Source organism: [Bacillus] enclensis (genome assembly GCF_001456935.1).
Lineage (GTDB): Bacteria > Bacillota > Bacilli > Bacillales > Bacillaceae_B > Rossellomorea > Rossellomorea enclensis.
Window position 1 is genome coordinate 1,397,140 of the sequence record NZ_KQ758482.1, and the last position, 57,671, is coordinate 1,454,810.

Below are 57,671 nucleotides of genomic sequence, written 5' to 3' on the forward strand. Positions count from 1 at the left end.
GTTTTTCCTTCAATGAACAACAGAAGGCCGGCCGGCATGCCCATATAGATGATTTCATTTCCGTCTGTAATGAGCCCTGAACCGTGGAACGCCTGGGTGAACTTCACTTTTCCAAAATCAAACTCATATGCGCCCCCGACGTGCATCGGATGCGTTTTGACCAGCTGCCAACTGAGGTAAGTCGCGAGTTCGTGATTGGCTATCACGAGAGAGTCATTTTTCTTTGCAAGTTCAACCGTATCTCCCACGTGGTCATTATGGCCGTGTGTCAGGATGATCACGTCCGGTTGTTCATCTTCTGCTTTGAGATCCGTCAGTTCATTTCCATTGATGAATGGATCGATCAGGATCGTTTTGCCATTTGTTTCGATTTTCACTACTGAATGTCCATGATAAGATACTTTCATTCTAACTCCTCCTGAGACTTTATTGTATATAGATTGATATACCCGGATTTTTATGGTTTTAAAAGTTGAATTACTAAACTGGTTGTTATTTGAATAACTTAGACCGTTCCCTTACGCTGCAGGCACAAGATTCCCCGGGGATGAAGTTGAGCTCCTCGGCAAGCCTGGAAGAAAAGCGGAGGGGCTTTGAAGAGGCGGGTGACATAAGACGTATTGACTTCGAAGGCCTTCTTGGTCGATTTGACTTATGACATGTGCCTCTAAGCCCCGCAGCTGGACAAGTCTCACATTGGCCACTTCTCACGGAGGAGTCTTCGTCTTGCACTCCAATCACCTGTTAGAACGATTTAAATATATAAATTAGTTATGATCTATAATTACCAAGTTTATTAAATGGTGGGTATACAAGCTGTAGTTTTTCATCCGTAAACTTAATGATGTTCTATTTTTATAAACCAGAGTGTATTGGAGCGGAAAAGAATGGTCTACTGTAAAAAAGAACAAAAACCAATTCAGAATACAAAAACCGGCCCAGAAATATTGTCTGCGGCCGGCTTTGGTGTATTAGAGTTGTTCAAGTTGTGTTCTTGTGTTTGAGTAGTCAAGTCCGTGTGCTTCAGCAACGGCTTGATAGGTTACATAACCATTCAGTGTGTTGACCCCTTTAAGCAGGGCTTCATTGTCCAGGCATGCTTGCTTGTAACCTTTTGATGCGATTTGGATCGCATAAGGAACCGTCACGTTTGTCAATGCAATCGTGGATGTACGCGGTACAGCTCCTGGCATATTTGCAACGGCATAGTGGACTACACCATGTTTTTCGTAAGTAGGATCATCATGAGTCGTGATCCTGTCTGTCGTTTCAAAGATACCGCCTTGATCGATTGCGATATCGACCACGACTGATCCAGGAGTCATTGACTTGATCATGTCTTCTGTTACCAGTTTAGGTGCTTTCGCTCCCGGGATCAGGACGGCACCGATAACAAGATCTGCTTCTTTTACAGCTTGTTCGATATTTAATGGGTTGGACATCAGCGTAGTAACATCGCTTCCGAAGATATCATCGAGCTGGCGCAGACGGTCGGGATTCAAATCAAGGATGGTGACGTTAGCTCCAAGTCCGACAGCCATTTTAGCAGCATTCGTTCCGGCAACCCCTCCGCCGATGATCGTTACCTTACTGCGGCGCACACCTGGCACTCCAGATAGAAGAACCCCTTTTCCGCCATGGATCTTCTCAAGGAACTGGGCACCGATCTGAGTCGCCATGCGTCCAGCCACTTCACTCATAGGAGTCAGAAGCGGAAGCGAGCGGTTCACTTCGACTGTTTCGTAAGCAATCGCTACGACTTTATTGTCGATTAGTGCCTTTGTAAGTTCAGGTTCCGGTGCAAGATGTAAATATGTAAATAAAATCAGCCCTTCACGGAAATAAGAATATTCGCTTGGAAGCGGCTCCTTTACCTTCATGACCATATCCATCGACCATGCTTCCGATGCAGTGCTTACGATTTGTCCGCCTGCAGCAGTGTAATCTTCATCTGTAAAGCCTGAACCCATCCCTGCTCCGGATTCGATAAACACCTCATGTCCGAATTGAACAAGGTTCACAACACCGGCAGGAGTCATCGCTACACGGTTTTCATTATTCTTGATTTCCATTGGCACACCAATACGCATATATGCCTACCTCCTTAATCCACAATTGCTCTTATTGAGCATCACTTCATAAATATAACATTTTCCTTATATAATAGCTAAGAGAATTTCGCTTCTCTGTAAGCACTTACATTTTAACAAATAAATTATAATATTTCTCTATTTTAAATCAAAATTATAAATGTTTATTTCTTCTCTTTTTTGCAAAAATTCTTTAAAATATATAACGTTGTTAATTACCGCTTATGTCATCAGTGGAAGACTTGGCTTTCCGCTGGCGGTTGGTGACAATTCTTACATGTCCAGCTGCAAGGTTAAGAGACACATCTCATAAGACTCTGGGCAAAGCCCTTCCGCTTTTTGATAGAAGGATTCTTCTCCCACTGCAACATAACGCTGGAACAGTCAATCATACCAACAAGCTTATAATTAAGTTCAGCTTTATAATATGTTAAAAAGCAAAATACATACAAAGGAGACTTCTATGGTAAAACAACCTGTGATTGAAAGGCTTGGTCTGGAGCCGGTTCCGGCAGAACAGAAGACAACAACGTGGAAGGAATATTTCATCATTCAGCTTGCGTTTTCGGTCAATGCGGGAAACTTTCTTGTTCCTGCACTGGCGGTTACTGAGGGCGGATTGTCCTTCGCCGCTGCATTCACCTGTACCGTATTGGGCGCGCTTGCAGCGTTTCTGTTTGTTTCACTTCTTTCGCAGCCCGGATCAAGACACGGGCTGCCCGCTCAATATGTGCTGAGAACCTTGATCGGTACGAAACTTTCCATGAGGATCGCTTCTCCCATCCGGTCACTGACATCTCTTTACTGGTTCAGTGTTCAAACCATCGGCGGAACATATGTCCTTTTGTCCAGCGTGGAAAAGCTTACAGGTATGTCACTGCCATTCATCCCGATTGCCGCAGGGCTGGCGCTCATCATGACTCTTCTTGCACTGGTCGGGTTCCATGCGGTTAAAAAAGCGGTCAAATACTTCATTCCGGTCCTGGTAATCGGTCAGCTTGTCATACTTTATCTATTTATCAAAGAAGGTCTTGCTGCCGGCGATATGACTCCATTAACAACAGGCACCAAAGATGCTGGGGCAGGTACATTCTTTTTTTATTCGAGCATTGTATTTGTTCAATATGTATCAGGTGTCAGTGCTTCTTCTGATATTACACGCTACAGTAAAAGCAGTGCCCACGGTTTTTGGGGATTGTACGGCGGAAATGTGGCCGGTTTCATGATGACTGCTTTGCTTGGCGGATTGAGTGCGAGCCTGTTCAATGATTTGAATCCATTTGTCGCGGCAAGTGAACTCACCTCGTCACTCATACTGTTAGTGATTATCATCCTGTGTGCAATGGTTTCAATGATCTCGATCAACCTCAGCAATGCCTATACCGGGGGCTACAGCCTCCTTAATGCCCTTCCGGCGCTGTCAAGGATTCAAAGTGCTGCTGTTTTCGGGGCAGCAGGCATTCTATTAAGCTGCATCCCGTCGCTCGTTTCACATGCACAAGGCTACATATCACTCCTTGGCATATTGGTCATTCCCATTTCGGCGATTGTGGTTTCTGATTATCTGCTCGTGAAAAAAGGAACATTAACCGAAAAATCTCTTTTCGGGCTCCTTAACGGAACATCAACCTATAACAAAGAAGCTTTATGGGTGCTTCTCATCGGAATGTTATCTTATATTTTGATACCGGAAACCTATTCACCCGGTTTCCTTTCCTTTATCCTTACATCCGCCCTTTATGCGGCAGCGAAACGCATGTCGTTATTCAAGAGGAATTCACCCCTTTTTGAAAAGAAACTTGGATAGAAAAATGGCTGGTCCACAAACGTGAACCAGCCATTTTTAAACGCTTATTGCTCTTGTTCCCCATGATCTTCATAGGTATTGTAGTATCCGTTTTCCGTATCGATGACACCGCTCGTGTACGAATTCATGATTTGCTGGCTTACTTCCATGCTTCCCTGATCTTCGTACGTAAACTGTTCTTTAGGATCTTTCTTCTTCATCGTAATTCCCCCTGTTGATCAGATATTTTCTTCTATATTGTTCGATTTTCCGTCACGGGCTATAAGTGGAAAAATATAGTATGATAAAGATAAGGAGGGGATAACAATGAGTTTGAAGTATCAGAACATATTAGTAGCCGTCGATGGATCCAAAGAAGCTGAATGGGCTTTCCAGAAGGCGATTGCCATCGCAAAGCGTAATGATGCAACACTTTCCATGATTCACGTGATCGATACGCGTTCATTTGCCGCAATCGAGTCATATGACCGTACTGTCGGTGAGCGGGCGATCCGTTATGCCGAGGAGCTTCTCGAGGAATATAAAAAAGAAGCAGCCGGCAAAGGCGTTACAAAGGTAAATACGTATGTTGAATATGGTTCTCCTAAAGTGATCATCCCCAGAGAAGCGAACAAGAACATTGAAGCAGACCTGATCATATGCGGTGCCACCGGATTGAATGCAGTGGAACGTTTTCTGATTGGAAGCGTCTCAGAGCATATCACCCGGGCTGCTCATTGCGATGTCCTTGTTGTACGGACAGAAGAAAAAGAAGAGTAAATAAAGAGAGGCGGATTTCCGCCTCTCTTTATTTATTATTTAGTTGCCGCTTCTTTTGATTTTAAAAGCGATTTCCCTTTATCAATTTGGGTTTTCACCTGTTGGAATCCTGTGCCGCCGTAAGAATTCCGTCTCTCAACCGCAGCATAAGGTTCCAGGATGGAGTAGATATCTTCCTCGATGAGAGGTGAGTGCTGCTGGTACTCTTCGAGCGGGACATCTTTCAAATAATATCCTTCCCCGATGCAATGGAGGACAAGCTTGCCGACGATTTCATGAGCCTGTCTGAAAGGGACGCCTTTGGCTGCCAGGTAATCAGCGAGTTCAGTCGCATTTGAAAAGTCATTCGACACAGCTTCTTTCATTCTCTTCTGTTTGACTGTCATCGTACGGACCATCCCATTGAAGATCTTCAATGAACCGACCACGGTTTTGACCGTATCGAACATCCCTTCTTTGTCTTCCTGCATGTCTTTGTTATAGGCAAGTGGCAGCCCTTTTAGGACTGTCAGTAAGGAAATGAGGTTGCCGTTGACTCTTCCCGTCTTCCCCCTGACCAATTCAGCCATGTCCGGATTCTTTTTCTGGGGCATGATGCTGCTTCCCGTTGTAAAGCTGTCATCCAGTTCAATGAATTGGAATTCTTCGGTTGACCAGAGGATGAACTCTTCAGCCAGCCGGGAGAGATGCGTCATCAATATCGATCCATTGCTCAAGAATTCAACGATGAAATCGCGGTCGCTGACTGCATCAAGACTGTTTTCATAATATGAACCGAAACCGAGCAGTTCAGCCGAATATGCCCGGTCGATCGGAAATGTCGTACCGGCGAGCGCACCGGCACCAAGCGGTGAAAGATCAATTCTCTTAAGTGAATCTTCCAATCGCTCTTTATCACGCTGAAGCATCCAGAAATAACACATTAAATGATGGGCGAACGAAATCGGCTGTGCGCGCTGGAGATGCGTATAACCGGGTATGATCGTTTCCACGTTTTTTTCGGATTGAAGGATGATCCCTTCCTGCAGTTCATCGATCAGTTCAATGATTTCCTGCACCCTGCGCTTTAAAAATAAATGCATATCGGTGGCAATCTGATCATTCCTGCTTCTCCCAGTATGCAGTTTACCCCCGACTTCGCCGATTTCATCAATTAATAGTTTTTCAAGGTTCAAGTGGATATCCTCATACTCCACTGAAAAATCCAATTCCTGTTTCAATGCCTTGTCATACAGCGTGTGAAGCCCCTGAAGGATTTGATCTGCTTCTTTCACAGACAGGATGCTGCATTTTTTCAGCATGGTCACATGGGCGATACTGCCTTCTATATCCTCAAAGACCAATTGCTGGTCGAATGAAATGGATGCATTGAATTCATCCACCCACTCTTCCGGTTTTTTTGTGAATCGTCCGCCCCACAGCTTACTCATAGAGTCACTTTCTCCTTTTTCTCAGAGCTGTTGATGGCAGAGGAAACCTTTGTCGGCAGTCCCCAAAGCTTGATGAAACCAACCGCAGCATCATGATCGAATTCATCCGCTTTTGTATACGTAGCCAGATTTTCATCATACAGTGAGTTCGGGGATTTTCTTCCCTCCACGATGGCATGACCCTTGAAAAGTTTCACACGTACCACTCCATTGACATACACTTGAGTCTGATCAAGGAATGATTTTAATGCCTGGTTTAACGGTGAGAACCAGAGGCCTTCATATATCAACTCAGTCATTTTCTTTTCGATGACCGGCTTAAAATGTGCGAGTTCCTTCACAAGCGTTAAATCTTCAAGTTCCTTATGTGCCTTCAGGAGAGTGACAGCGCCCGGGCATTCATACACTTCACGCGATTTGATTCCGATCAAACGGTTCTCCACGTGGTCGATGCGCCCTACCCCGTGTTTACCTGCAATAAGATTCAACTCAGAAATCAATTGATCCAGCGGTTTCTCCTGTCCATTCAATTCAACCGGTACACCCTGTTTAAATGTAATTTCCACCACATCTGCTGTATCCGGTGCTTCTTCGATGCTGCTGGTAAGATCATAAGCATCTTCCGGTGGAGCCGTCCAAGGATTTTCTAAGACACCGCATTCATTGCTTCTTCCCCACAAGTTCTGATCGATGGAGTAAGGAGAGTCGAGATTGATCGGAATTGGAATCCCTTTATCTTTGGCATATTCGATTTCTTCTTCGCGTGACCATTTCCATTCACGGACAGGAGCGATCACCTCAAGCTCCGGATTCAAAGCCCCAATGGAAACTTCAAATCGCACCTGGTCATTCCCTTTTCCCGTACATCCGTGTGCGACGGCAGAAGCACCCTCTTTTTCAGCCACTTCGACAAGTTTACTTGCAATCAAAGGTCTTGAAAGCGCTGAAACGAGCGGATATTTTCCTTCATATAACGCATGGCTTTGCAGCGCAGTCAGCGCATAATCCTTCGCAAATTCTTCCTTCGCATCGATCACATAACTTTTCGATGCACCGACCGTCAGCGCCTTTTCTTTTACAAAATCAAGGTCTTTCCCTTCACCGACATCCAGACAGCAGGCGATGACTTCGTATCCTTTTTCCTTCAGCCATTGCACTGCCACTGACGTATCCAAACCACCTGAATAAGCTAAAACCACTTTTTTGTTCAATCGTATTCCCTCCAGTTGTTGTTTATATAAATTGAGTATTTGAAAGTAATTAATGAATATTTATTCTTTTGAATGAATTTATATTAACAACATCTCTTCTATATTTCAATACTTATTCATGAATTTGTATAAATATTTTATGAGCCATATTCTGAATCAGCAGTATGAATGGATTCGCAGGGGGAATTGATGTAGGATTTAATTAACGATATTAACACGGAAAAGGAGAACGCAGGAGTTATATGAGTACAATAAGCAGTCACTTTTCATACAATACACGTTTGAAAATAAATCTGCCCTGCCTGTCAAAGGAGTGGGGCATGTATCCGTCTCATGAGAAGGAAGCAATCCTTCTCGAGTGGGAAAGAATTAGAGGAGCCATTCCTGACCGGATCGGGGAGATTGATGAGGAAATTGAAGAGCTGCAGTCCCGCCTCGGCCAGGAAGAGGACTTTGCGGAATCTTGCAAGCTGAACAGCGAAATATCAGAGAAAGCATCGCAGATCAATGATCTGTGGATATGGTATCGTAAATCACCGGAAATGAATGAGGAATAGTACACGCTTTATGTCCGGGCTGAAGATGCCGATTATTGAGGGATGATGCCTGAGGGTATGAGTACTGTCTTTTTTAAATATTTTTACACGTTTTTTATGATTTTTTTGTTTGTTTTTGGATAAAGGTGACAGGTGAAAATTAAATTCCTTTAGGAACTGTATAACTTTTCGGCTCACGTCATTTTTAAAGAGGGTATTTTTGGGTGGTCGGTGAATTTATTATCGAAAATTAACTTTTTATTATCGGAACTGAAAGAATTATTATCGAATTCCTTGAATTTATTATCGAAAAATCAAATATTTTTATTGAGTCTATCGTTTTATTATCAATAAGATGAAGTGCTAATCAAAAGTACATTCTTATTAGCAATCTACTCTTGGGTCAAAAGAACAACAGCATTATAAAAAGAAGCCGTGACAAAAATTTTTTTTAGTCAAAGTAAAATCCGAACTATTATTATGAATTCTAGGATTCATTATAGTTCGGATTTTTCGCTTTTGCTAAAAAATGCATTTTATTGATTCTTCTTCAAGCGCAGGTAACGATACTGATAATATTTCTCTGCAAAATCAGTGATTTTACGGGAAAGCTGATAGTTTACACCTGCACCGACCGCTATACTGACAAGCGGAAGACCCGACCACTTCTTCCCTTTGAACATGGTGATCGCAAGGGCTTTGAATGCCTGCTTCATCGGTCCCTCGAGCCACGTGTAATCGGTCAGCTGTTCCGATCCGTCATAGAAATAATTCGAATCCTTCTTGTTCAAATCCTCCATGAGATCTTCCCAGGCCAGTGCCCGGAGTCGTGATGGAAGGGTGGAGGCATGGAACACTTTCAATGCTGTCATCATTTCAAACGGCGTCTGGACATCAAATCCGTAGGTGATCGCAATCAGCTGCACCGACCTTAGATTGATCACGGCCATTGCAGGCAGATCCGAACCAAGAGCCACAAGTCCGCCTGTACCTGTGAATCCGCCTTGGAACAATGAATAAATGCGGTGCCGTCCTGCATGCTGCTCGGCGATATAATGAAGCTGATCAATTGTGAGGTACTGAAGATCTTCAATCGTCTCAATATCCTGGTTGAATGCCCTGGCCGTTACCAAGATGCGTTCCCTTGCATCATTTTGCATCTGCGATCCCTGGATAAGGGAATGCATGTGGAACAGCCAGCCGTCCAAACGCTGAAAAAATTGTTCCTGGACATCCTGGGGGATGGATTCAAAAGCGTAATCCAGCCACTTTACATATGTATGCTCCAAATCATTCGCTTCATATTCATACAAGCCTTCTTTCCACGATTTGATTGACTGCCAAACTTGTTTATCCCGATCGGACCAGCTCATGACTTCCACTCCTTACAGTTACGAAATTAGTATAAGTATATCATACAACTTCTGTCCCCGATGAAAATGCAAAGTGAATTTTCTGTAATTTTATCTTCTATTATATAACCGCAAAAAAACAGGACCGTCAATATGGAGGTCCTGTTTGATTCAGCCTATATTAAATGTTTCCTTTTTCAACAACGTCACGGGCGATCATGACTTCTTCGTTAGTCGGGATGACCATGACTTTTACCGGTGAGTGCGGGTAGTTGATGAAAGTTTCTTCACCGCGCACGTTATTGCGTGCAGGATCCCAGTATACACCCATGAATTCAAGGCCTTGAAGTACTTTTTCACGGACAAGGGTGCTGTTTTCACCGATGCCGGCAGTGAATACGATCGCATCCACCCCGTACATGCGTGAAGCGTAGGAACCGATATATTTATGAATGCGGTTCGCGAATACTTCGAGGGCAAGCTCTGCACGTTCATTTCCTTCAGAGGCCTGCTGCTCAATATCACGAAGGTCGCTTGAGAATCCGGATACACCAAGCATTCCTGATTTTTTATTCAGGATATTCAACACTTCTTCCGCTGTTGAACCTGTTTTTTCCATAATGAATGGAATCAATGCCGGGTCGATGTTCCCTGAACGGGTACCCATCGCTACACCTGCAAGTGGTGTGAAGCCCATGGACGTATCGATTGATTTTCCACCTTCGATGGCAGCGATACTCGCACCATTACCAAGGTGGCAGGAAATCAGGCGCACCTGCTCCTTCGGACGGCCAAGCATTTCAGCGGCTCTCTCAGATACGTATTTATGTGAAGTACCGTGGAATCCGTATTTACGGATGCCGAAATCTTCATAATACTCATAAGGGAGGCTGTATAAGAATGAGCTTTCAGGCATGGACTGGTGGAAAGCCGTATCAAATACCGCTACTGCGGGTACATTCGGAAGCACGTTCTTGAATGCTTTGATACCTGTCAGGTTCGCAGGATTATGAAGCGGAGCAAGATCTGACAGTTCACCGATCTTTTCAATTACTTCATCCGTGATGAGGACAGACTCGTTAAAGACTTCCCCTCCGTGTACGACACGGTGTCCGATTCCCTGAATTTCATCAAGAGAACCGATGATGCCAAAGCCGGTCAGCTTGTCCAATAACATTTTGACCGCTACTTCGTGATCAGGGATATCCGTTACTTCCTCTTTCTTTTCACCGTTCACTGATATGTTGAAAACCGCATTGTCCAAGCCAATACGCTCAATAAGTCCTTTAGTGATAACTGTTTCTTCAGGCATATCGAAAAGCTGAAACTTCAAAGATGAGCTTCCAGCATTGATCGCAATGATTTTGTTTGCCACGATGTATCGCTCCTTTTAATTTAGGATCTTGATTATCTATATTGTGTTCATAGAATCACTTTTTATCTCTCAGTTTCTCATTTAATCACTGTCCACTCCCTATTTCAAGAAAAAGCTTGAAATGACATCGTTTTCATGTTAAATTAAATATTTTCACAAAATTCCAAATGGATTCACTCTTTTTTTACCGCATAAAGGAATGAATTAAACTTTTTCACATTTGCTAGTTCTTTACGTTCCATGCACAAGAATCCCCGGGGAGCAGGCCGAGCCATTTAAGTCTCGCTTCTGAACAGGGATTCTTTCGTCAAGCTTGTACTTTAATAGTCTCGTTATGGCTCTATTTGAGAAGCTCTATTTAAGAATGGGGTCGCGCGCAAGTAGGGGATTATTGTTCCTGAAATCAGAATTGCGCCACTTTCCGGTTAATTGCGCCGGAATCCCGATAATTGCGCCACTTTCCGGATTATTGCGCCGGAATCTTGATTATTGCGCCACTTTCCGGATTATTGCGCAGGAATCCCGATAATTGCGCCGCCACACAGGGACAGCAGTCTGTATCCTGGGCCCGATCAACGATTTTCAGGAAGCAAAATGACGATTCTGCCCTTCAATCGTATAATTGCACCCTTCAGAATCACGATTACACCCTTCATCGACACTATTCTACCCTTCAACAAATTATTTCTCCCTCTCAAAAAATTAATTGCACCCTACATGTCGAAAAATCTTCATCCTGCCTGCTCCCCAGGCCGCTCCCCCAAACGCTGGGGGGTCTCCACATTTCCTCTGTCTCCCATCGAATTCAAGTGCCGCCCCCTCCAATCATTGAAAAAGTAAAAGAGACTGCCCTAATCAAGAACAGTCTCCAATCAAGCATTATTTATTTTCAACCAGCCACTGATCAATCTTGCCAAGGATATCTTCTAATGCACGCTGATTTGAGAGGCTTGGAAGATTCGCGAGCAGGACTTCTTTCGGCGCTTTCAAACCTTCTTTCTTCTTTTGAAGAATCAGGATGCTTTTGGCCGAGTTCTTATTTTTAAAGAGTGAAAGAGGCAGCTGCAGGAAGCCCTGTATGTTCACTTTTTCTTTTAAAAATAAATGAAGCTGGCTGCTGAGCGGTGATTCGAACAGTGCATTCGGGACGATGAAGAACAGGTAGCCGCCTTCTTTCGTATGCTTCAGGCTTTGTTCGATGAATAAATGATGTGCGTAGGAATGCCCTTCTTCCGCTTTCAATTCATAATCGCCGGCTCTGATATCGTTCGGATAGTATCCAACAGGAAGATCGCTGAGAACGATATCTACCGGGTCGATGAAAAGAGGCTCCAAGGCGTCCTGATTGAACAGCTGCAGAGGGTGCTTTTGAAGATTGGCCCCTACATAGGCCAACTTGATCAGCACTTCATCGATTTCCACCCCAATGGAGTCGGATTCGACGTGTGGCATCTGATTCAACACAGTTGTCAGGAGATTCCCTGTACCGATCGCCGGGTCCAGCACAGTCAGCTTTTCGCTGCCCTGAGTGAATTTATTGACGAGGAAGCTGATAAACAACCCGAGGGAATCCGGGGTCATCTGATGATTTGGCTGAACGTTTTCCTTCATACCCTTGAGGATGGCAAACTGAAAGGCTTTGCGGATATCCTCATTTTCAAAGCTTCCGATCTTGATTTCTTCATATTTTTTATGTAGACGTTTTTTTGTCAGTTCGCTTACTTCATCTTGAAGGATCTCGCCTTGAAAAAGGTTTTCCCCTGTTTCGGCCACGGCTTCCAGATAGCTGCATGCGAGCTCTTCCTTAAGAAGCTGTGACGTTTCATCGATGATCGCGAAAAGAGATTCGACTGGCGAATTCATCATATCATTCATTCCTTTACCAACGTTTTCTGTCCTCTATTTTACCCGCCGCCGGGCAGTTTGTAAAAACAACAATGCTGACCATACAGCGAAGGCAGGTCAGCATGTCCCTTTTCTCTAGTGAGTTGTATTATTTCGCATTCTTCACTGCTTCTACTGCAGCATCGTAATCCGGGTGATTGGTTGCTTCACTCACATATTCCACATAAGTGACTTCATCATTGCTGTCGACCACAAATACGGCACGTGCAAGCAAACGCAATTCCTGGATGTGAACGCCGTATGCTTCACCGAATGAAAGGTCGCGGTGATCGGAAAGCGTCTGGACATTTTCAATTCCGTTCGCTCCGCACCAGCGCTTTTGCGCGAAAGGAAGGTCGACTGAAACAGTCAATACTTCAACGTTATCAAATTTCGTTGCTTCTTCGTTGAATTTTCTTGTTTGTGCATCACAAACACCAGTATCAATTGAAGGAACGACACTGATCAAACGAACCTTACCCTTTGAATCATTCAGAGTCACTTCTGATAAATCATTTGCAAGTACGGTGAAATCAGGTGCTTTGTCCCCGACTTTCACTTCGCTGCCAAGCAGTGTTACAGGGTTGTTCTTAAATGTAATGTTTGCCATTATTTGTTCCTCCTCTATGATTAGTATGTACAGTTTCATAGTACAGAAAATCGGATGTGCAACGCAACTGATAAGGGTCGAGATGTTAAAATGCCACAGTTGATTTCGGTGCAAGACTTCGTTTTCCGCCGGCGGCCGTTGAGCCTCCGCGTCGCTAAAGCTCCTGCGGGGTCTCACCTGGCCCGCTTCTCCCGCAGGAGTCTTCGACTTGCACCCTAATCAACTGCTGGTACACCTTCATACGCCATCCATCGAGACGATTATGGTTCTATCAAAAAAGAGCTGACTACAGAGTCAGCCCCCTTAAGAAAATGTTTTTTTAGAAATCCATATTCTGCTTTGGTCCGTTTCCTTGTTGGCCGCTTCCCTGATCGTTCTTTTTCATCATGCCCTGGATTTTTTCGATTGCACCCGGGGCAAGGTCGAGCAGACGGTCCAAGAGGTGTGTGCTTTCGTCCAGATGAAGCATTTTGATGCCTCTTGAGCTGACGATCAGGAATGCGATCGGTGTGATGGAGACCCCGCCGCCGCTACCTCCGCCAAACGGCTGCTTCTTCGAAGACCCTTCACCGTCGCTGCCGCCTTTTCCTCCTTCAGAATCACCTTTTTTGCTTTTGCCGTCGATGTTAAATTCACTTCCGCCTGCAGCAAACCCGAAGCCTACTTTTGACACCGTCAAAATGACGCTGCCGTCAGGCGTTTCAACAGGATCGCCAATGATTGTATTTACATCGATCATCTCTTTTAAATTTTCCATTGCAGTGGTCATAAGACCTTCAATCGGATGTTCAGACATGTCTAGTCCTCCTCGCTAAACTGATTGTTGTTCTTCTTCTGAGAGCCCTGAAAGAGACAACGACTTGAAGTCCGGTTTGCCGCCTCTCCAGTACCGAAGTATCTTGAAACCTACTAGGATAGCATTCCCTATCCGAAACTGGATAATACATGAAAAATGAGTCTGGATGATGGCTTTCTGGAAGGATGGAATCACTTCGACCGATGGGGGTGACTGCAGCCTCATATATCCGCTGATGATGCCGATGATGCTTCCTTTCAAGCCCCATATCGCCCCTGTCATCGCCCCGGTGGAAGCAGCATCACCGGTTCCGAATAGGGTCTTCCAATGAATATGATCGATTTTCACTTTTTTCAAGAAAGTGCGGATGATCTTATGAAATCCTTTTACATGGGTAAGGATTTCTTTCGTATCATGCAGGCTGTTGATAAAATCTTTCGGAGAAATCTTCTTTTTAGATTCTTTTTCACTCGAGGGCGCTTTTTCCTTCCCCCTCATTTTTTTCTCTTCGACCACGACATTGGGACCGTCGTCATCAAGTTTGACCAGCGGAACGTCGATCGTGTATCTCAGCAAGCCGAACCAGGCCCGGAGCTTCACCTTGAAATGATCATTGTCATTCCCATGGTATAAAGTAAGGGTGATCGTTAATTTCGTTATAATAATAAGAATAATGATGATAACTAATAATGCAGATAGAATGAGTAATGCCCATACCCAACCACTCAATTTTTTCACAACCCTTCAACTTTTCAGTATGTACGTTGAAAGAAAAATTAAACGGTCTTCCCTTGATTTTTTTCGCCTGAGAAATGAGACGCTTTTGCGCAATAAAAAAACCGCCCTATGAATAGAGCGGAACATTCACCTATACAGCCGGTGAGAATTCAAGTTTCTTCTTCTCCTGTACAACCGTTGTATCGGCAAACAGATCATGTATTCCCTGTTTCTTAGTGGTGAACGCCACCACGATATAAAGAATAAAAATGGTCGACGAAATGAAGCGGCCGATCAATTCCCTGAAGATGACAGTCCCCCACGTCGGACGGCTTCCCTTCAAGTCGATCACCTTGATTCCAAGTACCATTTTCCCGATCGTCTGACTGAAGAACTTTGTCATAAGGACAAAATAGCCGTAAAAGACAATTGCAGAAAGAATGGAAATCGGCGCAAACATCGAACCTTCCACCAGTGAAACATCCAGGACTTTGAACACGGGTTTCACGATAAGCCGTGTGATGCTTCCGATGACGATGAGATCGATCAGATAAGCCCACACCCTCAGCCAGAAACCTGCGAGAAAATATCCCCTTGTCTCTTTATATGGCGGAGGCGTCTGAATAACAGAGTGCTGCGAAGTCATTTCGTCATGTTTCTCTACGGTTTCCTCCTCGTGTACACGAGGTGCATCTTGATTTTCACTCAATTCATTCACCTTCCTTACTCAGAATATAGATACATCAATCTCGGGGCATTCGGCTGTGACAGAAGCTTCATCAATGCGGTTGCTTCAAAGTCCTTGCCAATCATCTTCTTGGCGCTCATGCTGAATAATTCTGAGAAAGGATCGCCGCTTGTATATTCAAATACTTCTGCGCCTTTCAGATTATGATCTTTCTTCATCGCAGCGATGACATCTTCAATGTATCCGAACTCATCAATCAAGTTGGCATCTTTCGCCTGCTGGCCGTCGTAGATTCTTCCATCTGCAATCTTTTTCACCTGTGCTTCAGACATATCACGTCCGCTTGCGATGACATCCACAAATCCTTCATACGAGTTGTTGATCATTGTTTGAAGGATCTTTCTTTCTTCTTCTGTCATTTTCCTTGTCGGACTCATGATATCTTTATACGGACCGCTCTTGATCGTCACGAAATCAACACCATATTTCTCGGCAAGCTCGGAGTAATTGATGCTTTGCATGATCACTCCCAGTGAACCGGTCAATGTTTCCTTGCTTGCAAAGATTTTCGTTGCGGGTGCAGATATGTAATATCCTCCTGAAGCCGCCATGCTGCCCATCGAAACATAAACAGGTTTTTTCGATTTTTCTATGATCTCAACCAGCTTGGAATGGATTTGAGCGCTTTCAACCACTCCTCCGCCCGGTGAATTCACTTTAAGGATGATCCCTTTAACTGAATCATCTTCCTGAACGGCATCCAGCTTTTCCATGAATAGTTCATGATTATAGCCGGGGCTCTGGAACATGGACGCTGCATCTCCGGTATCCTGGATGACCCCATTCACCTCAAGCACCGCAATTCTCTTCTGCATGTTTCCATCCTCAATGATTTCTTCCCCAAAAGCCTGCTCGGTGCCGCCAAGCACCTCATCAAATGCCTTATTGAAATCCCCTGTCAATGCTGAAGTGGCGAAATTCACCACAACGGAGACAAAGAACAGACCTGCTGCAATCGCCAGGGCGATCCATCTTTTCGCATTCATAAGTATATTCCTCCCTTGTTTATCCTATCTTATGTAAGGATATGAATATCATTCTCATGGCAAATCATGATAGAATATTCACAAAGTTATTTTAGCAGACTTTTGATGGAATGGGAAAAATTATCCTACTAAATTTTGGGAGGTACATAGAAATGAACAATCGCAGGAATATTTATTTTTACGTATTAAAAGATAAAGCCATCCAGCCCAAGCTCGACAAACTATATGATTTGGCAAACCGCTATGATTTCAATATCGTACAGTCCCATAAAGAAGCAAACATCATCGTGAGTGTAGGCGGTGACGGTACATTCCTTCAGGCTGTCCGTAAAACAGGCTTCAGACAGGACTGCCTGTATGCAGGCATCTCGACAGGCGGTACGCTTAGCATGTACTGCGATTTCCATATCGATGATACATCCAAAATGATCGATGCGATGACGAAAGAGCAAATTGAAGTAAGAAAATACCCAACCATTGAAGTCACGGTCGACGAGCAGACTTCTTTTCATTGCCTGAATGAATTCAGCATCAGATCCGGGATCATCAAGACGTTCGTAATGGATGTCTTCATTGATGATATCCACTTTGAAACATTCAGGGGGGACGGCATGATCATCGCCACTCCGACGGGCAGTACAGCGTATAATAAATCCGTCAGCGGAGCGGTCGTCGATCCAATGATCCCTTGTCTTCAGGTCAGCGAAATGGCTTCTCTGAACAACAACCGGTACCGTACCCTTGGATCGTCCTTCATCCTCAGCGACAAACGCCGCTTGGAATTGAAAATCGTACAGGATGGAAATGACTACCCAGCGATGGGGATGGACAATGAAGCACTCAGCATCCAGCACGTTGAGAAAGTGGAAGCAAGATTAAGTGACAAAATCATTAAAACCGTAAAACTAAAGGACAACTCTTTCTGGGAGAAAGTAAAGCGTTCCTTCTTATAAACATAAAGTAAAAAAGCTCCGGCAAATGCCCGGAGCTTTTTCACTGTCATGCAGAAAGCTTCGCTTCCCTTCTTCTTTTCCTCGCAAATCGGATTCGGGAACCCGTAAATACGGCCAGCGCGATCCAAATGAACATGAACGAAATCAGATGGGTCATGGAGAAGGTTTCACCATAGACCATGACACCGAGGATCAAGGTGATCGTCGGCGCGATATATTGCAGGAACCCGACCATATAAAGCGGGATCTGCTGCGCGCCCTTTGAGAAGAAAAGCAGCGGAATCGCCGTGGCCGCCCCCGCCCCCATCAAGAGAAGATCCGTCCCCCATGAGACGGTGAATAACGATGGTGTCCCATCCGCGTACAAATACCCCATATAGATAAGTGAAAGCGGTGCAATCGTCATCGTCTCCAAGGTCAGACCGATCGCAGAATCCACTTTGATCATCTTCTTGGCAAGGCCGTAAAGACCAAATGAGAAGGCGAGACCCATCGCGATCCAAGGGAAATCTCCATACGAGAACGTCAGGATCAACACGCCTGCAGCTGCCAAGATAAATGAAACGATTTGCGCTTTTGACAAGCTTTCCTTTAAGATGAACACCCCTAACAGGACACTGACAAGAGGATTAATATAGTAACCCAGACTCGCTTCCACCATCTGATCCGTATTCACTGCCCAGATATAAATGAACCAGTTGGCACTGATCAAAAGAGAAGCAATCAGTAAAGCAAACAGCTGTTTTTTCTTGGTCAATGAAGTCTTTATGTAGGAAGTGAAAGCCTTCCATCTCTTCGTGAAAAATAAAAATAAAAGCATAAACCAGAACGACCAAAAGATCCGGTTTGCCAGGATTTCGTCAGCTGATACATGGTTTAACCATTTCCAGTAAATCGGGAGTATTCCCCATAGAAAATAGGAAAAAGCTGTGTATATCATACCTGTCTGTTCATTCTGTTTCATAAAAAACACCCCCAAAACTATTTCTGTTTCCGAAATAACTTCATTATATCGGGGAAACGTTTTGGGGGCAATCTTTTTATTCTTTTGCAAAGACGATTGTTTCGTCGATTATGGTCATGGAAACGATTTTTTCCAGCAATTCATCGGGATTAGACTCGAATGGATCTTTTTCAAGGACAGTGAAGTCTGCAGTAAAGCCTTCCTTGATCATCCCCCTGTCACTTTCATGGTGACAAGCATATGCGCTTCCTTTTGTGAAAAGAGAAATCGCTTCGTACATCGAGAGACGTTCTTCAGGAATATGAACGGTCTTTTCCGGATCCAAAGGATTTGTCCTTGTGACAGCGGCATGGATGCCCCATAAAGGATTGACGGGTTCGATCGGGGCGTCCGATCCGCCTGCACAGTGGACGCCTCTGTCAAGCAAGGTCTTCCAGGCATAATTGAATTTCATGTTTTCTTCACCGAGCCTGTCGATCACCCATGGAAAATCAGAAGCGACAAAACGCGGCTGGATATCCAATATAAGGGGGAGACCTTTGATTTTTTCAATCAGTTGCTCCCTGAGAATCTGCGCATGGATCAATCGGTCACGCCTCGATTTTTCAGATGGGTGTTCCGTGATCGCATCCACGACATTCTCGAATGCCTGATCACCGATCGTATGGACGGCAATCGGCAGCTCAAGGCTTCGTGCTTTTTCAACAAGTTGTAAAAGTTTTTCCTGAGAATGGATGCTGACACCTTTTGTATCCGGTTCGTCTGCATAAGGATAGCTGAGAAGGGCCGTCCTGCCTCCGAGGGCGCCATCGGCGAAGATCTTCATGGCTCCGAACTCGATGAATTCATTTCCTCCAAGGAAATGATGCCCTTCTTCATGCCAATCATCGATCACTGCATGATGGACCAGAAGATGCGCCCTGAATTTTTTATTTTTATGGTTGATTGTTTGTTTGAACGCATTGTACGTTTTGTTGAAATTTCCGTAATAGCTTAAATCTTCGGTATGTCCACCGACAAGGCCGTTTTCCCAGCAGCTTTCAATACCTTTTGACAGGGCTTCTTCCAGATAGTTTGATGAAATGGGGGGAAGGGCTGCTGTCATGAGATCCTGGGCTTTATCCTTTAATAGTCCGTTCAGGCTGCCATCATCATCTTTTTCAATCAATCCTCCCTCAGGGTCAGGGGTTTCCTCATCAATGTTTGCCTCTTTAAGCGCAAGGGAGTTGACCACCATGGCGTGGCGGCAGATCCTTTTTAACAGGACAGGATGGTTCGGTACAGCGTCATCCAGTTCTTTCTTTGTAATGACTTCCGCTCCGGCCCAAAGGTTTTCATTCCATCCTTCCCCGAAGATCCATTGTCCTGCGGGAAGCTTGCCTGCTTTTTCAGCTACGGCATCCAGTACCTCTTCTTTGCTCGTCATCTGTGACAAGTCAAGGCGCAGGAGGGTCTCCCCATGGCCGATCAAGTGCATATGGCTGTCCACGAATCCCGGGAACATGACGCCATTCTTTAAGTCGATTGTTTCTTCTATTGTATATTTGTTCCTTAATTGTTCTGCCTGGCCCAAGTCTTTAATGAACCCGTTTTCTGTATAGACGGCTTCGACCATGTGGTCTTCCGACTGCATTGTATAGATTTTTCCGTTTGTCCATAATGTACCCATCTTGGAAGCTTCCTTTCTGTTAAGGCTCCTGTTAAAATACCGCTGTTGATTTCCGTGCAATACTTCGCTTTCCTCGGGTGACCCGTGAGCCTCCTCGGCTTCGCCTGCGGGGTCTCACATTGGCCACTTCTCCCGCCGGAGTCTTCGTCTTGCACTCCAATCAACAGCTATATCCGGTTATACCAGAAATGCAGCGGAGCCTTCTACTAAAAAATTCTGTTTCAAATGTACCATATTATAGGAGGAATCGGGAAGTAGAAGGATTATAGAAAGTTTATTGAATGCCGGTTATGATTTCCGTGCAAGACTTCGATTTCCTCGGGGGGACAGGGAGCCCCCTCAGAGAAGGGAACTGTCCAACTGCAGGTCTTAGAAGCACATGTCATAAGCCAAACCGTCCAAGAAGGCAAAGAACGCCTTCGTGGCCGGTTCGTCTTATGCCACCCGCCTCTGAGCAAAGCCCTTCCGCTTTTCGGTTAGGAGTCTTTGTCTTGTACTTCAATCAACTTTGGAACCAACTAGTATAGTTATCGTCCTTCTACATTCACAAAAATACAGAGAACCTATTTGTATAGGCCCTCTGTATCTTCCTGACATTAATTTAGTTTTTAACCGAGGTCATTTCTTTTTGGCGCAGTTCGATTCTTCTGATTTTGCCTGATGTTGTTTTTGGCAGTTCTTTGACGAATTCGATTTTGCGCGGATATTTGTATGGAGCTGTCAGCTGTTTTACGTGTTCCTGCAGCTGTGGTACAAGCTCAGAGTCATTCTGGTCAACGCCCTCACGCAGTACGACGAAGGCTTTTACAATCAGGCCGCGTACTTCATCAGGGCTGCCGACTACAGCGCACTCCTGTACAAATGGATGCTTTACAAGTGCATCCTCTACTTCGAACGGTCCGATTGTGTAACCGGAGGAGATGATGATGTCGTCTCCCCTGCCTTCGAACCAGAAATAACCGTCTTCATCTTTCTTCGCTTTATCTCCGGTGATATAGTAGTCACCCCTGAACTGCATGGCCGTTCTTTCAGGATCTTTATAATAGTTCTTGAACAAGGCAGGTGTTTCAACGTGAACGGCGATATCTCCAACTTCCCCGATTTCACAAGGCTGTCCTTCTTCGTTTATGACCTCCACCCTGTTACCCGGTGTAGGCTTGCCCATGGATCCCGGTTTCAGTTCCATGCCCTTCATAATACCCACAAGGAGAGTATTTTCAGTTTGACCGTAACCGTCACGAACTTCGATGCCATGATGCTTCTTGAACGCAACGATGACTTCCCTATTCAACGGTTCACCTGCGGAAACAGCACTGTGAAGCGGTGAAAGATCATACGTTCCGAGATCATCGACTTTGGCCATCAGGCGGTATTCTGTCGGTGTACAGCAGAGAACGTTAACCCCATTGTCCTGAAGCAGCTGCAAATATTTATTCGGTTCGAATTTACCTTGATAAACAAGTCCAGTCGCTCCGGAACCAAGGACGGACATGAATGGACTCCAAATCCATTTTTGCCAGCCGGGGCCTGCCGTTGCCCAGACTGTATCCCCTTCTTCAATTCCAAGCCACCCTTTGGCGGCCGTTCTAAGGTGGGCGAATGCCCAGCCATGTGTATGTACGACCCCTTTAGGATTTCCTGTCGTTCCAGAAGTGTATGACAAGAAAGCCATATCATCCCTGGCCGTATCTGCAAACGGCAAGTCCCCTGATACGTCTTTCATTTCTTCCTCGACCGTGATCCAGCCTTCCTGCTTTTCGCCAATGACGAATTTTTGCAGCTTATCCATCCCGCGCACATTCTCAAATTGTCCGATGAATGGTGCATACGCGACGATTCCTTTTACATCCCCGTGTTCGATCCTATATTCAAGATCTTTCGTACGCAGCATTTCTGAACTTGGAATGACGACCATTCCGGATTTTAAAGCTGCCAGGTAAACTGCATAAGCTTCGATCAATCGCGGGACCATGACCAGGATGACATCCCCCTTTTCGAGGCCGGAATCCAAGAAAACGTTTCCAATTTTATTAGCGTCCTTGATCAGGTTACTGTATGTAATTTCTTTTTTTTCACCCGCTTCGTTCTGCCATTTGATCGCGAGCTTTTCTTCATTACTTGCAAACTTCTCTACTTCTTCAACCAAGTTGTACTTTTCAGGTGCAATTAATTCATGTCTGTCCATCCGAATTCCCCCTTGTTTGTACTTACACCTCTATTATACAAAATAATTTTAATTTTTTAAATTATTCATTTTTATAATTAAGAGAAGGCAAGCTGGGAATTAAACAGTATTTTCGATTAAGAATCTAGACCGTTCCTTTCCGCTGCAAACATAAGATTCCCCATGGAGGAAGTCGAGCCTCCTCAGCGTTCAAGAAAAGCGGAGGCGGCTCGTTCATTGGATACAATAAATAATTCATTTATCAAGTGCGGACATCCTAGCTGGCATAGAATCCAGCAGTATATTGTAGTAGAAGACGAAAACTCCTGCAGGAGAAGTGGCCAATGTGAGACTTGTCCAGCAACAGAGGACTTGCCAAGTTATCATCTTACCCGTAACATCGTGGGTTAATTTGGTAAACTGCTTTTAGAGAAATCCAAATATACTACTGGGACAGTAAAAAAGTTAATGACGAAGTTGGGCAGTTCAGAAAATCTACGGTTTGGTCTGGTATGAAACAGGACCCATCAGGATGTATTTGTGTAGGTCATATCCCTATTCAAAACCGATTCAAGCGATTGATTGGAGTGCAAAACGCAGACTCCTGCGGAAAAGCGAGTTAGGTGAGACCCCTCAGGAGCGCAGCGACGAGGAGGCTCACCACCGCCCGCGGAAAGCGAAGTTTTGCACGGAAATCAATAGCGGTGATGAATGGAGTTAATACGTTGAGAAGTCAAATAATAAGCTTCTTTTAGGGCTGCCTAAAACCAAATTCAGTATGGGTGCGTATCTTGACATTTGCCTTCATATCAGCATGCTCACTGCTCACCCGCGGAAAGCTAAGTCTTCCACGGAAATCAACTGCTGCGTTCAAAACCCGGACAAAATTAAAAGGAGCGGGTAAACCCCGCTCCTTGTAGCCATTGTATTTAATTATTTTTGGTATCCGCCACCGATTTGTTGTTCAGCCATTTGGACTAAACGCTTAGTGATTTCACCACCTACAGAACCGTTAGCGCGTGCAGTTGCATCAGCACCAAGTTGAACTCCGAATTCAGAAGCGATTTCGTATTTCATTTGGTCAAGAGCTTGTTGAGCTCCTGGAGCTACTAGTTGGTTAGAACTTCTGTTTGCCATGTGTTTTCACCTCCTCGTTGCTTGTTGAGTATAGATTGCGCGAAAACACATGGCTTCATGCAACGAAATTTGTTGGTAAATGTTCCTATTTAAAGGAGGTCATCAAAGCTTTCTTCGATGCTTGAATCCGCTCCTCCATGGATGGTGATCGTCTCTGTTTCTTTGACCGATTCAAGGATCAGCTGCTCGAAATCAACAAAGCTTTCGTAATACTGCACCTTTTCTTTTTTGGGTCTTGTTTTAGGTGCCGGCGGTGTGAAGATCGTACAGCAATCTTCATACGGCAGAATCGATATATCATGAGTATCGATTTTTTGTGCGATATCGATGATTTCAAGTTTATCCATGGCGACCAGCGGTCTCAGGATCGGGGTGTTCGTGACGTCATTGATCGCCTGCATGCTTTCAAGAGTCTGACTCGCCACCTGTCCGAGGCTTTCACCTGTTACCAATGCAAGACCTTCGTGCTGCTCGCGGATTTTATCTGCTATCTTAAGCATCATTCTTCTCGTTGAGGTCATAGTATAGTTTTCAGGTACCTGATCGTGGATCGTCTGCTGGATCTTCGTGAAAGGGACGATATGCAATTTAATGCTGCCTGAAAAAGCAGAGAGCTTCTTTGAAAGATCGATGACTTTCTGCTTAGCCCGTTCGCTTGTGAAAGGCGGGCTGTGAAAATGGACGGCTTCGATTTCCACGCCTCGCTTCATGGTCAAATATCCCGCAACCGGACTGTCAATCCCCCCTGACAGCATCAGCATAGCCTTTCCGCTGGCACCGACCGGCATTCCCGTTGAGCCGGGGTAAATCTCAGAAGAAAGGTAAACACCTTCTTTTCTGACTTCCACATTTAAATTTATATCAGGATTTTTGACATCCACGGTCAATCCTTCTGTATTCCTCAAAATGTATGAACCGACCTCATAATTAATTTCATTGGTTTCCAGTGGAAAATGTTTATCTGCACGGCGGGCCGATACCTTAAAAGTCTTGCCTGGTTCAAAGCTTTTATGCACCAATGCAGCTCCCGCTTTGCAGATTTCCTCTATATCCCGTTCAACTTTCACTACAGGACTGAATGATTGAATCCCGAAGATCTTTTGGAGGCGCGGGATGATCTCATCCCCATTTTCCTCACCCAGAAGGATATGCAGACGGTCACGGCTCGCAGACACGGATACACCCGGATAATCCTTTAAAGCCTGGATAATATTCTCCCTGAGTTTTGATGTGAACTTTTTACGGTTTCTTCCCTTGGTGGAAATTTCACCGTATCTGACTAAAATTCGATTATATTTCATCGCGATCTCCTCATTGTTTTCTCTAATTGTGCGGTTTCTTGTTTTAGAAGACTGATGAACCGCTCTGCTTCTTCCATTGTATTGTGATAAGACAAACTTACACGGATCGCCCGGTCTGCCAGTTTCTCCCCCACTCCCATCGACAGGAGGGTCTGACTCGGCTTGCTTTTCTTGGAAGAACACGCACTGGTAGTGGAGACGTATACCTCATGTTGATCGAGGGCGTGGATTACCACCTCACTCTTAAAACCTTCAATGGAAAAGTTAAGGATATGCGGTGCACTCCCTTCTTGCGGCGTATGGACAGTCACTCCGGGCATGGTTCCCAGTTGTTTCCGTAAATACCGTTGAATATCCTTCATTTTATTTAAGCTGTCACGGCTTTCTTCCTGATACAGCCTCATCGCCTTTGCAAAGGAAACGATGCCTCCCGTATTCTCTGTCCCGCTTCTTACGTTTCCTTCCTGCTCTCCTCCGGACAGAATGGCAGAAAGGATGACGCCATCTCTGACATACAGCATCCCCGTCCCCTTCAGACCGTGGATTTTATGTGCAGAAATACTGTATAAATCGATATGATGATCCTGTAAAGAGACAGGAATTTTCCCGAATGCCTGGACACCGTCAACATGAAAAAGAATCCTGGAATGCTTTTTCAATAAGGAACCAATTTCTCTGATTGGCTGCACGGATCCTACTTCATTATTCACATGCATGATGGAAACAAGGATCGTGTCCGGCCGGATCGCTTTTCCTACATCTTCAGGGTCGACCACACCGGATTCGTTGACATCTAGGTAAGTCACTGTGTATCCGAGTGATTCCAATTGCTTCATTGTATTGGATACAGAAGGATGTTCTATTTTTGTTGTGATAATATGTTTCCCTCTGTTCCTGTATTGGAGGGCAGCCCCTTTAATCCCCAGGTTATTGGACTCAGTTCCTCCCGATGTGAAAATCACTTCTTTCTCGTTGATATCCATGATGGAAGCAATCTGTTTCCTTGACTGAGCAATTAATTTTTCCACCCTGCCGCCAAAAGAATGAATGGAAGAAGGATTGGCAAAATAAACGCCATTCACCTTCATAAAAGTATCCAGTGCTTCCGAATAGGGCTTGGTGGTTGCTGCGTTATCAAAATAAATCATGATATACACCTTCTTTAGTTCTATCCAATCATTAATATTATCACAAATTCTTTTGAACCCAAATGAAATCCAACATAACCCGAAATTATTTTGACAATAATATTATTTAATAAAAACGTTGAAATTTTTATTATTTTATAAAAATAACCATTGATAACTTTGTCGAAATTTGCGACAATCATTTAGGTGATAAACCTGATTAATTATTCAAATATACTAAATTGCAAGACTATTTAGATTTTCGACATTTTTCTACACGGATGTGATAAGATAGTTTTGCTCATGATAACGTTTACAAACGGAGGGGTATATATGAACGAGAAAGCGCTGTCATTCAGCGGTGTATTAACTGTAGGTCTAATGCTTTTCGCTCTTTTCCTCGGAGCCGGAAATATGATTTTTCCCCCATTTCTCGGTCAGCAGGCCGGTGACCATGTGTGGACGGGAATCATCGGGTTTTTGATCACCGGGGTGGGGCTGCCTTTGATGGGAGTAATCGCCATCGCCAAATCTGGAGGCGACCTTCAAACACTGGCAAACCGGGTCCATCCGGTTTTCGGATTGATCTTCACCATTATCATGTACCTTGCAATCGGACCATTTTTCGGAATCCCGAGAACCGGTACAGTTGCATATGAAATCGGCATCATTCCTTTTTTACCTGAAGATGCAGCAAAATATGGGGTGTCCCTTCTTATTTATTCAGTCATCTTTTTTGCACTGACAGCCTGGCTTGCAATGAATCCTTCGAAGCTTGTTGACAGAATCGGTAAGGTTTTGACTCCTTCCCTGCTGATCATCCTTACTGTACTGGTTGTGAAAAGTATCGCAACCCCCATGGGAAGCTTTGGAGAGCCGAATCCTGCATACCAGGAGGGTCCTCTCTTCAAAGGTTTCATTGAAGGCTATCTGACGATGGATACAATTGCGGCCCTGGTATTTGGTATCGTTGTAATCAATGCCATTAAGGACCGCGGGATTACAAATAAATCATCACTGACAAGGATCACGATCATTGCAGGGCTCATCGCTGCGGCGGGACTTGCCCTTGTGTATCTGTCACTCAGCTATATCGGAGCAACGAGTACAGACTCAATCGGTGCCCAGGCCAACGGCGGTGCCATTCTCTCGGCGGCCGCAGATTACTTATTCGGCTCTTTGGGGGCTGTGATCCTGGGGCTTGCCATCACGTTTGCCTGTATCACCACGTCCGTCGGACTGGTATCGGCATGTGCACAATATTTTTCAAAGATCATACCTGTATCTTATGGAAAACTCGTCATTATCCTTTCTGCTTTCAGTATGTTGATTGCCAATATCGGGTTGACTCAGTTGATTGCCGTTTCATTGCCGGTGCTCATTACCATCTATCCTTTGGCAATCGTATTGATCGTCCTATCATTCATGCATAATTGGTTCAACGGCTACTCCATGGTTTATGTTTTCGCTTTGGTGGCAACCGGCCTGATCAGTTTGATAGACGGCCTGAAGACAGCAGGTGTGGATGTAAGTGCAGTGACCGATTCATTGAACTTCCTTCCTTTTTACGCTGAAGGGATCGGCTGGCTCTTACCCGCAGCAGCAGGAGCCGTCATCGGCTTTGTGATAGCCAATTTGGCCGGTGCATCCAAACGCATTATTGAAGCTTAACAGCAGCATTAAAGACCGTTGAGAAGGATGTTCTTCAACGGTTTTTTTATATTTCAGGCTTCACCCCATGCTCAATATAGACAGAACAAAAAAGCCAGTACTCCTTTAAAAGGGATACTGGCTTCCTTCATTACTCTTCGATATTGATCATCTTTTCGATTTTTTTCAACGCGCCCGGTTCCACTTTCTCAATCGTGGTGGCCGCTTCCTCAAGCGCCTTACGGTAGTCATATTGCCTGAATGCTTCTTCCGCTGCCTGAAGCCCTTCACGCACTGAGTTGTAGCGGCTTCTGTAGCGGTTACCGTATTGAATGATTTTTTCTGAAAGCAGGACGTTTTCTATAAGGTCCTGTGTTTTTGAATAGAAGTGATCGACAGTATCAGCTGCTTCTAACAGCGTTTCCTGGATGAATTTCATATTCAATGGTTTTTCTGTCAGGCTTGCGTTCACCTGCTCGATCTTGCGGTGAACTTCAGTAAGAAGCTCATCATAATCTGCAGGGAGGCCGGGCACATTGCTTTTCGCAATCATCCTGCTTGCCTCTGCGGTCTTTTTCTTGAGTTCCGCAATTTTTTCACGTGTCGTCAATTCATCTTTCCGCAGATTCTGAAGAAAGACACCGAATTCCGCCTGCTCCCCATTCAGGACTTCCAGACCACTTCTGATTTCCTTCAGTTCTTCACTCAACGATGTGTACGCAGTCTTATTGCTTTCCACTTTTTCAATAATCAATTCGTGGCGCTTTGATAATTGGATGATTTTCTTCTGTAATTCCTGAGGTGCCTTAAGATCGGATTCATGTAAATGATAACCCTGCTGCACAACATTCACTTCATACTGAATATCATCATTCTCTTCTTTCGCCTTAATGAGGCCTTCAGTCGTTTCGTCCTTATATTGAAGCACAAAGTGTCTCGCATGCACTTCTTTTTCCAGTGAATCATAAAGCATTTCTATTTTACTCTTGATTTCCTGCAGACCCTGCTCAACTTCTTCCACCTCAAGGGACTGAAGACGGCCTTTGAAACCGGCCAGCGTCTCATTCAGGTCTTTTACTTCTTTGTCGACTTCCACATGTTCGAGTACGTAGCCCTGTTCCTTCATTTCAGCATATCCTGCTTCCAGTTCGGATAACTGGGAAGGAAGGATATTCTCGCAGTCCGCTGTCAGCTTAGGGATACTTTCCATCTTGTAGGCGATCGACTTCATTTCCTGACCCAGGTTCAAGACGATTTCACGTGCATCCAGATAGTTGCCCTGATCTGTCAGTGATTTAAATTCTTCGATTTCTTTAGCAAGCTTATCAAGCACAGCTTCGATTTTCTTCGCGGCCTGTCCATATGTATGACGGTATGCAAACAGCTGCTTCTTGCTGCTGCGGTATTCTTCTTCTAATAATTCTATTTCTTCCCTGTTCTTTTCTTCACTGCCGACAAGTTCATTCAGCTCTTCCAGGATCTGGTCAATCTTGGCTTCTGTTTTAGTGAGGACTTCATCGATTTTTGCCAGCGTTTCCTTCGTCTTCTTGTAACGGAACTTATCTGTGTATTCTTCGGCGTCAAACAGAAGTTCTTCAATATCAGGAAGCTCGACAGCCACGATTTCGTCCCAACCCTGTCTCCAGCCTTCAAAAAGCTGTTCCGTCTGCCCCGTCATGTTCAGCTGTTTGACCTTAGACAGTTCTTCCGGAATCGGCCGGTTCATGATATCCACCTTCCAAGCTTCGTACCGGTCAATTTCCGCATAATATTTCTTTCTGGATAAGACTCCGATTAGGAATAAAATCAAGATTAGTATGATTCCAGCGATGACATATTGCATCTTAAGCCCCCTGTTCAACTATTCAGTAGACATCTATATCAATTTGAAAGTTTCATTAGTAAATTCTCATTGTTATAATGATACCATGAGAACGACATTTTTTGACTAATAAATTCTATTTTTTCAACTCTAAAAGTTAAAATATAGCGTTTTCTCTAAAAATAGTGAAAAATTCACAGAAAAATACAGATGATTTGGATGAAGGAAGGGTTTTCTGATGAAAAAAGTCGACGGACATATCCATACTCCTTTCTGCCCTCATGGAAGCATGGATTCATTTCACGAATATATTGAAAGGGCCATCGCCCTCGACTATTCACAACTGACGTTCACGGAGCACGCGCCGCTCCCGCGGGGCTTTGTGGATACGACACCAGATCAGGACAGCGGTATGGGTGAAGATGATGTCCCTTTGTACTTCGATACCCTTGAAGAACTGAAAGAGACATACAAACAACGGATTACCATCCTTTCCGGCCTTGAAGTGGATTATATTGAAGGTTTCGAGAATGAGACAGCCGATTTCCTCAACAGATGGGGTAAGAGATTGGATGATAGCATCCTCTCGGTTCATTTCTTACATTATAAAAATAAATGGGCCTGTCTTGATTTCAGTCCTGATGTATTTAAGGAAATGGTAGGACTTTATGATTCCGCGGACGAAATTTACCGGCATTACTACAGGACCGTCCTTAAATCGATCGAAGCCGACCTTGGCCCCTTCAAGCCGAAGCGCATCGGTCATATCACGCTTGTAAAAAAGTTTCAGAAACTTTACCCTGCATCAACCCCCTTCAGCAAAGAAATAAAGGCAATTCTGGAGACCGCTGCTTCTAGTGGATATGAACTCGATTACAACGGCGCAGGTGTCATTAAACCACATTGCGGTGAATCCTATCCCCCGGAGGAAGTCATTGAACACGCCCGAAAACTCGGGATCAAAACCGTATACGGATCCGATGCCCACTCCGCAGCAGGCATCGGCCAGGGAAGACATGCCATGAGGCTGTAATGCAGTAAAAAGAAGCTGGGACAAAAGTGATTTAGTATAAGCAAAACCCGAGCTATTTTGCATGAAGTGAGGCAAAATAGCTCGGGTTTTTAATTTGTTCATTGTACATTGTACTTCTAGGAATTAGCTCACTCAGCGGTTGATTGGAGTGCAAGACGAAGACTCCTGCGGGAGAAGCGTGTTAGGTGAGACTTGTCCAGCTCCAGCGGCTAGAGGCTCGAGGTCATAAGTCAAGAAAGCCAAAAAGGCAAAGTACGCCTTTCCGGCTTTCTCGCCTTATGCTTGTCGCCTCTGGGCGAGCCGCTTCCGCTTTTCTATTTGTCCAGCTCCAGGGCTTAGAGGCACATGTCATAAGTCAAACCGGCCAAGAAGGCAAAGAACGCCTTCGTGGCCGGTTCGCCTTATGCCACCAGCCTCTAAACAAAGCCCTTCCGCTTTTCTTCCCGCAGGCTTGCCGAGGAGGCTCACGGGCTACCCGCGGAAAGCGAAGTCTTGCACGGAAATCATTAGCGTTGTTTAGAGTTCACTCAGAAGTGTTCGTCTGTAGACAAAGGAATTTTAGTTTCGTCCCAGCCTCTGTTTCTATGCTCAAATGATGAGTTCCTTCGTAAAACCCGATGAACCTTCGGACGTCATCAGGAGGTTGATCCATTGATCGATGTTTTGATAATACTGATCGACAAAATAATATTCCTGCGGGAACATCTGCCATACTTCCCGCAATTGCTGGCTGTTCAAAAACGGCATCGTCAGCATTGACTTCAACTGAATGACAAGGAAGCTGATCGGCTGCTTCTTAAAAGACCTGTCCACCATTCCCTGTTCAAACAGACTTTTCAAATAAAATCTTTCTTTCATGAGGTACGATGAAATGATTTCCCGCACAACTTGTGAATCAATCGAAACCTCTCTCCAAATGAAACGGGATAATTGATGATGCTCACTTTGAAATTTCAGTACCTTGAAGACAGCACGCTTCAGACATAAGTCTGCGCGGATATATTTAAGGGCATCCACTTCTTCCTGCAGGAAATGCAGATATTGTTCGAAGAAATGGGTAAAACATGCCTCAAGCAGACCCTGCTTGCCTTTGAAATAGTAAGAGATCGTTGCAGGATTAACCTTGGCCTTTCCTGCGATATCCCTTACAGAGGTCCCGTCATAGCCGTGGTCATAGAATAATGAAACAGCTGCTTGAAATATAGCTTCCTTTGGCGAAGTAGAGGTTTGTCCCTTTTTCATATTCTCCCTCTTTTCTCTTCTTTTAATTTCCCCCGAGTGGACTGAATCGAATCTATTGAAGCTTCATTGAAAGTATGCTAAAAATGTTCTAATAGAGTTTTCACATAGTGTATAACAATGATTTCGCTTTTACAGGAAGAATTCCTTTAAGTATTTCTCGACAGTTTTTCCACTGATGGTGCGATGCTGCAGGGAATTCCACTGATTTTGTTGAAATGGGGGAAAAGATGATGTTTCAAGCAGAAAAATATCAAGGAACAAAAAAAGATAAGTACGGACTCGTCATAAAGCAATTACGTGCGCTGCTCGAGGATGAACCGAATAAAATCGCAAACCTGAGCAACGCTTCTGCCCTGCTAAATCAATTTTTAGACCGGATTAATTGGGTTGGATTCTATTTATTCGAAGAGGAAAGCAGCCAGCTTGTCCTCGGACCATTCCAGGGCCTTCCTGCATGTGTCCGGATCCCGTTGGGACGAGGGGTGTGCGGATCTTCCGCCAGTGAAAGGAAAACATTTGTCGTGGAGGACGTACACAGCTTCCCTGGCCATATCGCATGTGACGCAGCTTCTCAATCTGAAATCGTCATCCCGCTTGTCAAAGATGGAAATCTAATCGGGGTACTGGACATCGACAGCCCGGAGAAATCCCGTTTTGACGAGGAAGACCAGCAGTACTTGGAAGCATTCACAGAAGAATTATTAAAACACCTGTAATCACTAAGCAAAAAGAAGCGTACGGAATCCGCACGCTTCTTTTTTTACATCACATCACTTGGAAATTTAACTTTATTCAATGCCTGTTCCAGGTCATCCCAAATATCATCCGAGGATTCAAGTCCGACAGAAAGTCTTAGGAGGGTATCTGTGATTCCCATTTTCTCTCTTGCCTCTTCCGGGACCACAGCATGTGTCATCGTAGCCGGATGCTGGATCAACGTTTCTGCATCCCCCAGGCTGACCGCGATCTTGATCATATGCAAATCATCCATGAACGCTTGTGCATCTTCCTTCGAACCTTTTAGGGTGAAAGAAATCATCCCCCCTGGTTTTTTCATCTGTTTTTTCATGATCTCATACTGTGGATGATCAGTACGGCCAGGATAAATCACCTGCTCCACTGCAGGATGGGTAGCAAGCAGCCCGGCGAGTTTATCGGCACTTTCACAATGGCGGTCAAGCCTTACCGCAAGCGTCTTCAACCCCCTCAATAACAGCCATGCATCAAATGGCGAAATGATGCCGCCTATATCTTTCTGGGTCGTCATGCGGATTTCAGCCATTTTTTCCTGTGTACCGACCACAATGCCGGCAATGACATCCCCGTGTCCTCCTATATACTTTGTCGCACTGTGAATCACGATGTCGCATCCAAGTTCAAGGGGCCTCTGAAGATAAGGAGAACAGAAGGTGTTGTCCACAACGACCGGTATCCCCTTTTCACGGGCTACCCTCGCCACCATCTGTAAATCGATGAGCTGCATCGTAGGATTGATCGGTGTTTCCACGTAGATGCAGGATGTATTGTCTTTGATTTTCGCCCTGATTTCTTCTTCTGAATCCATGGCGGAAAAGTCATGGCCGATCGCGAATTTTTCATCCAATAATTGCAGAAGGCCGAACGTACAGCCATACACTCCTTGAGAACAAAGGATATGATCCCCTGATTTGGTCAAAGAAAAAAGGACTGCTGAAACGGCAGCCATCCCTGAGCCGAAAGCAAGGGCAGCTTCACCGCCTTCAAGCGATGCCATTCTCTGTTCGAGGATGCCCACCGTCGGATTGCCGAGCCTTGAATAGATATACCCTTCCTCTTCCCCTGCAAATCGGTTTTCCCCCTGCTTTGCATTAGCGAACGTATAAGTCGACGTTTGATACAAAGGAGGTGCCAGACTATCAAAATGTCGAGAAGACTCGTACCCCTCATGAATCACACGCGTTTCAAAATGTTTTTCATCTTTCATCAAGTATTCCTCCCAATTTTGTTCCTCTAAGTTCTATCACTCTTCTATTCTAGAATATGATAATCCGGCAAAAAAAGAAAGCGTTTACACTAACGTATTAAAGCAAACGGACGCCCAAAATGAGCAGCCGCTTGTTTCTTATCACGGTTTTATCAGAAGTCTGGCGTCGAGATCCTCCACCACCTGATTCTTTCCATGATTTTTTGCTATATAAAGTGCTTCATCCGCTTTCTTTACTAACTCCTTCACCGATGACGGACAGCTTTCATCGCCTTTGACCCACGAAGAAAGACCGCATGAAAGCGTCACTCCCGGCTCTGTTCTGCAGGAGACCGTTTCTACTATGGCTTTCGCAATCGCATATCCTTCATCCCTTTCGACGTAGGGCAGATACACAGCCATTTCTTCTCCTCCCCAGCGGGCAGCAGAACCACTTTCACCCACAACTTCCTTTATAAGGTTCGCTGTCTGAATCAGGACTTCATCACCGATTTGATGCCCATAATTATCATTCACTGCTTTAAAGTCATCGATATCGATCAGAAGGAGCGTCCCTTCATCATCTTCTTTCATCGCCGATTCCATTTTTTCATCAAGATAATGGCGGGCAAACAGTTTCGTCATATGATCGGTGATGACCATATGTTCAAGTTCTTCCCTCAAGGTTGCATTCGTAATGGCAAGCGCGGAATGATGGATGAACGACTGCAGCAGTTTGTACATATCAAACGAAAACATATACGGATCGTGGTGAAGGACAACACAGAAACCGATCAATTCTTCATTTTGTGTCATCGGCACTGCCATCAATGATAAATAACCGGGGTCACCAATCCGGTCACTCACATCCCCGAGGAAAATCGAATCTCTTTCTTCGTTGATGCGCTCGTTTACATAGGAGATGTACTGTTCACCTTCTTTTGTGAAGAATAGTGAAGAGCTTTGTTCCAGGATGACTAATTTATTTTTATTCGGTTCATTTAACACGAACCCGATGGCACTCGGCTGAAAGGATCTCTCTATCTGCTTCTTCAAAAATTGCAATGTATCAGATAAACGAAACTTTAAATTAAGCTGATGGGACGTTTCATTGATCAGCTGCAAGTCACTGATCAGACGTTTCGACTGCTCATACAGCTTGGCATTCTCAAGCGCACTCCCGGCCGTATAGGCAAGTAATTTGATGAACTCGATTTTCTGCTCGTTGAACAGCAGATGCGAAGCCGTGCCGACTTCAAGCACTCCGTAAATCCCCTGCTTTCCTCTTAATGGGGCATAAAGCGTCTGAGAATCCTCATCCAGCTCGATGCTTCCGTTTACAAATGCCTGCATCGCAAAAGGATTCGCCTTTTCAAAGTCAAAAGATTTTATAGGCAGGGTGCCGAAATCATAGCGGTCATTGGAAAGGAGGAGACGGAACTCATCCTCCGGGAAAACCTCACCGAGCGTCTCGATGATTTGAACCAATAGTGTCTGGACATCCCTGTTAGAATGAAAAAACTCAGTCACTTTGAACAATTCCCGGTATCTTCTCTCTTCTTCATACACCTTCTGGACATTCCACGAGAGTGTCAGGAACTGATCACTCGCTTTCCAAAATGGTGAGAGACAGTCCTCATCGAATGATTGCCCGTCTGAATGTTGAATGAGCAGCACGTAAGTCTCTTCCATATCGTTTCTGAATTGAAACCAGAAATGGAAATGAGGGTCACGGCAATCCATCATAAAATAAGGGGTATCCCCGAAAGATAACTCAAAGATTTTTCTGCTTAACGTCCCATCGTTACCTTGCTCTTCTGTGCTCCCTTGCAGGAAGCATTCACTCTTTGTGCATTTATATAAGAAAGCTTTCTCGAACCCGAGACATTCCTTTATCAACCGGAGCCATTTCTGAAGATTGTCTGTTTGCTGAAGATTGAAAGACATATCATCATGAATAAGATCGAATAATTTAGATTTATAAATATGTAAGCGATCAGCTAGTTTGGTCATTTTCTCACCCGTACCCTGAAGGTTTGTGAAGCTATGGTTTTCCACACATCATTATAGCATACGATTAAACGTATGCAGGATAATATTTTCAATATTTAGGTAGATATTGGGTAATGCAGTGAAGGGATCATTTAGTTAGACGGATGAGGGGATAGATAAGTTTTTATTCAAAAAGGAATTGAAGAGATTGTCCTTTACGCCAGATGTATTTTATACGAATCTTCAATACTTGCTTGACTTCTATCCCTCTGCATCATATAATGTTCTTTGTGTAAAATAATGCAGCTTCAGTGAAGTCCTTTATGGCTGTATTTTGTTCCTCTGACCTTGAGGTGTATCTTGTAACCCTCTGCTGCTAGGGCGAAGGTACATGAAAACAAAATACACATAATTGTTAATTCACAGGTGTTTTTATTTTACAACAAAATAAAAACAATAAAGGAGGAGTCTCTCATGGCTCGTTATACTGGTCCAAGTTGGAAATTATCTCGTCGTCTTGGAATCTCTCTAAGCGGTACGGGTAAAGAATTAGAAAAGCGTCCTTACGCTCCAGGTCCCCATGGTCCTAACCAACGCAAGAAAATCTCTGAATACGGTTTACAACTTCAAGAAAAGCAAAAACTTCGTCACATGTACGGAGTAACTGAACGTCAATTCCGTAACCTATTTGACCAAGCTGGCAAATTACAAGGTAAACACGGTGAAAACTTCATGGCTTTACTTGAGTGCCGTCTTGATAACGTTGTTTATCGTTTAGGTCTTGCACGTACGCGCCGTCAAGCTCGTCAGCTTGTTAACCACGGTCACGTAACGGTTAATGGGTCTCGCGTAGATATCCCATCTTTCCGCGTACAACCTGGACAAACAATCTCAGTTCGTGAAAAGTCACGCAACCTTGACATCATCAAAGAAGCTCTTGAAGTGAACAGCTTTGTTCCTGAATTCTTGACTTTCGATGCTGACAAGCTTGAAGGTACTTTCACTCGCGTTCCTGAGCGTTCTGAATTACCAGCTGAAATTAACGAAGCTCTTATCGTTGAGTTCTACTCTCGTTAATCTTTGTAAAGAAGAAACTCTGCTCTTTATGGGGCAGGGTTTTTTTGTTTGTCTGGATGAGGTGACGTGCGTATGAATGTATATCAGTCATTATGGCGGCGTCTAAATGAAGAAAATTCGACAAGTTGCGCGATTATGAAAAAAGTGGCGCAATAAATTTAAAAAATGCGCAATTATCATGAAAGTGGCGCAATTATTCAGAATTTGGCGCAATAAATATTAATATAGTTATATCTCTATTGCGCCCCCCCATTTCTCCATTAATGACTCTACTTTTTAATCAAATCAAGCTTCCTCCACTTCACAATCTTCTAAAATCCGCCTGCCTGCAGCCGATTTCATACAAAAAAACAGCGCAATCCCCAAAACAGAGATCACGCTGCCCATTCAAAGATTCACTTCTTAAACATACTGAATCTTAAAGTACTTCTTCTTACCCCGGCGGATGATCGTGAACTGTCCGTCGATCATGTCCTTCTCACCCATCACATGCTGAAGATCTGTCACACGTTCACCGTTGATGTAGATCGCACCGTTGCCGATGTCCTCGCGTGCCTGACGCTTGGATGGGGAGATTTTTGCATTGACGATCAAATCGACAAGTCCAACCTCTTCTTCTTTCGACTGTTCGAAGGAAGGAACATCCTTGAAACCTTCCAGGATTTCAGAAGCGGATAATGATTTGATGTCTCCGCTGAAAAGAGCCGCGGTAATACGGATCGCCTGCTCCAGTGCTTCTTCCCCATGGATCATCTTTGTCATTTCCTCTGCAAGTGCTTTTTGAGCCTTGCGCAGATGAGCTTCCGTTTCAACGGATTCCGCTAGTGACTCGATTTCCTCCTGAGAAAGGAAGGTAAAGTATTTCAGGTATTTCACGACATCGGCATCAGCCGTGTTGATCCAGAACTGATAGAACTCGTAAGGAGACGTCTTCTCAGGATCCAGCCAGATCGCGCCGCTTTCCGTTTTACCGAATTTTGTTCCGTCCGCTTTTGTTACAAGAGGAATCGTGAAACCGAATGCCTTTGTTTCTTCTTCATGCGTTCTGCGGATCAGTTCAAGACCTGTCGTGATATTGCCCCACTGGTCGCTTCCCCCGATCTGAAGCTTACAGTTGTAGTTGTCATACAGGTGGTTGAAATCAAGAGCCTGAAGAATCGTGTATGTGAACTCGGTGAATGAAATACCTGATTCCAGACGGGATGAAATCGTATCTTTTGCAAGCATGTAGTTGACACCGACATGCTTACCGAAATCCCGGAGGAACGTCACGACATCCATTGCGCCGATCCAGTCGTAGTTATTCACCATGACCGCTCCGTTTTCACCTTCGAAATCGAAGATGCTCTCCAGTTGATTTCTGATACTTGCTGCATTATGCCTGATTGCATCGATTGTCTGAAGTTTACGCTCTTCGTTTTTACCGCTTGGATCCCCGATCAAACCAGTCGCCCCTCCGACTAAAACCAGCGGGCGGTGGCCTTCATTCTGAAAACGGCGGAGAGTTAAAAATGGAAGCAGATGACCGATGTGCATGCTGTCTGCAGTCGGATCGATTCCGCAGTAGATTGAAATACTCTCTTTATCTAAAAGGTTCTTCAACCCCTCAGCGTCTGTCTGCTGGTACGTAATTCCACGCCACTCTAAATCCTTCAATAATTCCATGTCCAATCTTCCTCCTTCTTCTTTTCCATTCCATGACTGCCGCTTAAAAACAAAAAAGTCCCTGCATATATGCAGGGACGCTGTCGCGCGGTACCACCCAAATTAAGGAAAAAAATCCTTCACTCATAAAGATAACGGCTTTGACCGTTTACTGCTACTAATGGTTCACAGCAAAAGCTCCAGGATGTAATTCATCTGCATTTTGTGTCAGTTCTCAGCGGCCACTGACTCTCTGGGTAACAGGGAATGCAAACTACTTTAACCTCTCATTGCGGTATGGTTTATATGTCGAATGAATTAAAAAATCAATACTGACTATATTAGGTTTTTACCATAATGCATGATAATAGTCAATAAAAGCAAGAATTTTTTTGTATCCAAATACCTTTTTGTTTGACTTTTTACGACAGCATTCTCTCGAATATGCTATAATAGGAATGTTCTAGGGGGAATGAAAATATGAGAGAAACATGGAACAAATTACTTGAAAAATTAGATCCTGTCATCAGGTTCTTTACAAATACCAGGGTTCAAAAACGAGCACGAATTACATACGGAGTATTTTGGAACCTTGCACTGATCACCATTGTCGTCGTGGTCCTCGGCACGGCTTTCGCCGGCGGGGTGGGTGCCGGTTATTTCGCATCACTGGTCAAGGAAGAGCCGATCCGTTCTTACGACCAAATGAAAAAGGACATCTACAATTATGAAGAAACCTCTCAGCTGTATTTCGCTGACGATGTCTATCTTGGAAAGCTGAGGACTGACCTTGAACGCGAAGAGGTAAAGCTTGAAAATGTCTCGGAATATCTGAGAAATGCTGTCATCGCCACTGAAGATGAGTATTTTAAAGAACATAACGGAGTGGTCCCCAAAGCCATCATGCGTGCGGTGCTGCAGGAATTCACCAATTCTTCCACTCAATCGGGAGGAAGCACGCTCACACAGCAGCTCATCAAGAATCAAATCCTCACAAATGAAGTTTCCTTTGAAAGAAAAGCAAAGGAAATCCTTCTCGCGCTGCGGCTGGAAAGATTCTTTGAAAAAGATGAAATACTTGAAGCCTATCTAAACGTTGCCACATTGGGAAGAAACTCATCCGGCCGGAATATCGGCGGGGTCCAATCTGCAGCACAGGGAATTTTCGGCGTGGATGCAAAAGATTTGAACCTTCCACAGTCTGCATTCATTGCCGGTTTGCCTCAGGCTCCATTCAGCTACACTCCATTCATGAATAACGGAGAGCTTAAAGAAAACCTTGAGCCTGGCCTTGCACGAATGAAGACCGTGCTTTACCGTATGCACAGGGAAGGCTATATCACGGACAAAGAGTATGAAGATGCTGTCGCTTACGACCTCAAAAAGGATTTCATCGAAAGAAAAGCTTCACCTAATGAAAGATATCCGTGGCTGACCGCAGAACTTGAAAGCAGGGCCATCGACATCATGACAGAGGTCCTTGCAGAGAAAGACGGGGTTTCAAAGCAGGATCTTGAGAATAACGATGAATTGAAAGAGAAATACCATACACTGGCAGACCGGAATGTCCGCCAGAGCGGATATGAGATCCATTCATCCATCGATAAAAAAATCTATGATCAAATGCAAAAGACGAAGGACGCTTACAATATGTATGGACCGTCAAAGACAGTCACAACCACTGACCCTGACACAGGGAAAGAAGTTACAGTGGAAGAACCTGTCCAGGTCGGAGCCATCATGATAGAAAACAAGACTGGCAGAATCATAAGTTTCATCGGCGGCCGGGATTTTAAAACGGAGCAGCTGAATCACGCCACTTCATCCTACCGCTCGAACGGTTCGACCATGAAGCCACTGCTTGCCTATGCGCCAGCCTTGGAATATGGCTATATCTCACCGGGATCGCCGATCCCTGACGTGGAATTGAATATCAACGGATGGACTCCAAAGAACTATTCATACAGAGAGCGCGGACTCTACCCTGCTAGGCTTGCACTTGCGGAGTCCCTTAACCTCCCTGCAGTCAGGACGTATGCAAATATATATGACCGCAACCCATTCAATGAGTTCCTCATGAAAATGGACTTCGCCAAATTGGGCCGGGTCGACAATAACTTATCCCTTACACTCGGGGCGACCACTAAGGGGATAACGGTTGAAGAAAACGTCAATGCTTATACGGCCTTGGCCAACGGCGGTAAGTTCGTTGACGCCTATATGATTGAAAAAATCGTGGATCAAGACGGAAATACTGTATTCGAACATAAATCAGAACCAGTGCAGGTATACAGTCCGCAGACGGCTTATCTGACACTCGATATGATGAGGGATACGCTCGATCACTATGCAGGAACAGGGCGTTACGCTAAGACATTCCTGAATTTCTCATCCGACTGGGCAGGTAAATCAGGTACTTCACAGGATTATAAGGACCATTGGTTTGTTGCATCCAATCCGAGCATCACTTTTGGTACGTGGTTCGGATATGATACACCATCCGATTTGAACACGGCTGCATCAAGGGCACAGTACGGCCATTACGGATTAAGGAATATCCGTCTCTGGTCATATCTCTTGAACGATACGAGAGACCTTGCCCCTGCGCTGATCGACCCGGAAGGCTCCTTTAAAGAGCCTGGCGGAATCGTGAGACGCTCATTCTGTTCCATCTCCGGATTGCTTCCTTCAGAAGCCTGTACGAAAGCCGGACTGGTCAAGACTGATTTGTTCAATGCCAAATATGTGCCGACCAAGACGGATGACAGCTTGCTCATGAGCCGTTACGTAATGGTAAACGGAAAGAAATATCTTGCACTTCCTAATACGCCGGAAGAATTTTCACAGCCGGGTGTCATCCTGAATCCTGATTTCGTGAAAAATATCTTCGGTAAAGTGCCTGGGGATGCTTCAAAGCTGATTCCTCAAGATGATGAACGATTCAAGAATGTATTGATCGCAGAGAATAAAATCTCAGATGACGGAGCTGCACCGGGGACGGTGAAAGCCTCTGCAAACGGAAATAAGATTACATGGACTCCTTCCGGGAGCGGGGATGTCGTCGGATACCGGGTATATTCCAAATCCGGAAGCAAAGTAGGAAGCGTCAAATCAGGCGGCAGCTACTCCGTTTCAGTTGGCAGCGGGCAATACTTTGTTAAAGCGGTCGACGTGGCAGGTAAAGAATCCTCTCCTTCCAACACCGTTCAAGTCGGTAAGGCAGAAGAGAAACCGAAACCTGAAAAACCAAAGGAAGATCCGAAACCGCCAAGCGGTGACAAACCGACTGATCCCAAGCCTCCAAAACCGGATAAGCCGGATGATCCGCCTCCCGCAGATGACGGCGGCGGCTCTGGGGACGGTGGCGGCGGTGATGACGGAGGGACGGAACCTCCTGCTGAACCACCAACCCCGCCTGAAGAGGGTTAACATATCAACAAAAAAAGAGCACAGAAATTGTGCTCTTTTTTTGTTGCGCAGAAAACCCCCGCCTACTATATAAGGCGGGGGTTTTCATGTCTTTCTATCAGTCTTCCATCGTACTCAGATCACCAGTAGGCAGATCAAGCTCCCATGCTTTCAAGACACGGCGCATGATCTTTCCGCTGCGGGTCTTTGGAAGTTTTTCACGGAATTCGATTTCACGCGGAGCTGCATGTGCAGCCAGTCCTTTTTTAACAAACTGCCGGATCTCTTCTTTCAGATCATCCGTCACTTCATATCCGTCACGAAGCGCGATGAAAGCCTTGATGATTTCCCCGCGTACAGGGTCCGGCTTACCGATGACACCTGCTTCTGCAACTGCCGGGTGCTCAACAAGCTTGCTTTCCACTTCGAACGGTCCTACACGCTCTCCGGATGTCATTATGACGTCATCAACGCGGCCCTGGAACCAGAAGTAGCCCTCTTCGTCCATATAAGCAGAATCCCCTGATACATACCAGTCACCCGGCATGAAGTAAGACTCATACTTTTGAGGGTTGTTCCAGATCTGGCTCATCATGGACGGCCAGCCTTTTTTGATGGCCAGGTTCCCCATCCTGTTCGGAGGAAGCTCATTCCCCTGGTCATCGACGATTGCAGCCTTCACTCCAGGGAATGGTTTACCCATTGATCCAGGCTTGATTTCCAGGCAAGGATAATTACAGATCAGCTGTCCTCCCGTTTCCGTCATCCACCACGTATCATGTATGCGCAGGTTAAAGACCTTCATTCCCCAGCGCACCACTTCAGGGTTAAGGGGCTCGCCCACGCTCAGGATGTGACGGAGGGAACTTAAATCGAATTGTTTAACGACTTCGTCGCCTGCCCCCATCAGCATTCTGAAAGCGGTAGGCGCACTGTACCATACAGTCACACCGAAATCTTCGATCGTCTTATACCAATTTTCTGGCTTGAAGCGTCCCCCGACGATCACATTAGACGTACCCGTCAGCCACGGTCCGAAGATTCCGTATGAAGTACCCGTTACCCAGCCAGGATCTGCTGTACACCAGTACACATCTTCTTCCTTCAGATCCAGGACCCATTTGGAAGTCTGGTAGTGCTGAAGCATCGCGTTATGAACATGCAGCACTCCCTTCGGCTTCCCGGTCGAACCTGATGTATAATGAAGAATCAAGCCGTCATTCCGGTCGACCCATTCGATATTCAGTTTATCACTTGCTTCATTGAATTTCGCATTGAAATCAACATGTACATCATCTTCCTTCACGTCTTCCCCGATCAGGAATACGTGCTTTAAATGAGGCAGTTCACTGACAGGGACACGATCGAGCAGCTCAGGAGTCGTGATAAGCACCTTTGCCTCGCTGTCCTCCAGACGGTCGCGTACAGCACCTTCCATGAATGCTTCGAATAACGGCCCTACGATGGCCCCGAGTTTAACCGCTCCGAGAACGGAGAAGTACAGCTCAGGTGAGCGCGGCATAAAGATGAAGACACGATCACCTTTTTCCACATCACCGTATTGTTTCAGCACATTCCCTGCTTTATTGGATAATTTCTTCATATCAGTGAACGTATATTTTTCATCACGTTCAGGATCCCGATAATAAAGGGCAACTTTATTCTTTCTGAATGATTCAGCATGACGGTCAATCGCTTCATACGCCAGATTCACCCGTCCTGTCTCATGCCATGAAAATTCTTTCTCGACTTCTTTCCAATCAAAAGAACTGTAAGTATCTTCATAGCTTTGCAGATTATAATTCCCCTTCGTGACTGGTAACGCTTCCACTTTCATATACCGAATCCCCCTTATGTAAGATTTTACATTCTTATTATAGTATATAAATTATATTTTCTCAATTTTTTAAAAAGTCAGTTGGATCGAATAACCTCTATCAATACAGGATTCAGACCAAATAAACCATTGATTTATAGGTATTTTACAATAATGTTCCCCTCTTCAAAAATACTTTCAAACGTCTGAAAATTTTGTGAAAGCGCTCTACTTTTTTCTATTTCATGTATAATAGATTGAGAGGAATATCTTTAGGTGGTGTCCAAATGAAATTGAAGAAAACCTATAATGCAACTGAGTTAAAGACAGCAAAAGGAAATTTGATCATTGAAGGGCCGATTCATGCAGAAGAGCTGGCGCGCCTTGATTTTCATGAAGACCTCGTCGCATTCAGACCTCCTGCCCAGCAGCATAAAGCGCTGGTTGAAATTGCCGGCCTGCCTGAAGGAAGAATCATTATTGCAAGGGAAAATCATACGATTGTCGGCTATGTTACATATCTATATCCTGATCCCCTCGAACGCTGGTCTCAAGGGAAAATGGAGAACCTCATTGAGCTTGGCGCGATTGAAGTCATTCCAAAGTTTCGCGGCGCATCGGTCGGAAAGCATCTGTTGAAGGTATCGATGATGGATGACCATATGGAAGATTTTATCGTGATCACGACAGAGTATTACTGGCATTGGGACCTGAAAGGAACAGGGCTGAATGTTTGGGAGTACCGCAAGATCATGGAGAAGATGATGAATGCGGGCGGACTTGAATATTACGCGACAGATGATCCTGAAATAAGCTCACATCCCGCCAACTGCCTGATGGCGAGAATCGGAAAGAGGGTCGACTCGGAGTCGGTCCAGCAATTTGATCAGCTGCGTTTCATGAATCGCTTTATGTATTAATCTATTCGTTTTCTAAAAGGGGTGGAGAAACATGATAGTGGAAGAAATTATGAATACGGAAGTGGCTGCCTTAAAACCGGACGATACGATTGAATCAGCCATTCTTTTAATGAGGGATAAGAAAATCAAGCATATCCCGATCACGAATGATCAATCAGAAGTAGTCGGGATTGTAAGCGACCGTGATGTAAAAGACGGCACACCCTCCATTTTTGATGATGAAGCCTCTCAGGAAGAGTTGAAAAAACCTCTCAGACTGATTATGAAAACCGATGTCATCACCGGGCATCCACTTGATTTCGTGGAAGAGGTCGCCGCGTTATTCTATGAGCACCATATCAGCTGCCTCCCGGTTGTGAGTGATAATAAATTGATTGGAATCATAACTGAAACCGATCTGCTCCATACGTTGATCCAGTTGACCGGAGCAAACCAGCCAGGTTCCCAGATCGAGGTGAAAGTCCCTCATCGTGCAGGGATACTTTATGATGTCGCCGGTATCATCCGCCGCCATAACAGCAATATTTTAAGTGTACTTGTCTACCCTGATAAAAAGGATGAAGCTTATAAAATCCTCGTTTTCCGGGTGAGGACAATGAACCCGATGAACGTGATAGAAGATCTAAAGAAAGAAGGATATGACGTGTTATGGCCAAACATGCCGGGAATGTCTACATGATGAAAGATGCAGTTTTTATCTATTCCGACGAACTTCTCGGGTACCGATTCAATGATCAGCATCCTTTTAACCAGACCCGTTTGACGCTGACCATCGATTTGTTGAAGGAAATCAAGGCTCTCGACTCAGGGGAGATCGTTCCGGCAAGAATGGCGTCCGATGAAGAATTATTTCTGAATCATGATCCGGGATATGTAAACGCCGTCAAGAAGGCGAGTGTCGGCCAGCTCCCTCCTGAACAGGCTGAGGGGTATGGAATCGGTACAGAAGATACCCCAATATTCGATGGGATGCACGAAGCAAGCGCCTACTTGGTCGGGGGGACGCTTACTGCAGTGGACTATGTGATGACCGGGAAGGCGAGACATGCCCTTCATCTCGGCGGCGGCCTTCACCATGGCTTCAAGGGAAAAGCTTCCGGATTCTGTATTTATAATGACAGTGCGGTGGCCATCCGTTATCTTCAAGAAAAGTATAAAGCAAGAGTGCTGTACGTCGATACCGATGCCCATCATGGTGATGGCGTTCAATGGTCTTTCTACGACGATCCCGACGTCTGCACATTGTCCATCCATGAAACGGGGAGATATTTATTCCCGGGTACAGGCAACATCAATGAACGCGGGCATGGAAAAGGATACGGCTTTTCATTTAATATCCCGCTGGATGCCTTCACGGAGGATGAGTCATGGCTCGAAGCATATGAGACGAGCTTCAGGGAGATTGTTGAATTCTTTAAACCAGATGTCATCCTTACCCAAAATGGTGCAGATGCCCATTATTACGATCCGTTGACGCACTTGTCTGCCACCATGAAGATTTACAAGGAAATCCCCCGTATCGCTCATGAACTCGCTGAAAAATATTGTGACGGCAAGTGGATTGCAGTGGGAGGCGGCGGTTATGATATATGGCGTGTCGTCCCGAGGGCCTGGTCCATGATCTGGCTTGAGATGACAGGACGCACCGAAGCGGCCGGCACGTTTCCCGCTGCCTGGATTGAACGGTGGAATGAAAAAGCCGGTGTCCCATTGCCTGTAGAATGGATAGATGCTCCCGATATCTATCCAGCCATCCCCCGAAAAGGTGAGATCACCGAAAAGAACAGGCATACCCTTGAAAAAGCTCTCTATCCCATCCGCCAGCAGCTCCGGCAAAAGCCGGGCAGTTAAGAGGATACAACTGGATTATTTAAGCGGCTCCCGGATTTTAAAGACCGGGAGCCTTATATATGTCCTTTATATGTATCCGCACAAAAAAACCACCCCGGTAAAAGTTGCCGGGGTGGCTTTTCTCTACTCATTTTCATAAGCTGGGTCACTGATGATGATTTCCACTCTTCTGTTTTTTTGCAGATTATCTGCCGTATCATTCGGTGCGATCGGCCGGGTATCACCGTAGCCCACTGCAATGAAGCGTTTCGGATCCAATTCCACCGCACTGGTCAGATAGCGGATGACTGAGCTTGCCCTTGCAGAAGAAAGTTCCCAATTGGAAGGGAATTTCGAGGTTGAAATGGGCCTGTTATCTGTGTGGCCCTCGACCTTCACGTAGTTAGGCATTCTTTCAAGCAGTGCACCCACTTTATCCAAAAACGGGTAAGAGGCAGGCAGGACATCTGCTTCACCCGAGTCGAAGAGCGACTGCTCGGGGAGGACCAAGACGACTCCCCTCTCCGTTCTTGTCGCTGTCACAATCTCATCTAATTCATTTTCTCTCAAATATGAACGTATATCACTTAAAAGATCCCGTAAATCTTCTTCGTGCTTTTCTAACGGTTCTTCAGACGGTTGTTCTGAAGGAACGATGGACGGATTAAAATCAAGGATCTCCTTTTTTTGAAATGAATCCGAGATTGCCCTGAATTTAACGATATCAATCTGCGACATTGAAAAAAGGAGAATGAAGAATACGAGAATAAGAGTGATTAAATCAGAAAAAGTCACCATCCACCGCGGAGCATTGGACTTTGGTTCAGGCGGCCTTATTCTACGCTTCATAGGAAGCTTCCTCGAGTTCTTTTTCCTCATACTTCATAAGGTCATCATGGGACATAAAAACTTTGAGCTTTTCCTCAAGGATCCTTGGATTCTGACCTGATTGGATCCCAACAACTGCTTCGATGATGATTTGCTTCATGAACACTTCATTTTCCGTCCTCATCGCCAATTTGGATGCCATCGGGATGAAAACAAGGTTGGCCAAGAGGGATCCATACAGGGTCGTCAACAAGGCAATTGCCATATTGGGGCCGAGGGTAGACGGATCGTTCAGGTTTTTCAACATCAGGACAAGCCCGATCAGCGTTCCGATCATCCCCCAGGCAGGTGCGTATTCACCCGCTTTATCCAGCAGGCTTCTCCCTTTGCGGTGACGCTCCTCGAGTGCAATGATTTCCGCTTCCATAATATCTGTCATTACATCGGGTTCGATGCCGTCAACAGCCAAAAGGACCCCTTTTCGAATGAAAGGGTCCTCAATATCTTCCACTTCCGCCTCTAATGCAAGCAGACCTTCCCTTCTTGCTTTCTCAGAAAGCTTGATGAAGGTCCGGATCAGTCCATGGATATCGTAATCCTCATTCCTGAAGGCTTCACGCATGACCCTGCCCATATGCTTCAGTTCTTTAAGAGAGAAACTGACCAGCATGGCAGCAATCAAGCCGCCTATGACAATAAAAAAAGAGGAAGGGTCAACAAATGAGCCAAACCCTGTCAGCCCTTCGTTTGTCATGATGGCAAACCCGACAAATAGAAAGCCTATGATAACTCCGATAGGCGTAAGAACATCAATCTTCTTCATTTTGACTCTCCCTGTAAATAAGTTCTTTTTCTCTTGATAATAGTATCGACTGGGAACTTATTTTGTTGAACCGCGATGTTCAAGGCGGTGAGGTAATACAACCGTCTCTTCCTCCACCGTTTCTTTGTTCATATATTTCGTCAACAGCCTCATTGCTACCGCGCCGATATCATAAAGCGGCTGCACGACTGAAGTCAATTGCGGTCTAACCATAAGGGCAAGCCTTGTGTTATCGAAACTGATGACTTCTACATCTTCAGGAATGCTCACACCGCTGTCCTGGGCACCGTGTACCACTCCAAGTGCTGTCTCATCGTTCCCTACAAAAATCGCAGTCGGCTTGTCTTTGAGTTCGGAGAATTTCTGCCATGCTTCAAGACCGGAATCATACGTATATTCACCTTCGACCACTAAGTCGTCACTGAATTCCACTCCAGCTGAGCCCAGTGCTTCTCTGTATCCCTCAAGCTTGAATTTCATATTGATTGTATCGTGGAAAGGACCGCTTACAAAACCGATTCGTTTATGGCCCTTATCAAGCAGATCCTTCACTGCGTCATACGTTGCAGCTTTATAGTCAATGTTAACTGATGGTACGGTATTGGTTTCTTCCACAGCACCAGCAAGGACGATCGGAACCGGGGAACGCTCGAATTCCTGGACATGTTCCTCAGAAATATGGCCCCCCATGAACAGGATTCCATCGACTTGTTTACCGAGCATCGTATTTAACAGATGAAGCTCTTTTTCCGAGTTTTGATCGGAGTTGCTCAGGATGATGTTATATTTGTACATGGTGGCGATATCTTCGATTCCGCGTGCCAGTTCCGCATAGAAGATATTTGAGATATCCGGGATGATGACTCCGACGGTCGTCGTTTTCTTGCTTGCAAGCCCTCTGGCTACCGCATTTGGACGATACCCAAGACGGTCTATGACCTCAAGCACCTTTTTCCTTGTTGCCGGTTTTACATTGGGATTACCGTTTACTACGCGTGATACTGTGGCCATCGAGACATTTGCTTCCCGTGCTACATCGTATATTGTAATATTCATGTTTTTGACACTCCTTCAACTTCTCAACTTGTTATTGTTATTTTACACTAAACAAACCATAAGAAAAAAGCGATTACAATGGTTTGTTAAAAAATGCACATATTTAGCGTTAAAAAATTTATTATAACAGTCTTTAGTCTATTTATCTGCAATTATGTTGATTATCATACGACAGAGTTTGTTGGACTTCAATAATTGAGGATAAAAATAACCCTCTCAACACTGCTTTTGATTTCCGTGCAGGACTCCGCTTTCCGAATTGCTGCCTGATGTACAAGGACCGTTCCTTTCCGCTGCAGGCATTTGCTTTCCGCGGGGAGGAAGTCGAGCCTACAAAAAGCCGCTTTTGATTTCCGTGCAAGACTCCGCTTTCCGCGGGTAGCCCGTAAGCCTCCTCGGCTTCGCCTGCGGGGTCTCACATGTCTAGCTGTAGGGCTTAGAGGCACATGTCATAAGCCGAACCGACCAAGAAGGCAAAGAGCGCCTTCTAGGCCAATTCGTCTTATGCCACCCGCCTCTGAGCAAAGCCCTTCCGCTTTTCTAATATGCTACTCTTCCCGCAGGAGTCTCCGTTTTGCACTCCAATCAAAAGCTGGAAAGCACCTAACACCACAGTTGCTTTACCAACAAATCCTATATGAGCAGCATTTCAAACTAAAAAGGCTGGACTTTGCGTGAAAGTCCAGCCTCTTTTCTATACCCATTTTTGGGTTGGTTAAACGTTGATTGTGCGGCCTTTTAATAGTTCCTGGTAGAAGTGATCGAATTGGTCCAGGTCCATTTGCTGTGCTGAGTCGGACAGGGCTACAGCAGGGTCCGGATGTACTTCTGCCATTACGCCGTCCGCCCCGATGGCGATCGCTGCTTTTGCAGTCGGAAGCAGAAGGTCCCTGCGTCCCGTGGAATGCGTGACATCCACGAATACAGGAAGGTGAGTCTCTTGCTTAAGAATTGGTACAGCAGAGATATCAAGCGTATTCCGTGTCGCCTTCTCGTAGGTACGGATACCGCGTTCACAAAGGATGATGTCCCCGTTGCCCTGAGAAATAATATATTCAGCTGCATTGATGAATTCATCAATCGTTGCAGCAAGACCTCTTTTTAGGAGTACCGGCTTCTTCACTGAGCCGGCGGCTTTCAGCAACTCGAAGTTCTGCATGTTCCTCGCACCAATCTGGATCACATCGATGTACTCGAGTGCAGGTTCGATATCTGCAGGATTCACGATCTCACTGACCACCGCCAGATCGTATTCATCTGCAACCTTCTTAAGGATCTTCAATCCTTCAATACCCAGTCCCTGGAAATCATATGGGGACGTTCTCGGTTTGAATGCTCCACCGCGAAGAAGTTTCAACCCTTTCGCTTTGACAGCCTGTGCCACTTGAGCCACCTGCTCATAAGATTCCACTGCACATGGACCGAAGATGAAATGAGGATTCCCGTCCCCGATTGTATCTCCGTTGATATTCACAATCGTATCCTCTGCTTTTTTCTTACGGGATACTAAGAGTGCTTTTCGATGATCATCTTTCTGTAATTCTAAACCAGCTTTGAAGACCTCTTTAAAGATATGTTCAATAGTCGAATTTTCAAAAGGACCATTGTTATTTTCCTTGATCAGGTCTAACATTCCTCTTTCACGAACAGGATCATACCGGTATACTCCTTGCTTTTCCTTCACACGCCCGATTTCTTGAACGAGCTTGGCACGCTCATTGATGGTTTCTAGTAGTTTTAAATTCATCTCGTCGACTTTTTTCCGTAATAGATCGAGCTCTTGATTACTCACAATACAGCACCCTTTCTTGATTTTATCCTGTTCATCCATAAAAAACTGTTTTAGTTTTGTAAAAGTATGATACATTTTTTATAGATATTGAAACTAATTATAATAGAAGAATTCTCAAATGTCACGATAAATTTCTTTATTAATTAAACGCTTTTAAGCACTAAAGTATTTTAGTATCTTATGAGACTGTTCAAAAGTAGGTGTATACTTTGCAAAAAATATTTTCTTTGGATATAGGTACCCGTTCTGTAGTCGGGATCATCCTTGAAGAAAAAGACGGAAAATACCATGTATCTGATATTGAAGTGGAAGAACACAAGGAACGGGCAATGCTCGACGGACAAATCCACGATGTACCCGCCGTTTCAACGGTCATTTCATCAATCAAAAAGAAGCTCGAAGGAAAGCACGGACCTCTTCACAAAGTCTGTGTCGCTGCCGCCGGACGCGCCCTGAAAACGGAGAAGTCGCATTCGTCCTTTTCTATTAAAGGCAAGCCGCTCCTGAAAAAGGAAGATATCCTGCACCTGGAACTGAGTGCAGTCCAGCAGGCGCAGGCGCAAGCTGCGGATGCAGAAAGCGATGGTAAAAGCTATCATTATTATTGCGTTGGATATTCGGTACTCTATTATCGTCTCGATGGAGAAGAAATCGGAAGCCTGATCGACCAGCAGGGGGATGAAGCGGGTGTCGAAATCATCGCCACTTTCCTGCCGAGAGTCGTCGTTGAATCACTCTTGGCTGCTTTAAGCCGTGCCGGCCTTGAAATGGAAGCGCTCACCCTTGAACCAATCGCAGCCATCAATGTCCTGATCCCGCCTTCCATGAGAAGGTTGAATGTGGCACTGGTCGATATTGGAGCCGGAACATCTGATATCGCGTTGACCAACAAAGGAACGGTCACCGCCTACGGGATGGTGCCGACTGCCGGTGATGAGATCACGGAGGCACTCAGTGATGCCCTGCTTCTTGACTTCCCTCTGGCGGAAAAAGCAAAAAGGGAACTGCATCAATCCGAGAGCATAACTGTCACGGATATCCTCGGATTTGAGTCTGAATTCACCGTACAGGAAGTCGTGGAAAAAATTCACCCTTCCATTCAACAGCTTGCCGGAAAAATATCACATGAAATCCTGCTCTTAAACAATCAAAAACCTCCCCAGGCAGTCATGCTCGTCGGAGGAGGCAGCTTGACCCCGGCTTTGAATGTAGAACTTGCAATATCCCTGAATCTCCCTGAAAACAGGGTGGCTGTCAGAGGAATCGAAGCAATACAGAATCTATCATTTTCAGACCTTCCCGCCGGCGGTCCTGAATTGGTGACTCCTGTAGGAATTGCAATTGCAGCTAAGCAAGCTCCTGTTCAATACGTATCCATCCATGTCAACGATCAGCCGATCCGCTTGTTTGAAGTAAAAGACCTTACAATCGGGGACGGGCTTCTTGCTGCCGGCCAAAGAATCAGTAAATTGTATGGTAAACCCGGCCCAGCCTTTTTCATTTCTGTAAATGGACAACAAGTGACCCTCCCAGGAGGATATGGCGATCCTCCCGTCATCTTAAAGAACGGGAATCCCGCATCGGTTGAAGACAGATTGTTGAACCATGACCGGATCACCGTCCGTAAGGGGGACGACGGGCCGCCTCCAAACGTAAAGATAAGAGATCTCCTGGATGATGTACCGGATAAGCGCGTCACCATTAATGATAAAAGTCTCACTCTTTCACCCATTCTATTAAAGAACGGGACAAAAGCTACAATGGATGACCTGATCGAAGACGGTGATTCAATACATTATGAAGCGAAGGATACAATAGTTGATTCGTTGAAGAAGCTCGGCTATGAGGGATTACTTCAAGCATGTAAACCGTTCCGTCTCACAATCAATGGAAAAGATACATTCATTCCGGCATTCGGCGGGAAGATTACCTTGAATGGTGTGGAGGTAAAACCTACTGCAGCGGTTTCATACGGTGATAAGATTATCGTCACTCCTCCCGTCACCCCGACAGTTGGAGAACTTATGGCGAAACGAAAAGACTACAGGGAGCAATCAATCAAGATTATGTTTAATGACACCCCTGTTTTATTGAAGCGTGAAACAGCAACGGCATATAAAGAAGGACTTCCATTGAAAGAGAATGACACGCTGAATCCCGGGGATACAATCACAATTGAAGAAAAAGGGGTTCACCACTTCATTTTTCAGGATGTCTTCAATCATGTGGAAGTCGCCATGCCTGATAACGGAAACGCTTCTTTTCAGCTGCTTCTAAATGGAGAAGAAACCACCTTTTATGAGGAAATACAAGCTGGGGACAGGCTCGAAATTCGGTGGACGAATGCCCCCCATAAAAATTAACACACAAAAAAACTGGCCATGGGCCAGTTTTTTTTATGATCCTACCTGTCCAGGCACATTGCTCGGTTTATTAGTGCTGTGGACATTATCGTTACCAGAAGATGAGGTGGAAGTTGAAACGGATGAAGTCTGTGATGATTCTGAGGTCACTTCTTCACCGGCTTCTTTTACCTTGCTTCCGATATCTTTTAAATCTTCTGCTGCTTCTTTTGTGGTTGCGATGATTTCAGTTGAATCCTCTTTCACCTGATTTACTTGGTCGATGACATCGCCGTTCACCTTTTCATATAGCTTCTGTGCGTCATTGATGGCTTCTTTCAGTACAGAAGATGCTGATTTAATACGGTCCTGCCAGTCATTCATCACTCCGGACGGATTATCTTTTACTTTTGAGACCATGTCCATAGTGGAATCTTTCATTGAATTTGTTCCGTTGGTGATTTTTTTTCTTGTGTTCTTATCCATCATGGCAACTGCCCCGCCGACGACTGCGCCCAGCAGGATTCCTTTTACCAGTTTGCCGTTTCTTTTTCCTTTTACGGTAGGGATTTGGTTTACATTGTTATTCGGTTGTGCTGTTTTATTTTGATAAGATTGTACCATTTTGGTTGATCCTCCTATTGTGTTGGTTTGATTTGTTATTACGTGTAATTCCCCGTTTGCTCGGAAATAAACTTTTGGTTGGGAAATTCCTGTTATTACCGTTGTTGGATAAATAAAAATCATAAAATATATGAGTGCTAAGTGGCATCACCGCTGAGGGTTTCCGTGCAAGACTTCGCTTTCCGCGGGTGACCCGTGAGCCTCCTCGGCTTCGCCTCCGGGGTCTCACATTGGCCACTTCTCCCGCAGGAGTCTTCGTCTTGCACTCCAACCCACAGCTGGAACTCTCCAAATACAAATAATGAGCTTTTAAAAATACTCCATGAATTCTATATACCTCCCCAAACAAAAAAACACTTCCAAGCCAATAAAAAGTATCGTTATAACCTCACAATTATGAACTGCAAAGTACAATAAAAAAGAACCTGCACATGCAGGTTCTTTTTAGAGTTTGCTTAGTTCTTTTTCGGTGATGTTCCAGTGAGAGGCGTTCCAGCCTGGTTTGCCGTCTATGAATAGGAATGCTTGGGGTGATTCGTGTTTGATGCCGTATTTTTCGGAAATGTGGTTTGAGAGTTCCCTTGCCTCCTGGACTGCAAGGTAATAGCCGTCTTCTTCCCTGTTATTGTTCAGGAATGCCTGATAATCAGTGAACGCATTTGAACTGATCGGACAGGTCAAGCTGTGTTTCATGAAAAAGAAGCGGGGATTCGTTTCTGCAAGTTGCTCGAATTGCTGTACCGTTTCAATCTTTTGCATCTGTCTTGTTCATCCTTTCTTTCATCTATGTTTAAGATTGCATTTGTATCTACAATAGCCTGCACAAAAAAGCGGCGAAGTAATCATATCACTTCACCGCTCTGGAGGACAACTCTTATTGGTTATACGTTTTTTCTGTTTCATCAAAAGCTTTCTTTGTTTCCTCAAGCTTTTGGTTTACATCTTCAGTTTCCTGCACCGGAGTTGCATCTCCCACAGGTACTTCCTGAAGCTCTTCGTTTACGTCCTCTGTATCTTTAGAACGGTAAGATTTAAATTTATCCTTCACTGTATTGGATTGCTCCTGAACAGTCTTAGTGAATGCAGCGGACTTTTCTTTTGCAACAGCCGCCAGTTCATTGCTTTTCTCAACCGCAGTGTCTTTCCACTGACCTGACTTTTCCTTGATGACGACAGCCTGTTCGTTGAGGTCATTACGAAGGTCCTTACCGGACTTTGGAGCCAGCAGCAGCGCAGTGGCTGCGCCAACGATCCCTCCGATCAAGGTTCCGATCATGAAATCCTTAGAATTGATGTTGTTGCTGTCGTTCGTTTGCTGATTTTGAGTTTGGTTTTGTGTCATTTTAAAATTCCCCTCTCCTAATTGTTATAAGATCTTGCTCTTTTAACCAATTTTTCTCGAGATTGAACTTCTGTGGGTGCGGTTTGATTTTGAACAGCGTTGTCTGAAGGACTCGACTGTTGTTCCTTTTTTTGCTTCCACTTGTCCTTTAACTCGATAATCGCATTTCCCCACTGAACCACCTGGGAGATCTTCCCTTGATTCCTTTCGAGCTCAGAGGAGATGGAAGTGCTCACTTTCTTTACCGAATTATTAAGGTTCTGAATGGAATGACCTACATCTTTTACTGCATAAACAACGGTGTTCAGATCCTCAGACTTGCGCTGGATATCCTCGGCTAACAGATTCGTTTTATGTAGTAATTCAGTAGACTCCTTGGTCACTCCCTGAAGCTGGGTTTCTAGACCGTTCAACGTACTTGATACACTGTCGAGGGTCGTCCCCATTGATTTCAAGGTTTTCATAATGCTTATTACTAAAATGAAAAAGGCAATTGCAATAACTGCTACACTTAGATAAAGAATTATTTCCATATAGTACACCTCCATGTATAAAAATTCTTTACCCACTCTATACACAAATAAAACATTATACTAGGATTTCTTCCTCCTAAAGTGAAATTCCTGCTTAATTTTAAAAATACTTTTTTATCTTTTCTAATTTACTTTTTTATCATCCCGGTAATATTTAGGGTACAATAATAGGGATATGACATAAGGAGGTAGACATAAATGAAAGATCCGCGTATTGAAAAACTGGCACAGAACCTGATTCAATATTCCGTGCAGCTGCAGCCTGGAGAAAAAGTCTTGATTGAAAACTTCGGCTTGCAGCGTGAGCTTGTCACAGCACTTGTCAAAGAGGCATATGCAGCAGGCGGCTTCCCGTTTGTTTCCATCAAAGATCATTCCGTGGACCGTGCATTGCTGCTCGGGGCACAGGAAGAGCAGTATAATATGATGGCCGGCTTTGAGGCGAATGTCATGAAGGAAATGGATGCTTACATCGGGCTCCGGTCAGGTGATAATATCAATGAACAGTCCGATGTCCCGGATGACAAAATGAGGATCCATGGAAATACAATCGGAAAGAAAGTACATAGGGAAATCCGTGTTCCAAAGAAAAAATGGGTCGTCCTTCGCTATCCTAATGCATCGATGGCTCAACTCGCAAAAATGAGTACCGAAGCATTTGAAGACTTCTACTTTGATGTCTGCAACCTTGATTATAGTAAAATGGACAAAGCGATGGACAACCTGGTTGACCTCATGAACAAGACGGATAATGTGCGGCTTGTCGGGGAAGGAACCGATTTGACTTTCTCCATAAAAGATATCCCGGCTGTAAAATGTGCAGGGCGCCTGAACATTCCTGATGGAGAAGTTTACTCTGCGCCGGTGAAGGATTCGGTGAACGGGACTATTTCCTACAACACTCCTTCCCCTTATAATGGTTTCACCTTCGAGAATGTCAAGCTTACGTTCAAAGACGGGAAGATAGCGGAAGCGACTGCAAACGACACCGAAAGAATCAATAAAATCTTCGATACGGATGAAGGGGCGAGATACGTCGGTGAATTTGCGATCGGAGTCAATCCTTACATCCAGCATCCGATGCAGGACATCCTATTCGATGAAAAAATCGACGGAAGCTTCCACTTCACTCCTGGTGAATGCTATGAAGATGCATACAATGGAAATCATTCAAACATCCACTGGGACATGGTCATGATCCAAAGACCTGAATACGGCGGAGGGGAAATTTACTTCGATGACGTATTGATTCGTAAAGATGGAAAGTTTGTTCTCCCTGAACTAGAGGTCCTGAACCCGGAAAATCTTAAATAGGGAAATGCTGAAAAGGCCCGCCCTTCAATGCTTCAGAGCATTCATGGACGGGCCTTTGGATTAGAGCCGGCAGCACGCCGGCTTTTATTCATTGTTTTCAGCTAAGTTTTCTTTCAAAGTTTCTTCATATGCTTCCTGGAATTTCTGGATATCTCCCGCTCCCATGAAGATCAGGACGCTGTTGTCATGTTTCAGTAAAGGGGTGGTATCTTGTTCATCGATGATTTCTGACCCTTCGATTTTGCTTTGAAGGTCCCCGATTGACAGTTTTCCGTGATTTTCCCTTGCTGAACCGAAAATCTCACACAAATATACTTTATCAGCCAAGTCAAGGCTTTCAGCAAACTCAGACAGGAATGTCTGGGTCCGTGTGAACGTATGCGGCTGGAATACAGCGATGATATCTTTCTCGGGATATTTTTGACGGGCTGAATCCACGGTCGCTTTAATTTCAGTCGGATGATGGGCATAGTCATCGATCAGGATTTGAGAGCCGATTTCTTTTTCGGAGAAACGGCGTTTAACCCCTTTGAAGCTGCTCAATCTTTCCTGCACGACGGCAGTGTCAAGTTCTTCATAATGACAGATCGCTATCACGGATAAAGCATTCAGGATATTGTGATCCCCGAAAGTAGGAATCTTAAAGCTTGCATAGAATTCATTCCGGACGAATACATCGAATGAAGTACCTTCTCGGTCCCGGTTCACGTTTCTTGCCTGAAAATCATTTTCTTCTGCGAAACCGTAGAACACTACAGGAACCTGAGCCTGTATTTTTTGTAACTGCTCATCGTCCCCGCATGCAATGATCCCTTTTTTAACCTGCATCGCCATCTCCTGGAAAGCCGAGAAAACATCGTCAACGTTAGCGAAGTAATCAGGGTGATCGAAGTCGATATTCGTCATGATGGCATAATCGGGATAATAGGACAAGAAGTGGCGTCGATACTCGCACGCTTCGAAAACAAAGTATTGGGCATCCACCGCTCCCTTACCTGTACCGTCCCCGATCAAATAAGATGTAG

48 protein-coding genes and 1 other annotated feature (2 of these 49 only partly in view) are annotated in these 57,671 nt (G+C 44.9%); of the genes, 14 read left to right on the forward strand and 34 right to left on the reverse strand.

The window, feature by feature from the left end; all coding sequences use genetic code 11:
* A protein-coding gene (locus tag AS034_RS06980) for a metal-dependent hydrolase (protein ID WP_032087352.1) crosses the window boundary here: on the reverse strand, positions 1-407 show its 5' portion. Its footprint begins 274 nt before the window's first position; 407 of the gene's 681 nt are visible here — the first part of the coding sequence; it begins with the start codon at positions 405-407; the stop codon falls past the left edge of the window.
* Positions 408-971: 564 nt separating this feature from the next.
* Entirely contained in the window at positions 972-2,090 is a 1,119-nt protein-coding gene (gene ald / locus AS034_RS06985) for an alanine dehydrogenase (protein ID WP_032087351.1), read from the reverse strand.
* Positions 2,091-2,553: 463 nt separating this feature from the next.
* Between ald and AS034_RS06990 the strand changes: the two genes are divergently transcribed.
* Positions 2,554-3,897, forward strand: coding sequence for a purine-cytosine permease family protein (locus AS034_RS06990; protein WP_074439958.1), 1,344 nt, complete (start codon positions 2,554-2,556; stop codon positions 3,895-3,897).
* 44 nt (positions 3,898-3,941) lie between these two features.
* Here AS034_RS06990 and AS034_RS22945 read toward each other — a convergent pair whose 3' ends face one another.
* Positions 3,942-4,097 (reverse strand): hypothetical protein, encoded by a 156-nt coding sequence (locus AS034_RS22945; RefSeq protein WP_169792803.1) that lies wholly within the window; start codon positions 4,095-4,097, stop codon positions 3,942-3,944.
* A 106-nt stretch (positions 4,098-4,203) separates the two neighbouring features.
* Here AS034_RS22945 and AS034_RS06995 point away from each other — a divergent pair, with 106 nt between their 5' ends.
* The gene (locus AS034_RS06995; RefSeq protein ID WP_032087349.1) at positions 4,204-4,656 is read left to right on the forward strand and encodes a universal stress protein; all 453 of its coding nucleotides are present in this window, start codon (positions 4,204-4,206) and stop codon (positions 4,654-4,656) included.
* Positions 4,657-4,691: 35 nt separating this feature from the next.
* On the opposite strand, the gene argH is transcribed toward AS034_RS06995, so the two are convergent.
* Together argH and AS034_RS07005 are read right to left on the reverse strand one after the other, a co-directional pair.
* A complete protein-coding gene (argH, locus tag AS034_RS07000) occupies positions 4,692-6,086 on the reverse strand; it encodes an argininosuccinate lyase (RefSeq protein WP_032087348.1) in 1,395 nt (464 codons plus the stop codon).
* Positions 6,083-7,297 (reverse strand): argininosuccinate synthase, encoded by a 1,215-nt coding sequence (locus AS034_RS07005; RefSeq protein WP_058297959.1) that lies wholly within the window; start codon positions 7,295-7,297, stop codon positions 6,083-6,085. The genes argH and AS034_RS07005 overlap by 4 nt, the downstream gene beginning before the upstream one ends.
* Before the next feature lie 251 nt (positions 7,298-7,548).
* On the opposite strand from AS034_RS07005, the gene AS034_RS07010 reads away from it, so the two are divergent.
* Entirely contained in the window at positions 7,549-7,854 is a 306-nt protein-coding gene (locus AS034_RS07010; protein ID WP_058298103.1) for a hypothetical protein, read from the forward strand.
* A 515-nt stretch (positions 7,855-8,369) separates the two neighbouring features.
* Here AS034_RS07010 and AS034_RS07015 read toward each other — a convergent pair.
* From AS034_RS07015 to sppA, 8 genes are all read right to left on the reverse strand, one after another.
* Positions 8,370-9,206, reverse strand: a complete 837-nt coding sequence (locus AS034_RS07015) for an EcsC family protein (protein ID WP_032087346.1) — start codon at positions 9,204-9,206, stop codon at positions 8,370-8,372.
* A 160-nt stretch (positions 9,207-9,366) separates the two neighbouring features.
* Positions 9,367-10,560 carry an acetate kinase gene (locus AS034_RS07020; protein ID WP_032087345.1) on the reverse strand — a complete coding sequence of 398 codons (1,194 nt, stop codon included), beginning with the start codon at positions 10,558-10,560 and terminating at the stop codon, positions 9,367-9,369.
* Between the two features lie 879 nt (positions 10,561-11,439).
* Entirely contained in the window at positions 11,440-12,423 is a 984-nt protein-coding gene (locus AS034_RS07025; RefSeq protein ID WP_032087464.1) for a class I SAM-dependent methyltransferase, read from the reverse strand.
* Positions 12,424-12,553: 130 nt separating this feature from the next.
* Positions 12,554-13,054, reverse strand: coding sequence for a thiol peroxidase (gene tpx, locus AS034_RS07030; RefSeq protein WP_032087344.1), 501 nt, complete (start codon positions 13,052-13,054; stop codon positions 12,554-12,556).
* Positions 13,055-13,373: 319 nt separating this feature from the next.
* Complete coding sequence (ytfJ, locus tag AS034_RS07035; RefSeq protein ID WP_058297960.1) at positions 13,374-13,850, reverse strand: GerW family sporulation protein; 477 nt, start codon at positions 13,848-13,850, stop codon at positions 13,374-13,376.
* A gap of 15 nt (positions 13,851-13,865) precedes the next feature.
* On the reverse strand, positions 13,866-14,588 hold the full coding sequence (locus AS034_RS07040; RefSeq protein ID WP_082641640.1) for a DUF2953 domain-containing protein: 723 nt from the start codon (positions 14,586-14,588) through the stop codon (positions 13,866-13,868).
* 130 nt (positions 14,589-14,718) lie between these two features.
* Positions 14,719-15,213, reverse strand: a complete 495-nt coding sequence (locus AS034_RS07045; RefSeq protein ID WP_058298105.1) for an RDD family protein — start codon at positions 15,211-15,213, stop codon at positions 14,719-14,721.
* 77 nt (positions 15,214-15,290) lie between these two features.
* Positions 15,291-16,301, reverse strand: coding sequence for a signal peptide peptidase SppA (gene sppA / locus AS034_RS07050; protein WP_058297961.1), 1,011 nt, complete (start codon positions 16,299-16,301; stop codon positions 15,291-15,293).
* A 152-nt stretch (positions 16,302-16,453) separates the two neighbouring features.
* Between sppA and AS034_RS07055 the strand changes: the two genes are divergently transcribed.
* Positions 16,454-17,254: an NAD kinase gene (locus AS034_RS07055; RefSeq protein ID WP_032087341.1), complete on the forward strand. Its 801-nt coding sequence runs from the start codon at positions 16,454-16,456 to the stop codon at positions 17,252-17,254.
* A gap of 46 nt (positions 17,255-17,300) precedes the next feature.
* On the opposite strand, the gene rarD is transcribed toward AS034_RS07055, so the two are convergent.
* The 6 genes from rarD to AS034_RS07085 all read right to left on the reverse strand — a co-directional run bounded on the left by rarD (position 17,301) and on the right by AS034_RS07085 (position 25,637).
* Positions 17,301-18,218: an EamA family transporter RarD gene (gene rarD / locus AS034_RS07060; RefSeq protein WP_058297962.1), complete on the reverse strand. Its 918-nt coding sequence runs from the start codon at positions 18,216-18,218 to the stop codon at positions 17,301-17,303.
* A 76-nt stretch (positions 18,219-18,294) separates the two neighbouring features.
* Positions 18,295-19,887 carry an amidohydrolase gene (locus AS034_RS07065; RefSeq protein WP_058297963.1) on the reverse strand — a complete coding sequence of 531 codons (1,593 nt, stop codon included), beginning with the start codon at positions 19,885-19,887 and terminating at the stop codon, positions 18,295-18,297.
* A 601-nt stretch (positions 19,888-20,488) separates the two neighbouring features.
* A complete protein-coding gene (gene mbcS, locus AS034_RS07070; RefSeq protein WP_058297964.1) occupies positions 20,489-22,072 on the reverse strand; it encodes an acyl-CoA synthetase MbcS in 1,584 nt (527 codons plus the stop codon).
* Positions 22,073-22,984: 912 nt separating this feature from the next.
* Positions 22,985-23,188: an alpha/beta-type small acid-soluble spore protein gene (locus tag AS034_RS07075; RefSeq protein ID WP_032087337.1), complete on the reverse strand. Its 204-nt coding sequence runs from the start codon at positions 23,186-23,188 to the stop codon at positions 22,985-22,987.
* A gap of 89 nt (positions 23,189-23,277) precedes the next feature.
* The gene (gene thiI / locus AS034_RS07080) at positions 23,278-24,489 is read right to left on the reverse strand and encodes a tRNA uracil 4-sulfurtransferase ThiI (RefSeq protein ID WP_058297965.1); all 1,212 of its coding nucleotides are present in this window, start codon (positions 24,487-24,489) and stop codon (positions 23,278-23,280) included.
* A complete protein-coding gene (locus AS034_RS07085) occupies positions 24,486-25,637 on the reverse strand; it encodes a cysteine desulfurase family protein (protein WP_058297966.1) in 1,152 nt (383 codons plus the stop codon). The genes thiI and AS034_RS07085 overlap by 4 nt, the downstream gene beginning before the upstream one ends.
* Positions 25,638-25,949: 312 nt before the next feature.
* Between AS034_RS07085 and brnQ the strand changes: the two genes are divergently transcribed.
* Complete coding sequence (brnQ, locus tag AS034_RS07090; protein ID WP_058297967.1) at positions 25,950-27,287, forward strand: branched-chain amino acid transport system II carrier protein; 1,338 nt, start codon at positions 25,950-25,952, stop codon at positions 27,285-27,287.
* Between the two features lie 130 nt (positions 27,288-27,417).
* Here brnQ and ezrA read toward each other — a convergent pair whose 3' ends face one another.
* Positions 27,418-29,109: a septation ring formation regulator EzrA gene (ezrA, locus tag AS034_RS07095; protein WP_058297968.1), complete on the reverse strand. Its 1,692-nt coding sequence runs from the start codon at positions 29,107-29,109 to the stop codon at positions 27,418-27,420.
* Between the two features lie 217 nt (positions 29,110-29,326).
* On the opposite strand from ezrA, the gene hisJ reads away from it, so the two are divergent.
* A complete protein-coding gene (gene hisJ / locus AS034_RS07100; RefSeq protein WP_058297969.1) occupies positions 29,327-30,121 on the forward strand; it encodes a histidinol-phosphatase HisJ in 795 nt (264 codons plus the stop codon).
* Positions 30,122-30,709: 588 nt separating this feature from the next.
* Here the strand turns inward: hisJ and refZ are convergent.
* Positions 30,710-31,363, reverse strand: coding sequence for a forespore capture DNA-binding protein RefZ (gene refZ / locus AS034_RS07110; RefSeq protein ID WP_058297971.1), 654 nt, complete (start codon positions 31,361-31,363; stop codon positions 30,710-30,712).
* A gap of 230 nt (positions 31,364-31,593) precedes the next feature.
* Here refZ and AS034_RS07115 point away from each other — a divergent pair, with 230 nt between their 5' ends.
* On the forward strand, positions 31,594-32,079 hold the full coding sequence (locus AS034_RS07115) for a GAF domain-containing protein (protein WP_032087330.1): 486 nt from the start codon (positions 31,594-31,596) through the stop codon (positions 32,077-32,079).
* A 44-nt stretch (positions 32,080-32,123) separates the two neighbouring features.
* On the opposite strand, the gene megL is transcribed toward AS034_RS07115, so the two are convergent.
* Both megL and AS034_RS07125 read right to left on the reverse strand, forming a co-directional pair.
* On the reverse strand, positions 32,124-33,326 hold the full coding sequence (gene megL, locus AS034_RS07120; RefSeq protein WP_058297972.1) for a methionine gamma-lyase: 1,203 nt from the start codon (positions 33,324-33,326) through the stop codon (positions 32,124-32,126).
* A gap of 141 nt (positions 33,327-33,467) precedes the next feature.
* Positions 33,468-35,318, reverse strand: a complete 1,851-nt coding sequence (locus tag AS034_RS07125; protein ID WP_058297973.1) for a sensor domain-containing diguanylate cyclase — start codon at positions 35,316-35,318, stop codon at positions 33,468-33,470.
* 453 nt (positions 35,319-35,771) lie between these two features.
* Here AS034_RS07125 and rpsD point away from each other — a divergent pair, with 453 nt between their 5' ends.
* Positions 35,772-36,374, forward strand: a complete 603-nt coding sequence (gene rpsD / locus AS034_RS07130; protein WP_032087327.1) for a 30S ribosomal protein S4 — start codon at positions 35,772-35,774, stop codon at positions 36,372-36,374.
* Positions 36,375-36,776: 402 nt separating this feature from the next.
* Here rpsD and tyrS read toward each other — a convergent pair whose 3' ends face one another.
* A complete protein-coding gene (tyrS, locus tag AS034_RS07135) occupies positions 36,777-38,039 on the reverse strand; it encodes a tyrosine--tRNA ligase (protein WP_058297974.1) in 1,263 nt (420 codons plus the stop codon).
* Between the two features lie 70 nt (positions 38,040-38,109).
* Positions 38,110-38,318, reverse strand: a binding site (T-box leader).
* A 180-nt stretch (positions 38,319-38,498) separates the two neighbouring features.
* On the opposite strand from tyrS, the gene AS034_RS07140 reads away from it, so the two are divergent.
* Positions 38,499-41,447 carry a transglycosylase domain-containing protein gene (locus AS034_RS07140; RefSeq protein ID WP_058297975.1) on the forward strand — a complete coding sequence of 983 codons (2,949 nt, stop codon included), beginning with the start codon at positions 38,499-38,501 and terminating at the stop codon, positions 41,445-41,447.
* A 97-nt stretch (positions 41,448-41,544) separates the two neighbouring features.
* On the opposite strand, the gene acsA is transcribed toward AS034_RS07140, so the two are convergent.
* Positions 41,545-43,263 carry an acetate--CoA ligase gene (gene acsA / locus AS034_RS07145; RefSeq protein WP_032087325.1) on the reverse strand — a complete coding sequence of 573 codons (1,719 nt, stop codon included), beginning with the start codon at positions 43,261-43,263 and terminating at the stop codon, positions 41,545-41,547.
* A gap of 266 nt (positions 43,264-43,529) precedes the next feature.
* Here acsA and AS034_RS07150 point away from each other — a divergent pair, with 266 nt between their 5' ends.
* Genes AS034_RS07150 through AS034_RS07160 form a run of 3 tightly spaced genes read left to right on the forward strand, consistent with a single transcriptional unit; the run spans position 43,530 to position 46,013 of the window.
* The gene (locus AS034_RS07150) at positions 43,530-44,162 is read left to right on the forward strand and encodes a GNAT family N-acetyltransferase (protein ID WP_032087324.1); all 633 of its coding nucleotides are present in this window, start codon (positions 43,530-43,532) and stop codon (positions 44,160-44,162) included.
* Positions 44,163-44,193: 31 nt separating this feature from the next.
* A complete protein-coding gene (locus AS034_RS07155; protein ID WP_032087323.1) occupies positions 44,194-44,841 on the forward strand; it encodes an acetoin utilization AcuB family protein in 648 nt (215 codons plus the stop codon).
* A complete protein-coding gene (locus AS034_RS07160; protein ID WP_032087460.1) occupies positions 44,838-46,013 on the forward strand; it encodes an acetoin utilization protein AcuC in 1,176 nt (391 codons plus the stop codon). The genes AS034_RS07155 and AS034_RS07160 overlap by 4 nt, the downstream gene beginning before the upstream one ends.
* A gap of 123 nt (positions 46,014-46,136) precedes the next feature.
* On the opposite strand, the gene motS is transcribed toward AS034_RS07160, so the two are convergent.
* From motS to AS034_RS07180, 4 genes are all read right to left on the reverse strand, one after another.
* On the reverse strand, positions 46,137-46,841 hold the full coding sequence (motS, locus tag AS034_RS07165) for a flagellar motor protein MotS (protein WP_058297976.1): 705 nt from the start codon (positions 46,839-46,841) through the stop codon (positions 46,137-46,139).
* Positions 46,831-47,643, reverse strand: a complete 813-nt coding sequence (gene motP, locus AS034_RS07170) for a flagellar motor protein MotP (protein WP_032087321.1) — start codon at positions 47,641-47,643, stop codon at positions 46,831-46,833. Before motP ends, motS begins: the two co-directional genes overlap by 11 nt.
* 57 nt (positions 47,644-47,700) lie before the next feature.
* A complete protein-coding gene (ccpA, locus tag AS034_RS07175) occupies positions 47,701-48,699 on the reverse strand; it encodes a catabolite control protein A (RefSeq protein WP_032087320.1) in 999 nt (332 codons plus the stop codon).
* Positions 48,700-49,414: 715 nt separating this feature from the next.
* Positions 49,415-50,491, reverse strand: a complete 1,077-nt coding sequence (locus AS034_RS07180; protein ID WP_032087319.1) for a bifunctional 3-deoxy-7-phosphoheptulonate synthase/chorismate mutase — start codon at positions 50,489-50,491, stop codon at positions 49,415-49,417.
* Between the two features lie 200 nt (positions 50,492-50,691).
* Here AS034_RS07180 and AS034_RS07185 point away from each other — a divergent pair, with 200 nt between their 5' ends.
* Complete coding sequence (locus tag AS034_RS07185) at positions 50,692-52,854, forward strand: cell division protein FtsA (protein WP_058297977.1); 2,163 nt, start codon at positions 50,692-50,694, stop codon at positions 52,852-52,854.
* A gap of 33 nt (positions 52,855-52,887) precedes the next feature.
* Here the strand turns inward: AS034_RS07185 and AS034_RS07190 are convergent, their stop codons facing one another.
* From AS034_RS07190 to AS034_RS07205, 4 genes are all read right to left on the reverse strand, one after another.
* The gene (locus AS034_RS07190; protein ID WP_058297978.1) at positions 52,888-53,457 is read right to left on the reverse strand and encodes a YtxH domain-containing protein; all 570 of its coding nucleotides are present in this window, start codon (positions 53,455-53,457) and stop codon (positions 52,888-52,890) included.
* A 444-nt stretch (positions 53,458-53,901) separates the two neighbouring features.
* Complete coding sequence (ytxJ, locus tag AS034_RS07195; RefSeq protein WP_032087317.1) at positions 53,902-54,216, reverse strand: bacillithiol system redox-active protein YtxJ; 315 nt, start codon at positions 54,214-54,216, stop codon at positions 53,902-53,904.
* 115 nt (positions 54,217-54,331) lie between these two features.
* Positions 54,332-54,799 carry a YtxH domain-containing protein gene (locus tag AS034_RS07200; RefSeq protein ID WP_032087316.1) on the reverse strand — a complete coding sequence of 156 codons (468 nt, stop codon included), beginning with the start codon at positions 54,797-54,799 and terminating at the stop codon, positions 54,332-54,334.
* Positions 54,800-54,816: 17 nt separating this feature from the next.
* On the reverse strand, positions 54,817-55,332 hold the full coding sequence (locus AS034_RS07205; protein WP_032087315.1) for a DUF948 domain-containing protein: 516 nt from the start codon (positions 55,330-55,332) through the stop codon (positions 54,817-54,819).
* Between the two features lie 198 nt (positions 55,333-55,530).
* Between AS034_RS07205 and AS034_RS07210 the strand changes: the two genes are divergently transcribed.
* Positions 55,531-56,646: an aminopeptidase gene (locus AS034_RS07210; protein WP_058297979.1), complete on the forward strand. Its 1,116-nt coding sequence runs from the start codon at positions 55,531-55,533 to the stop codon at positions 56,644-56,646.
* Positions 56,647-56,730: 84 nt separating this feature from the next.
* Here the strand turns inward: AS034_RS07210 and murC are convergent, their stop codons facing one another.
* A protein-coding gene (gene murC / locus AS034_RS07215) for a UDP-N-acetylmuramate--L-alanine ligase (RefSeq protein ID WP_032087313.1) crosses the window boundary here: on the reverse strand, positions 56,731-57,671 show its 3' portion. 382 nt of this gene lie beyond the right edge of the window; 941 of the gene's 1,323 nt are visible here — the last part of the coding sequence; the start codon falls outside the window, past its right edge; the stop codon is at positions 56,731-56,733.

Bases quoted from the DNA above. Each gene is read 5' to 3' on its own strand.
- AS034_RS07045 (WP_058298105.1), bottom strand. From the start codon at position 15,213: ATGACTTCGCAGCACTCTGTTATTCAGACGCCTCCGCCATATAAAGAG.
- ytfJ (WP_058297960.1), bottom strand. From the start codon at position 13,850: ATGTCTGAACATCCGATTGAAGGTCTTATGACCACTGCAATGGAAAAT.
- thiI (WP_058297965.1), bottom strand. From the start codon at position 24,489: ATGAAATATAATCGAATTTTAGTCAGATACGGTGAAATTTCCACCAAG.
- AS034_RS07190 (WP_058297978.1), bottom strand. From the start codon at position 53,457: ATGGTACAATCTTATCAAAATAAAACAGCACAACCGAATAACAATGTA.
- ytxJ (WP_032087317.1), bottom strand. From the start codon at position 54,216: ATGCAAAAGATTGAAACGGTACAGCAATTCGAGCAACTTGCAGAAACG.
- AS034_RS07210 (WP_058297979.1), top strand. From the start codon at position 55,531: ATGAAAGATCCGCGTATTGAAAAACTGGCACAGAACCTGATTCAATAT.
- brnQ (WP_058297967.1), top strand. From the start codon at position 25,950: ATGAACGAGAAAGCGCTGTCATTCAGCGGTGTATTAACTGTAGGTCTA.
- refZ (WP_058297971.1), bottom strand. From the start codon at position 31,363: ATGAAAAAGGGACAAACCTCTACTTCGCCAAAGGAAGCTATATTTCAA.
- AS034_RS07075 (WP_032087337.1), bottom strand. From the start codon at position 23,188: ATGGCAAACAGAAGTTCTAACCAACTAGTAGCTCCAGGAGCTCAACAA.
- tyrS (WP_058297974.1), bottom strand. From the start codon at position 38,039: ATGGAATTATTGAAGGATTTAGAGTGGCGTGGAATTACGTACCAGCAG.
- ccpA (WP_032087320.1), bottom strand. From the start codon at position 48,699: ATGAATATTACAATATACGATGTAGCACGGGAAGCAAATGTCTCGATG.
- tpx (WP_032087344.1), bottom strand. From the start codon at position 13,054: ATGGCAAACATTACATTTAAGAACAACCCTGTAACACTGCTTGGCAGC.
- rpsD (WP_032087327.1), top strand. From the start codon at position 35,772: ATGGCTCGTTATACTGGTCCAAGTTGGAAATTATCTCGTCGTCTTGGA.
- AS034_RS22945 (WP_169792803.1), bottom strand. From the start codon at position 4,097: ATGAAGAAGAAAGATCCTAAAGAACAGTTTACGTACGAAGATCAGGGA.
- AS034_RS07055 (WP_032087341.1), top strand. From the start codon at position 16,454: ATGAACAATCGCAGGAATATTTATTTTTACGTATTAAAAGATAAAGCC.
- AS034_RS06995 (WP_032087349.1), top strand. From the start codon at position 4,204: ATGAGTTTGAAGTATCAGAACATATTAGTAGCCGTCGATGGATCCAAA.
- AS034_RS07015 (WP_032087346.1), bottom strand. From the start codon at position 9,206: ATGAGCTGGTCCGATCGGGATAAACAAGTTTGGCAGTCAATCAAATCG.
- AS034_RS07025 (WP_032087464.1), bottom strand. From the start codon at position 12,423: ATGAATTCGCCAGTCGAATCTCTTTTCGCGATCATCGATGAAACGTCA.
- AS034_RS07150 (WP_032087324.1), top strand. From the start codon at position 43,530: ATGAAATTGAAGAAAACCTATAATGCAACTGAGTTAAAGACAGCAAAA.
- AS034_RS07140 (WP_058297975.1), top strand. From the start codon at position 38,499: ATGAGAGAAACATGGAACAAATTACTTGAAAAATTAGATCCTGTCATC.
- AS034_RS06990 (WP_074439958.1), top strand. From the start codon at position 2,554: ATGGTAAAACAACCTGTGATTGAAAGGCTTGGTCTGGAGCCGGTTCCG.
- ezrA (WP_058297968.1), bottom strand. From the start codon at position 29,109: ATGCAATATGTCATCGCTGGAATCATACTAATCTTGATTTTATTCCTA.
- mbcS (WP_058297964.1), bottom strand. From the start codon at position 22,072: ATGGACAGACATGAATTAATTGCACCTGAAAAGTACAACTTGGTTGAA.
- AS034_RS07065 (WP_058297963.1), bottom strand. From the start codon at position 19,887: ATGGGTACATTATGGACAAACGGAAAAATCTATACAATGCAGTCGGAA.
- hisJ (WP_058297969.1), top strand. From the start codon at position 29,327: ATGAAAAAAGTCGACGGACATATCCATACTCCTTTCTGCCCTCATGGA.
- AS034_RS07115 (WP_032087330.1), top strand. From the start codon at position 31,594: ATGTTTCAAGCAGAAAAATATCAAGGAACAAAAAAAGATAAGTACGGA.
- argH (WP_032087348.1), bottom strand. From the start codon at position 6,086: ATGAGTAAGCTGTGGGGCGGACGATTCACAAAAAAACCGGAAGAGTGG.
- AS034_RS07155 (WP_032087323.1), top strand. From the start codon at position 44,194: ATGATAGTGGAAGAAATTATGAATACGGAAGTGGCTGCCTTAAAACCG.
- sppA (WP_058297961.1), bottom strand. From the start codon at position 16,301: ATGAATGCGAAAAGATGGATCGCCCTGGCGATTGCAGCAGGTCTGTTC.
- motS (WP_058297976.1), bottom strand. From the start codon at position 46,841: ATGAAGCGTAGAATAAGGCCGCCTGAACCAAAGTCCAATGCTCCGCGG.
- ald (WP_032087351.1), bottom strand. From the start codon at position 2,090: ATGCGTATTGGTGTGCCAATGGAAATCAAGAATAATGAAAACCGTGTA.
- AS034_RS07085 (WP_058297966.1), bottom strand. From the start codon at position 25,637: ATGATTTATTTTGATAACGCAGCAACCACCAAGCCCTATTCGGAAGCA.
- motP (WP_032087321.1), bottom strand. From the start codon at position 47,643: ATGAAGAAGATTGATGTTCTTACGCCTATCGGAGTTATCATAGGCTTT.
- AS034_RS07205 (WP_032087315.1), bottom strand. From the start codon at position 55,332: ATGGAAATAATTCTTTATCTAAGTGTAGCAGTTATTGCAATTGCCTTT.
- AS034_RS07200 (WP_032087316.1), bottom strand. From the start codon at position 54,799: ATGACACAAAACCAAACTCAAAATCAGCAAACGAACGACAGCAACAAC.
- AS034_RS07160 (WP_032087460.1), top strand. From the start codon at position 44,838: ATGATGAAAGATGCAGTTTTTATCTATTCCGACGAACTTCTCGGGTAC.
- acsA (WP_032087325.1), bottom strand. From the start codon at position 43,263: ATGAAAGTGGAAGCGTTACCAGTCACGAAGGGGAATTATAATCTGCAA.
- rarD (WP_058297962.1), bottom strand. From the start codon at position 18,218: ATGAAACAGAATGAACAGACAGGTATGATATACACAGCTTTTTCCTAT.
- AS034_RS07125 (WP_058297973.1), bottom strand. From the start codon at position 35,318: ATGACCAAACTAGCTGATCGCTTACATATTTATAAATCTAAATTATTC.
- megL (WP_058297972.1), bottom strand. From the start codon at position 33,326: ATGAAAGATGAAAAACATTTTGAAACGCGTGTGATTCATGAGGGGTAC.